Raw genomic sequence first — 55,126 nt, 5'->3', positions numbered from 1 at the left:
GAAAGCGGTGCGCAAGGCCAAGCCCGATTTCGAAGCGGGCTGGGCCGCGCTGGTGGCCAAGGTGCCGGCGCAGCACCACGCGGTGCTGCTGGACCGCATTGCCGTCTACCGCAGCAACTGCACGGTGCTGCAGCACATCCCCGGCCGCACCGCCATGAAGACCCTGTTCGCCGAGCTGGAAAACTACGCCGGTTCCGAACTCGAAGCCGATTACGGCTGATCATGACGCCGGGCCCGGGCCGCCTCCGCCGTGCGCTGAAAGTCGGCCTCCTGCTGGCCTGTGCGTGCGCATTGCCGGGCTGGGCCGCGCCGGCGGTGCACACCGTGCGCCACCAGACGCCGCAAAACAGCTTCGACGCCAGCCAGCTGCGGATGCTGGCGCTGGCGCTGGAGAAGGCGCCCGGCGCCTATGCGCTGGAGCAGTGGGGCGGCAGGATGGAGCGCGGCCGCTCGGTGCAGGAAGTCATGCTGGGCCGTAATCTCGACGTGCTGTGGGCCGTCACCACGCGCGAGCGCGAGCGGCAAATGCTGCCGGTGCGCATACCGCTGGACAAGGGCCTGTCCGGCTGGCGCCTCGCCCTCATCATGCAGCAGCACGGCGCCCGCTTCGCCGCCGTGCGCCAGCTGGGCGACCTGGCCGCTTTCACGGCCGGGCAGGGCTACGGCTGGGCCGAAGGCCCGGTGTGGCGCGCCAACGGCCTGCCCGTGGTGGTCGGCAACAACAGCGAGAGCCTGCACGCCATGCTGGCCGCCGGCCGCTTCGACTACTTTCCGCGCGCGCTGGGCGAGGCGGTGCGCGAGTCCGACCAGTTCGCCGCGCGCGGCATCGTCGCGGCGCCCGGTTTCGTGCTGCACATGCAGTCGGCGATGTATTTCTTCGTCAACAAAAACAACCACGCGCTGGCGGCCGCGATCGAGCAGGGCTTGCGCAACGCGATCCGTGACGGTTCCTTCGACAAGCTGTTCCGCGAGCTGAACGAGGGCGCCATCGAGCGCGCCAGGCTGGCGCAGCGGCGCGTGATCGAACTGGCCAATCCCGAGCTGCCGGCGGAAACGCCGCTGGCCGACAAAAGCCTGTGGTTCATGCCGGAGCACGCCCACGGCGCGGCCGTTAGCGAGGCTCGGCCTCCTCGGCAGCGGCCCGCGCCAGCGCAATGAAGCCCTGCACCAGCGCGCCGTGCGCATCCTTGCGCTGCGCCAGCGACAGCACGGTGTTGGCGTCCGGATCGGCCAGCGGGCGGTAGCACGCGCCTTCCATGTGGATGCTGTCGAACGAGCCCGGCAGCACCGTGATGCCGCAGCCGGCCGCCACCAGGCCGATCATGGTGGACGCCTCGCCCGCCTCCATCACCACCTCCGGCGCGAAACCCGCCTCCTTGCACAGCCTGAAAATCTGCGGATAGATGCCGGTGCCGGCCGTCTCCGGATACATGATGAAGGGCTGGCCCTGCAGGTCGCGGATCTCCACCTGGTCCTTGCGCGCCAGCGGCGAGCCGGCCGGCAGCACGGCGATCAGCGGATCGTGCCGCAGCACCGTCAGGCTCACCGCGTCCGGCAGCGCCGTTTCCGGCGGGCGCACGAAGCCCAGGTCCAGTTCGCGGTTCTCCAGCATGGCGATCTGCGGCAGGGTGGCCAGTTCGCGCAGGGTCAGCAGCACGTCCGGGTAGCGCGCGCGGTAACGGTTGATGACGGTGGCGAACAGCGGCGTGAACGGGGTGGAGAACGTGAAGCCGATGCGCAGCTCGCCCGCTTCGCCGCGCTGCGCGCGCCTGGCGGTGAGCTTGGCCTGCTCGGACAACGCCAGCACGCGGCGCGCGTCGTCCAGAAACAGCTTGCCGGCCTCCGTCAGCCGCACCCAGCGCTTGCTGCGTTCCAGCAGCTGCGCGCCGACCTCCGCTTCCAGCGCCTGGATCTGCTGGCTCAGCGGCGGCTGGCCGATGTGCAGCCGTTCGGCGGCGCGCGTGAAGCTTAATTCTTCCGCAACGGCGATGAAGTAACGCAGGTGGCGCAGTTCCATGTTATCTGTTTAAAGTATTACTAACGCCTTAAATATATATTGGACAGTAATACAGCGCAATCCTAAGATGAGGCCATCTTTCACCAGCCAGGCCGTCATCATGGGCATCGAAGCAGGCTCTCCCACTTTCAAACGCACCAACCGCGCGCTGTTCTTCAGCGGCTTCTCGTGCTTCGCCTTGCTGTACAGCGTGCAGCCGCTGATGCCCATGCTGGGCCGCGAATTCGCGCTGACGGCGGCGCAGAGCAGCCTGGCGCTGTCGGTGTCGACGGCGGCGCTGGCGGTGTCGCTGCTGCTGTCGAGTTTGCTGTCCGACCGCATCGGCCGCAAGCCGCTGATGGGCGCCGCGCTCACCATTGCCGCGCTGATGACGGTGCTGTGCGCGGTGGCGCAGAACTACGGCCAGTTCCTGGTCATGCGCGCGCTGCTCGGCTTTGCGCTGGGCGGCATGCCGGCCGTGGCCATGACCTATTTGAGCGAGGAAGTCGAACCCGGTTCGCTGGGTCTGTCGATGGGCTTGCTCATCGGCGGCAACGCCTTCGGCGGCATGGCCGGGCGCATCCTGGTGTCGGTGATGAGCGACTTCTTTTCCTGGCGCGTGGCCATGGCGGCCATGGGCGTGGCCGGCCTGCTGGCGGCGGCCGAGTTCTACCGCAGCCTGCCGCGTTCGCGCAATTTCCGTCCGGCAGAGGGCGGCTTGCGCGAGCTGGGCGGCGGCCTGCGCCGCCAGTTCACCGACGACGGCATGCCGTGGCTGTTCGGCATGGGTTTCCTGCTGATGGGCTGCATGGTCAGCGCCTACAACTTCATCGGCTTCCGCCTGCTGGGCGAGCCGTTCGGCCTGCGCCAGAGCGTGGTGGGCGCGATTTCCTTCCTCTACCTGCTCGGCATGTTCAGCTCGGTGTGGGCCGGCCGCCTGGCCGACAAGCTGGGCCGCCGCCGGGTGCTGTGGTGGCTGCTGCTGGCCATGCTGAGCGGCATGCTGCTCACGCTGAGCGGCAATCTGGTGCTGATCTACGGCGGGCTGGCGCTGTTCACCTTCTGCTTCTTCGCTTCGCATTCGGTCACCAGCAGCTGGGTGGGGCGGCGCGCGCAGTCGGCCTCGGCGCTGGCGTCGGCGCTGTACCTGTTCTTCTACTACCTGGGCTCGGCCGTGATCGGCTGGCTGACGGGCGTGGCCTGGGGCTTTGCGGGCTGGACCGGCGTGGTGGCTTTGCTGGGCTGCGCGCTGGCCGGCGCCTTGCTGATCGCCCTGCGCCTGCGCACCCTGGCGCCGGCTGCGCCGGCCGAACCGGCACGGCTGGCGGCGGCCTGACCGTGGCCCGGGCCGTCACGGGCAGTTGCTGTAGCGCGGTCCGCTGTTGCCGCCCACGCCGCCGCCGCTGCTGGGGTCCGCCATGCTGATGCAATAGGTGCCCAGCGCGGTGCGGATCTTGTAGACGCGGGTGCGCGAGCCGGGCGCCGAAATCTCGCTCACCTTGGCCGCCTCGTACCACTTGGGCTTGACGGCCTGGTGCGCGGCCTCGAAGGCGGCGTCGATTTTCCCTCTTATCGTGTCCTTGGCGGGAGGCAAGGGCGCCAGTTTGCCCTGGCGCAGCTCGTTGTCGACTTTGCCGGCGCTGTACAGGGTCAGCCGCAGCAGATCGGCTGCGGGCATGGGCGGCGCTGCGGGCTGGGCCGAGAGGTCGCCGATAACAGGTTCGCTGCCCGGCGCCGGGGCCGTATCGGCTGCGAGCGGCACCGGCTGGGCCTCCTTGCTTTCCGCGCGGCTGTCGGGAGCGCTGGCAGGCACTGCCCTGCGCGGCATGGTGACGGCGGCCGGCGCCGGGCTGGCTGATTGCTTGCGGTTGGCGGCTGGCGCTTGCGCCGGGACGGCGGCCGGGGCCGGGCCGGCCTTGGGCATGGCGGGCAGTATCCACGTGATGGCGTTCCGGTCTGCGCTGCGCACGGGCTTGCCGGCTTGCCGGTCCCAGAGCAGGGCGGCCAGCAGCGCCACGTGCAACAGCGTGGTCAGCAGCAGGGCGGGGCGGGAGCGCGTCATGCGGCTGGCGCCGCGCGTAGCCATCCTATGACCTGGCGGTCCTGGTCCGGCGAGCTATGGGCACGCTGGGCAAGGCGCGCGAGCACTGACCATAACAGCGCCAGGTGGAGCGTAACAGTCAGCAGCAGGCCGGACTTGTCGCGGGGTAATCTTGTCATTTTTTAAATGTAACGCGGCCAGCGCCGAACTTACCATAAATGTAACAAGTGCTTACACCTTCGCCGGGGATGGCGGCTTGAGGCGGCTCAAGCGCGCAGCGGCAACTTTAGGCTGAGATCGCTGTCCAAAGCGGACAGGCACGCCGTGCCTGCTCACCGCAAGGAGGAGACCATGCTGCAAGAGTATGAAATACGGCAACGATTCATTCGGGTGGGGCGCGCCATCGGCGAGGCGGCGCAAGCGTGTTCGGCGGAACGCAACCTGCCCGGCGAGCTGCGCGACTGCATCCACAAGCTGGACCGGCAAGCGGATTCGGCCCATCAGGTACTGGAACCGTACGACGTGACGCGGCTGCGCAAGATGGTGGATGAGCTGGAAGTGCTGGGCGACCGCGCGCAGCGCGTGTGCCGCAACATGCCCGCGCTGACGGCGCAGATGCGCAGCGCGGTCCAGCATGTGCATGACGAACTGGCGGAGTTGAAGCACGATTTGCGCTGAGGGCGGCGCGGGCGGGGTGGCGGGTGGCGCGTTACGCCGGCGCCCGGCGCGCCCCGCCAACCCGCCCTGCGGCCCTGCAGGAGGGGGCGCGGCCTGCGTTACAACACGCCCTTGCCCTTGAGCGCGCCGATTTCCTCGGCGCTGCGGCCCAGCAGCTCGCGCAGCACTTCGTCGGTGTGCTGGCCCAGCAGCGGCGGGGCGCCGCCGCCGTCGGCGGGCGTGGCGGACAGCCGCATCGGGCTGCGCACCAGCTTCACCTTGCCCGCCGTCGGATGCGGCACTTCCGTCACCAGCCCGCGCGCCTGCACCTGGGGATTCTGGTACACGTCGCCGATGTCGTTGATCGGCCCGCACGGCACGCCCACCGCCTCCAGCTGTTCTATCCACTCCTTGCGCGTCCTGGTCTTCACCATCCCGGCCAGGATGGGCACCAGCTCGTCGCGGTTCTGCACCCGCAGCGGGTTGGTGGCGTAGCGCTCGTGGAAAGCCAGCTCGGGGCGGCCGCCCGCTTCGACGAACTTCTGGTACTGCCCGTCGTTGCCGGTGGCCACGATGATGTAGCCGTCGCTGCAGGCGAAGGTCTGGTAGGGCACGATATTCGGGTGCGCATTGCCCCAGCGCTTGGGCGCCTTGCCGCTGTTCAGGTAGTTGCTGCCCATATTGGCCAGCATGGCCACCTGCACGTCCAGCAGCGCCATGTCGATGTACTGGCCTTCGCCGGTGCGGTCGCGGTGCATCAGCGCGGCCTGGATGGCGATGGTCGAGTACATGCCCGTCATCAGGTCCACCAGCGCCACGCCGGCTTTCTGCGGGCCGCCGCCGGGCAGGTCGTCGCGCTCGCCGGTCACCGACATCAGCCCGCCCATGCCCTGGATCAGGAAGTCGTAGCCGGCGCGGTGCGCGTAGGGGCCGTCCTGGCCGAAGCCGGTCACCGAGCAGTACACCAGGTCCGGCTTGACCGCCTTCAGCGACTCGTAGTCCAGGCCGTAGCGCTTCAGCTGGCCCACCTTGTAATTTTCCAGCACCACGTCGGACTGCGCGGCCAGCTCGCGGATCAGCTGCTGGCCCTCGGCGCTGGCGATGTCCACCGTCACCGAGCGCTTGCCCCGGTTGGCGGCCAGGTAGTAGGCCGCTTCGGTGGTGTCGCGGCCGTCCGCGTCGCGCGCGTAGGGCGGGCCCCAGGCGCGGGTGTCGTCGCCGCTGCCGGGGCGCTCGATCTTGATCACGTCCGCGCCCAGGTCGGCCAGGTTCTGCGAGCACCACGGGCCGGCCAGCACGCGGCTCAGGTCCAGTACGCGGATGTGGCCCAGGGCCTTGTTCACGGTCATCACTTCCACCTCGTCGCAGTTAGCAAGAGCGCCAGCTTAACGTCTTGTGGTATGTTTTGAATACAAGAGAAGCGACATGCGTTTTCAACATCAACCGAGGCAATCAGGGGGAATCCATGTGGCCCTATCCTAAAGTTCTGGCCCACCGGGGCGGCGGCACGCTGGCGCCGGAAAACACCATCGCCGCGCTGCGCTGCGGCCTGGCCTACGGCTACAAGGCGGTGGAGTTCGACGTGATGCTGTCCAAGGACGGCATCGGCGTCATCATGCACGACCCGGATTTCGGCCGCACCGTGGCCGGCGAGGGCAATGTGGCGCGCACGCCGGCGTCGGACCTGGTGCGCAAGGACGCGGGCGCCTGGTTCGGGCCGCAGTTCGCGGGCGAGACGGTGCCGCTGTTTACAGAGTACATCGACTACTGCCGCTCGCAGGGCATCTGGATGAATATCGAGATCAAGCCGGTGCCGGGCTTCGAGGCGGAGACGGGGCGCTGGGTGGCGCAAAAGACGCGCGAGCGCTTCACGCAGGAGTTGCGCGCGGGCGACGCGAAGGCGGTGCCGCTGCTGTCGTCCTTCAGCATGGCGGCGCTGGCCGCCGCGCGCGAGGCCGCGCCCGAGCTGCCGCGCGCCTGCCTGTTCGACATGCTCCCGGAGGATTGGCGCGGGCAGGCCGCCGCGCTGGAGGCGGCGGCCATCCATACCAACCAGAAGCACCTGACGCCGGAGCTGGCGCAGGCCGTGAAGGCGGCCGGCTACGGCCTGTTCTGCTACACCGTCAACACGCCGGAGCGCGCCGCCGAGATCCTGGGCTGGGGCGTGGACGGCTTCTGCACCGACCGCATCGACCTGATCGGCCCCGGCTTTTCGGCCCAGGGGGTGGCTTAGAAGCGCTCGAAGCTGCCCTGGTCCGGCTCCCAGTCCGCCGCCTGCAGCGGCGCGCCCGGCGCCGCGCGCCGGGGCTTGGCCGGGGTCTGGCGCAGGTGGCGCACCGTTGTGCGCGCCGCCGGCTTGCCGCTGCCGGTGTTGAAGAAGCCCATGGTGCTTTGCAGGTCCTCGGCCTGGGCGCTCATTTCCTCCGCGGTGGCGGCCAGCTGTTCGGACCCGGCGGCGTTCTGCTGGGTGGCCTGGCTGAGCTGGCTGATCGCCGAATTGATCTGCGCCAGCCCGGTCGACTGCTCTTCCGAGGCGGCGCTGATTTCCTGCACCAGCCCGGAAGTGCGCTGGATGTTGGGCACCATCTGGTTCAGCAGCTTGCCGGCCCGTTCGGCCAGGTCCACGCTGCTGCCGGCCACTTCGCCGATCTCCTGCGCCGCGATCTGCGAGCGCTCGGCCAGCTTGCGCACCTCGGCCGCCACCACCGCGAAGCCCTTGCCGTGCTCGCCCGCGCGCGCCGCCTCGATGGCCGCGTTCAGCGCCAGCAAATTGGTCTGGTAGGCGATGTCGTCGATGATGACAATCTTCTTGGCGATCTGGCGCATGGCGTCCACCGTGCCGCCCACCGCGTTGCCGCCTTCCACCGCCTCGGCCGCCGCCTGGCTGGCCATGCCGTCGGTGACGCGGGCGTTTTCCGTGTTCTGCGCCACCGAGGCCGTCATCTGCTCGACCGAGGCGCTGGTTTCCTCCACGCTGGCGGCCTGCTCGGTGGCGGCCTGCGACAGCGACTGCGCGGTGCCGCTGACCTGTTCCGAGGCGCTGGCCAGCGCGTCGGCGCTGCTGTTGACCCGGCCCACCACGTCGGCCAGGCGCTCGACCATGTTCTTCATGCTGTACAGCAGGCTGCCCTGGTCGCCGGCCCGGGTTTCGATCTGCACCGTCAGGTCGCCGTCGGCCACCCGGTTGACCACGCTGGCCGCGTAGCCCGGGTCGCCGCCCAGCTGCTTCAGCGTGTTGCGCAGGATCAGGATGCCCAGCGCCGTCACCACCAGCGCCGCAGCGCCGAAGATGATGGTCATATTGCGCTGCGACGCGGCGATCGCCACCCCGGTCTCGGCGTTGGCCTGCTCGGCCACCTTGACGTTGAGGTTCACCAGCTTGTCCAGCGCAAGCTGTACGGCGGCCACGTGCGGCGCCACGTCGTTGGCGGCCTGGGTGAACTCGTCGGCCGCCAGCTTGATGGCGGCCGCGTCGCCACCCCGGGCCAGCCGGTCGGCCGCCGCGATCACGCGCTCGCCGCCCTTCAGGCGCAGCTCCCAGGCCGCCAGGAACTCCTTGTACAGCACGGCTTCCTCGGCGGTCTGCGGCAGCGGATCGTAGATCTTGCGGCCGGCCGCCACTTCGGCGAAGCCGGCCCGCATGACGGCGGTCTGGGCGGCGATCTTGCCCAGGTCCCTGGTGTCCTCCATCAGCCGGAACACGGTCAGCGCGCCGATGCGCACTTCGCGGTTGCCCAGTTTCATCTGGTACAGCCCTTCGATCGAGGGCATGCGCACGTCGGCCACCTCGGCGAAACCGGCGCGGGCGCTGCGCAGGCCGGCCAATCCCGCCGCCCCCACCAGCGCCACCGCCAGGATGGCCAGCACCAGCAGCAAAATCAACTTGGTCCGAAGCAGGAGATTATTCAGCATGACAGCCTTTCGCAGAGGGGGAGGGCGTGTTTGGACGGATTTCAGTATAAGGAATATCGGGCCGCGATAGCGGGCGCTTTCTTGCCGTTGTCGCAATGCGGCAACGCCCGGCCGCATGCCCGGGGCCCGCCACATCACGTATAATCAACCCTTTGCACCAGCCAGCAACTTAACCAATACGACATGAAATCATCTGAAATCCGCGAGAAGTTCCTTAAATTCTTCGAGTCCAAGGGTCACACGATCGTCCGGTCCAGCCCGCTGGTGCCAGGCAATGACCCTACCATGCTGCTGACCAACTCCGGCATGGTCCAGTTCAAGGACGTGTTCCTGGGCCTGGATAGCCGTCCGTATTCGCGCGCCACCACCGTGCAGCGCTGCGTGCGCGCCGGCGGCAAGCACAACGACCTGGAGAACGTGGGCTACACCGCGCGCCACCACACCTTCTTCGAAATGCTGGGCAATTTCAGCTTCGGCGACTACTTCAAGCGCGACGCCATCCAGTACGCCTGGGAACTGCTGACCAAGGTCTACCTGCTGCCGGCCGACAAGCTGACCGTCACCGTCTATATCGAGGACGACGAAGCCTACGACATCTGGGCCAACGAGATCGGCGTGCCGAAAGAGCGCATCATCCGCATCGGCGACAACAAGGGCGCGCGCTACGCGTCGGACAACTTCTGGCAGATGGCCGACGTCGGTCCATGCGGCCCGTGCACCGAGATCTTCTACGACCACGGCGCCGACATCTGGGGCGGCCCGCCCGGCTCGCCCGACGAAGACGGCGACCGCTTCATCGAAATCTGGAACCTGGTGTTCATGCAGTTCAACCGCGACGAAGCGGGCGTGATGCACAAGCTGCCCAAGCCGTGCGTCGACACCGGCATGGGCATGGAGCGCCTGGCCGCCGTGCTGCAGCATGTGCACAGCAACTATGAAATCGACCTGTTCCAGGCCCTGATCAAGGCCGCCGCGCGCGAAACCGGCGCCACCGACCTGGAAAACAAATCGCTGCGCGTGATCGCCGACCACATCCGCGCCGCCTCCTTCCTGATCGTCGACGGCGTGATCCCGAGCTCGGAAGGCCACGGCTACGTGCTGCGCCGCATCATCCGCCGCGCGCTGCGCCACGGCCACAAGCTGGGCCAGACCAAGCCGTTCTTCTACAAGCTGGTGGCCGACCTGGACGCCGAGATGGGTACCGCCTATCCGGAGCTGAACGAAGCCGCCGCCCGCGTGGCGCAGGTGCTCAAGGCCGAGGAAGAGCGTTTCGGCGAAACGCTGGAACACGGCATGAAAATCCTGGAAGCGCAGCTGGCCAAGGACAGCAAGAACCTGGACGGCGCCACCGCCTTCACCCTGTACGACACCTACGGCTTCCCGCTGGACCTGACCGCCGACATCTGCCGCGAACGCGAAGTGACGCTGGACGAGGCCGGCTTCCACGCCGCCATGGAGCAGCAGAAGAAGACCGCCAAGGCCGCCGGCAAGTTCAAGATGGCCGCCAACGTGGAATACACCGGCGAGAAGAACAAATTCGTCGGCTACGACCAGCTGAGCTTCGACTCGAAAGTGGTGGCGCTGTACGCCAACGGCGCGCCGGTGCAGGAACTGAAAGCGGGCCAGCAGGGCATCGTGGTGCTGGACACCACGCCGTTCTACGCCGAATCGGGCGGCCAGGTGGGCGACCAGGGCGTGATCGCCAGCGCATCGGCCAAATTCGAAGTGGAAGACACGCTGAAGATCCAGGCCGACGTGTTCGGCCAGCACGGCGTGCTGGCCACCGGCACGCTGAAAGTGGGCGACGCCGTGTCGGCCCAGGTGGACGAAGAGAAGCGCGGCCGCACCATCCGCAACCACTCGGCCACCCACCTGATGCACAAAGCCCTGCGCGAAGTGCTGGGCTCGCACGTGGCGCAGAAGGGCTCGCTGGTCGACCCGGACAAGACCCGTTTCGACTTCAGCCACAACGCCCCGCTGACGGCCGACGAGATCGCCAGGATCGAAACCATCGTCAACAAGGAAATCCTGGCCAACCACGCCACCCAGGCGCAGCACATGTCGTTCGACGACGCCGTCAAGCATGGCGCCATGGCGCTGTTCGGCGAGAAGTACGGCGACGAAGTGCGCGTGCTGGACATCGGCTCCTCGAAAGAGCTGTGCGGCGGCGTGCACGTGCACAGCACCGGCGACATCGGCCTGTTCAAGATCATCGGCGAGGGCGGCGTGGCGGCCGGCATCCGCCGCGTGGAAGCGGTGACCGGCGAAGGCGCGCTGGCGCTGGTGCAAGGCATGGCGCGCAAGCTGAATGAAGCGGCCGCCGCGCTGAAGGCCAACCCGGAAGAGCTGACCGCCAAGATTGTTGCGGTGCAGGACCACGTCAAGGCGCTGGAGAAGGAACTGGCCGCGCTGAAGTCGAAGCTGGCGTCCGGCCAGGGCGACGAGCTGGCCACCCAGGCCGTGGAGATCAAGGGCATCAAGGTGCTGGCGGCAACGCTGGAAGGCGCCGACGTGGCCACCCTGCGCGAGACCATGGACAAGCTGAAGGACAAGCTGAAGAGCGCCGCCATCGTGCTGGCCAGCGTGGCCGACGGCAAGGTTTCCCTGATCGCCGGCGTGACGGCGGACGCCACGTCCAAGGTCAAAGCGGGCGAGCTGGTGAACTTTGTTGCACAGCAAGTGGGCGGAAAAGGCGGCGGACGCCCCGATATGGCGCAGGCCGGCGGCACCGATGCTGCGGCGTTGCCGGGCGCCCTGGCCGGCGTTGCAGCCTGGGTGGAACAGCGCGCCTGAGAGTGAAAATGCCGTAACCATGCGGCCTGCGCGAGCGTGCGGGCCGTTAACTTAATGACTTCTCTCGTTGTGAACTTGCAACGAGAGAGGAACTATTTTGGTGCACCGCGTCACAACCGTCGAATTGGAGTAGACTGTGCAGAACTGGTCAACCAATTTTGCGGGATTTTGATGAGCGATACCCTAGTTGATACCGAAATCATGGAATTTCAAAAAGAACTCGACGCGCGGGGCCTGAACTGCCCGCTGCCGATTCTGAAGGCCAAGAAGGCCCTGGCCGAACTGCAGAGCGGCGAAGTGCTGCGCATCATGGCGACCGACCCCGGTTCCGTGCGCGACTTCCAGGCTTTTGCCAAACAGACCGGCAATGCGCTGCTGTCGCACGCGCAATACGGCACGGAGTTCGTGTTTCTGATGCAACGCAAGTAAAAGTCAAGTAAGCTGTTATTCTTTGAGCGGGAAGCCGGGCTGGCTTCCCCCGTCCGCAGGCCCTCCACGATCACGGTGCAAGATGAAAATTAGACGTTTTCTACTACCAAAAAAACGCACGATCGTGCTTTAATTCAGCCTGGTGATTGAATTTCTCATATAATCTAGCCCACATATCAGTTCACACTTTATTAATTTTCCCAAAGGCAGAGCTATGAAAGTCTTGGTACCCGTCAAACGCGTGGTCGACTACAACGTCAAGGTGCGCGTCAAATCCGACGGCACTGGCGTGGATATCGCCAATGTCAAAATGTCGATGAACCCGTTCGATGAGATCGCGCTGGAAGAAGCGACCCGCCTGAAAGAAGCCGGCAAAGTCACCGAAGTGGTGGCCGTGTCCTGCGGCGTGACCCAGTGCCAGGAAACCCTGCGCACCGGCATGGCCATCGGCGCCGACCGCGGCATCCTGGTGGAAACCGCGACTGAACTGGAACCGCTGGCCGTGGCCAAGCTGCTCAAAGCGCTGGTCGACAAGGAACAGCCGCAGCTGGTGATCCTGGGCAAACAGGCCATCGACGACGACTCCAACCAGACCGGCCAGATGCTGGCAGCCCTGCTGGGCTGGCCGCAAGCGACCTTCGCCTCGAAAGTGGTGCTGGAAGACGGCAAGGCCACCGTGACCCGCGAAGTGGACGGCGGCCTGGAAACCCTGGCGCTGACGCTGCCTGCCATCATCACCACCGACCTGCGCCTGAACGAGCCGCGCTACGTGACGCTGCCGAACATCATGAAGGCCAAGAAGAAGCCGCTGGACACCGTCAAGCCGGAAGAGCTGGGCGTCGACGTGACCCCGCGCCTGAAGACCCTGAAAGTGGCCGAGCCAGCCAAGCGCTCGGCCGGCATCAAGGTTCCGGACGTCGCCACCCTGGTCGCAAAACTGCGCACCGAAGCTAAAGTAATCTAAAGGATAAATCATGGTCGCATTAGTTATCGCAGAACACGACAACGCCAGCCTGAAGGGCAGCACCCACCACACCGTTACCGCAGCCGCCCAGTGCGGCGGCGACGTGCACGTGCTGGTGGCCGGTTCCAACGCCGCCGCCGCCGCTGCGCAAGCGGCGCAGATCGCCGGCGTATCGAAAGTGCTGCTGGCCGACGCCGCCCACTTCGCCGACGGCCTGGCCGAGAACGTGGCCGAGCAGGTGCTGGCCGTTGCCGCCGCCTACTCGCACATCCTGGCGCCAGCCACCGCCTACGGCAAGAACATCCTGCCGCGCGTGGCCGCCAAGCTGGACGTGGCCCAGATCTCGGAAATCACCAAGGTCGATTCGCCCGACACCTTCGAGCGTCCGATCTACGCCGGCAACGCCATCGCCACCGTGCAGTCGTCCGATAAAGTCAAAGTCATCACCGTGCGCACCACCGGTTTCGACTCGGCCGCATCGACTGGCGGCTCGGCTGCCACCGAAACCATCGCCGCTGTCGGCGACTCGGGCAAGTCGGCCTTCGTCGGCCGCGAGCTGGCCAAGTCGGACCGTCCTGAACTGACCGCCGCCAAGATCATCGTTTCCGGCGGCCGCGGCATGGGCTCGGGCGAAGCGTTCAAGATCCTGGAACCGCTGGCCGACAAGCTGGGCGCCGCCATGGGCGCATCGCGCGCCGCCGTGGACGCGGGCTACGTGCCGAACGATTGGCAAGTGGGCCAGACCGGCAAGATCGTGGCGCCGTCGCTGTACATCGCCGTCGGCATCTCGGGCGCGATCCAGCACCTGGCCGGCATGAAGGATTCGAAGACCATCGTCGCCATCAACAAAGATCCTGAAGCGCCGATCTTCTCCGTGGCCGACTACGGCATCGTGGGCGATCTGTTCGACATCGTGCCTGAACTGGTCAAAGAACTGGGTTAATCCACACGTTTAGTACCGAGGCCACGCTGGCGAGGCATTGCGCCGCCGCGTGGCTTTTTTCTTGGAGAGTAGAAGATGAGCTATCAAGCGCCCCTGAAAGACATGCTGTTCGTGATGAACGAGCTGGCCAACCTGCAAGCCGTGAGCCAGCTGCCGGGCTGCGAAGACGCGACCCCGGAAACGGCCGAAGCCGTGCTGGAGGAAAGCGCGAAATTCGTGGCGGGCGAAATCGCGCCGCTGAACCACGCCGGCGACAAGGAGCCGAGCTACTGGAAGGACGGCGACGTCTTCACCTCCAAGGGTTTCAAGGAAGCGTTCAAGCAGTTCGCCGAAGCGGGCTGGCAAGGCCTGCAGCACCCGACCGATTTCGGCGGCCAGGGCCTGCCCAAGCTGGTCGGCACGCCGTGCGTGGAGATGCTGCACGGCGCCAACCTGGCGTTCGCGCTGGTGGCGCTGCTGTCGGACGGCGCCATCGAAGCGCTGCTGACCGCGGGCAGCGATGACATGAAGGCCACCTACCTGGAGCCGCTGGTGACCGGCAAGTGGACCGGCACCATGAACCTGACCGAACCGCAAGCCGGTTCCGACCTGGCCGCCGTGCGCACCCGCGCCGTGCCGCAGGACGACGGCACCTACAAGATTTTCGGCACCAAGATCTTCATCACCTACGGTGAGCACGACATGGCCGAGAACATCATCCACCTGGTGCTGGCGCGCACGCCGAACGCGCCGGAAGGCGTGAAGGGCATTTCGCTGTTCATCGTGCCCAAGTTCATGGTCAACGCGGACGGCTCGCTGGGCGCGCGCAACGACGCGCACTGCGTGTCGATCGAGCATAAGCTGGGCATTAAGGCCAGCCCCACCGCCGTGCTGCAGTTCGGCGACAACGGCGGCGCCATCGGCACGCTGGTGGGCGAAGAGAACCGCGGCCTGGAATACATGTTCATCATGATGAACGCGGCCCGCTTCGGCGTCGGCATGCAGGGCATCGGCCTGTCCGAGAACGCTTACCAGCAGGCCGTGGCCTTCGCCAAGGACCGCGTGCAGTCGCGCGACCTGGCCGGTTCGGCCGGCCCGGTGTCCATCATCCACCATCCGGACGTGCGCCGCCTGCTGATGAACATGCGTTCGCAGACCGAGGCGGCGCGCGCGCTGGCCTACGTCGGCGCCGCGCTGTACGACGCGGCCCACCACCACGCCGACGCGGCCACCCGCGCCGAGAACCAGGCCGTGTACGAATACCTGGTGCCGATCATCAAAGGCTGGTCGACCGAGCTGTCGCAGGACGTGGCGCGCGACGGCGTGCAGGTGCACGGCGGCATGGGCTTCATCGAAGAAACCGGCGCCGCGCAGCACTACCGCGACGCCAAGATCCTCACCATCTACGAAGGCACCACCGCGATCCAGGCCAACGACCTGGTGGGCCGCAAGACCGTGCGCGACGGCGGCAAGGTCGCCAAGGGCCTGATCGCGCAAGTGCGCGCCACCGAAGCCGAGCTGGCCAAGCTGGACGGCGCGGACTTCGCCGCCATCCGCAAGCACCTGGCGCAAGGCGCGGCCGACCTGGAAGCGGTGGTCGAGTACGTGGCCGGCAACATGAAGACCGACATCAAGGCCGTGTTCGCGGGCAGCGTGACCTACCTGAAGCTGGCCGGCATCGTGCTGGGCGGCTGGCAGATGGCGCGCGCCGCCGTGATCTCGCAGCAGAAACTGGGCGCCGGCGCCGGCGACGCCAGCTTCTACCAGGCCAAGATCGTCACCGCGCGCTTCTTCGCCGACCACTTCCTGGCGCAATCGTCCGGCATGCGCAGCTCCATCATCGACGGCAGCGCCGGCGTACTGGCGCTGAGCGAAGACCAGTTCTAAGTCTTACCCTTGGACAAAAAAAGGCAGCTTCGGCTGCCTTTTTTATTGTATTCTTGCAATCTAAATTTCTCCGGGAGTCACGATTGCAGTCCTCGATGCGTTTCTTGTTGTTACCGGCCATACTGGCCACCGGCCTGGCTCACGCTCAGCTGATGAGCCAGGATGAATTGAAGCGCCAGGCGCAGGAAGCTGCCGCGGATGCTGAAATGGCTGCGTTGCGCGCGCCGGTCGGCAAGACGTACTGGATAGTACCGAAGCTGCAAGTCGCCCTGAACGCCCGTAACCACTTCTACTCTCGCTACGAGAGGGACTCTACCTGTGCGAACCTGAAGTATGCCGACAAGGTTTACCCGACCGAACCTGTCAGTTTTACCGTCGTGGAGTTGATCAGCTTCCGGGAGTACAGCAGGTCGTGTCATCTGTACCGGGCCACGTTGAATAGCGGTCAGCAACTTTATCTGGCGAGGAATTTTACGAGCTACGTTTCGCGCAAAATCGAGCATGTGAAAAGCGACTACGTGGAGCCCGTTTTGCCGGTTCCGCTGGAGGAAATCCTGGCGGAGGACGCTGCGGAGCAGAGCAAGCTCGCAGAGGAAAAAGCGCGCAAGGATGCCATCGCGGCGCGGGAAGAGGAAATGCGGCAGAGGCAATGGGCGGCGGATCAGGCTGCGTACCGCAAGCTGCCGGATGCCAGGGTGGGGATGAAGGCGGAAGCCGTGTATAACTCCCGTTGGGGTGAGCCGGACAGCGTCAACACCTTGAAAGTGCAAGGCCGCGTGCGCGAGCAGTGGGTCTATGCGCGCGGTTACCTGTATCTTGAAAACGGCAAAGTGGTCGCCATCCAGGAATTTGGCAGGCGCTAAGCGCTGGCGGCGCGAAGTTCGCTAGAATGGTTCATCACCTACCGGAGCTGCTTACATGGAACTGTCCACGCTTGCGCTGTTTGTCCCCGCCTGCTTCGCGCTGAACATGGCGCCCGGGCCGAATAACCTTCTTTCCATCAGCAACGCCACGCGCTATGGTTTCCGCCAGGCGTGCACCGCCGGGGCGGGGCGCCTGCTGGCGTTCGGCGGCATGATCGCGCTCGCTTCGGCCGGGCTGGCGGCGGTGCTGCACACGTCCGAGCTGCTGTTCTACGGCATCAAGACGGTGGGCGCGGCGTATCTGTTCTACCTGGCGTACCAGCTGTGGCGCGCGGCGCCGGGCGGGCAGGCGGAATCGGCGGCGCCGGCTGCGGGCCTGGTGCAGCTGGCGCGGCAGGAGTTCCTGGTGGCGGCCGGCAATCCGAAAGCCATCCTGATCTTCACCGCCTTCCTGCCGCAGTTCGTCGATCCGGCGCAGCCCATGGCGGCGCAGTTCGCCGTGCTGGGCACCCTGTTCCTGGCGCTGGAGATGGCGGCCATCGCCATCTATGCCTGGATGGGCACGCGGCTGCGGCGCTGGTTCGCGCAGCCGCGCGGCAAGCGCATCTTCAACCGCAGCTGCGCCGGCCTGCTGGCCAGCGCCGGGCTGGGACTGCTGCTGTCGCGCCGGGCATAGGCACAGGCCCCGCTGCCCGGGGTGCCGGCCGGGCCCTCGGGCGGGCCGTCAATACTTCAGTTCTTCCGGCACGTTGTAGCTGAAGCTCTTGGTGTCGAACACCAGTTTCCAGTTCTTCGCTTCCACTGCGGCGCCGTTCATCATGCCGCTCATGGTGACCGTGAACGGCACCGGCACGCTGCCGCTGACGGCCGCCGTGCGGTAGCTCCAGCGCCGCTTCTCGCAGCGCAGCGGCTCGTCGTACTCCGGCTCGGCGCCGGGCGCGGCGGCGGCCTGCTCGGCCTGGTAAGTGTCGTAGCGGGCCTGGGCTGCGGCGCAGCCGTCTTCCGGGGCGTGCTCGGCGGCGGCCAGGAACTCGGCCAGCGTGGCGATCTGGTTGCCGTTCGGCGCCAGCACCACGTTGTGCGTCACCGCCCGCACGTCGCGCGGGTCTTCGCCGTCGCGGGTCTTGACCACCCAGCCCCACAGACTGTCGCTCAGCGCCTCGAAGCGCACGTCCTCCGGCTGCACGGCGCGCGTGCCGGAATGGATGGCCGGGTTGCTGATCTCGGACAGGCCGCCGTCGGACGGGTCGGGGCGGATGTAGAACACGCCGTAGATGGCGGCCTGGTCGCCCTCGGCCACCGAGGCGCCGCTGGCGATGAAGTACAGCTCGTCGCCGTCGGCCCCGTCCTGCAGGCGCGCCTGCTGCACCACCCGCATCAGGTAGGTGCGGTTGTCCTCGCCGACGTAGAGCCAGCCTTTCCTGGCGGTGGAGTATTTGCCGTAGTTGCTGCCCATTACGCTGTCGATGACGGCCGCTTCGTCGATGACGATGCGTTCTGCCGGTGCGGGCGCCTTGAACATGGCGTAGGCCACGATGCCGAGGAACAGCAGGCCGCCAGCGGCCAGCAGGTAGAGCAGCACGCTGACCCAGCGCTGGCGGCGCGGCGGCGTGGCGGCGGTGGCGTAAGAGGAGCGGGAGGAGGGGGCTGCGGACGTGTCAACCGGCGAGGCCTGGGCGGCCCCGGGTTCGTTCAGGTCTTCCATGATTACCTTGTCTTGTGGAAATTATCAAATCGTACACAAGACAAGGAATTCCCGGCGCGCAATTGGCGCCGGGGATGCTGCGGACCGCTTGGCGGACTGCTTAGCGGCGCACGATGGTGCCGTTGGCGCTCTTGACCAGGTCGCCGTTCGCGTAGCCAGGGTCCTTGTCGAAGCTGAACTCGCCCTGGGTGCCGTTGTCGTACTGGACTTTCACGTGCCACACCTTGGTGGACTTGACGTGCTCTTCCACCTTGTTGCCGGCGTAGGCGCCGCCGGCCGCGCCGGCGATGGTGGCCAGCTTGCGGCCGCCGCCGCTGCCCACCTGGTTGCCCAGCAGGGCGCCGGCCACGCCGCCGGCGATCACGCCCACCGCGCTGCCTTCGCCTTTTTTATCCTCCACGTTGACCGCGATCACGCGGCCGCAGTCGTTGCAGGCGGCCGGCTTGGCGTTGGCGTTCTTCAGGTCGGCCTTGGCGGCGGCCAGGGCCTTGTCGTATTCGGCCTTGGCGTCGCGCTGGCACTGCATGCGCGCGCTGGAGCTGCTTTCTTCGGCGCACAGTTTTTTGTCTTCCGCGTAGCGGGTGGCAGCCTGCTTGGTGTCGGCCGCGTATTGCGCCTTGGTGTAAGGCTGCGCGGACGCGGCGCTGGCCATGCCCGCCAGGATCAGGGACAGGGCGATGGTGCGTAAATTCGTGCGTACATTCATTTGGTTTCTCCGTTAACTGGGTTGTTCACGCAGTATAAACGGTAAAAGTGGCTTTACAGCAATTGTGTGATCGTATCGTGCTCAACGGCATTACGGCCATTTTGTTTGGCGCGGTACAGCGCGGCGTCCGCGCGCGCCACCAGGCCGGGCAGGGTTTCGTCCGGGCCCAGCGCGGCCACGCCGAAGGAGCAGGTCTTGCGGCCCACCTCCGGGAACTCGGCGGCGGCGATGCGCAGGCGCAGCATCTCGGCCAGCGCGCACGCGCCTGCCAGCTCGGTTTGCGGGCAGATCACCATGAACTCTTCGCCGCCCCAGCGGCCCACGCTGTCGATGCTGCGCGCGCCGCTGCGCAGGATGGACGCCACCGCCGCCAGCACGCGGTCGCCGGCCGGGTGGCCGTAGCTGTCGTTGGTCTGCTTGAAATGGTCGATGTCGAGCAGGATCACGGCCAGTCCGCCGCCGTAGCGGTGCACGCGCTCCACTTCATAGCCCAGCACCTCGTCCAGCTTGCGCCGGTTGTGCAGGCCGGTCAGCATGTCGGTGCTGGCCACGCGCTGCAGCTCGCGGGTGCGCTCGGCCACCTGCGATTCCAGCGTGCGGTTCATTTCCTTCAGCTCGGCGTACAGCCCGGCGTTCTCGGCCACCTGCTTGCGCAGGGTGGCGGCCATCTGGTTCAGCTTGTCGGTCAGCTGGTGCAGCTCGTGCTTGCCCTTGTCCTTCAGCACGAAGTGGCGGTCGCCGATGTTGTCGATATTGAGCTGGCCGACAAAGTCGCTCATCTGCCGCAGCGGCTGGCCCAGCGTGCGCTTGATCACGTACAGGAAGATGAACCACAGCGCCAGCGTCTTGATGACGGAGTTCACCAGGATCAGGAAAAAGCCGTAGGCCACCTGGCGCACCACCACCTGCTGGCTGGAGTAGACGGTCCAGCGCCCCACCGGGTGGCGCTCGCCCGCCTCGTCCACGTAGACGGCGGCAAAGCTGCGGCTGAACATGCGGTCGAACAGGATGGCCGGCGGCGCGGGGACCAGCTCGCCGCTCGGGCCCGCTTCCAGGCGCTTGCCGGCGATGTCGTTGACGGTGCCGATGGCGCGCAGCAGCTTGCCCTGTTCGTCCTCCACCTTGACGCCGATGACGATGGGCAGCGCCTTCACGCCGGTGACGATGCTGGCCAGCACTTCGCCGTTGAAGCGCCACAGCGCGCCGGTGATGCCGGGGCCGAAAGTGTGTTCCATGGCGCCGATTTCCTCGCTCAGGCGCTGCTGCGTGTGGCGGTATTCGGCCGCCAGCTGCACGCAGGTGACCACCAGCGTGACGATGAAGTAGCAGCCGAAGATAATGCGCAGCAGGCGTGCCGCCAGGTTGCTCTTCATTCGGATTTGAGGATCTGGGTGGGGTAGATGGCGCGGATGATGCGCAGCGATTCCTCGTCGGACCAGCGCTCGACGATGGCGCGGTAGCGCGCCGTGTTGCGCTGCGCGTGCAGCACCGCGTTGACCCTGGCCACCACCTGCTTGCCCCATTCGGTGCGCGGGCACATCACCCGGTTCACGGTGGGGTCGGCGTGTTCGCGGATGGTGAGCGCGGCCAGTTCGCCGTCGCGGCCCAGCTGGCGCGCCGAGTAGGTGCTGATGATGGGCAGCTCGAGCAGATAGTCGAGGCGGCGCGCCAGCAGCATCTGCAGCGCTTCGTTGAATTCCGAGTGGTACTGGCGGTTGGGATGCTGCTCCAGCAGCGCGTTGATCTGCGGCGAGAAGGAACGCCCGCGCAGATAGCTGGTGCGCACGCCGTCGCGCGCCATCAGCTCGGCCAGCGAAATGCTGCCGCCGGGGCCGGCCGCGCCGCTGAACTCGGCCAGCCGGTCGCGCCGCACCACCACTTTAAACGGCAGGAACACCGCCACCGGCGCCGAGAAATAGGCCAGCGCCTCGCGCTCCGGGTTTTTCACGCCGCCCACGAAGCACCACGGGTTGCCGTTCTTGATTTCCTGGAAAATGCGCGGGAAGGGCGCTTGCACGTCCTTGTGCTCGTAGCCCGGCATTTCGTCCTTGAGCAGGCCGCGGATCTGGTCGAAGATGCCGGCGCCCTTATCCGGCCCTTCGGCAATCATGTAGGGGGCGGCGTTGAACCAGCCCCAATTCAGGCGCTCGGTGGCGCGGGCCTGGGTGGTGACGGCGGCGGCAAGCGCGCAGCACAGCAGGGCGGAAAGGCGGAACGTCATCTGGTCGTTGCGGTGAAGGGCTGGATCAGCCGTAAGCGCCCCCAGTGTACAGCAAGTCAAACAGCCGGGATATCGTGGCGATGAGGCTGGCGCACCCGACCAGCATGGTCGCCACCAGGATCACCGCCAGCGGCCAGCGCGTTTCCGAGCCGCGGCCGGTGCCGGCATTGTAGGTGGCGTCCCACTTCTCGTCGGACATCAAGCCCAGCACCAGCGCCTGCAGGAAGCCCGCCAGCACCGACAGGAACAGCGGCAGCAGCTTGAAGAATGGGTCGGCGTCCGGGGCGGCCGCCATCACCAGGCCGATGGCCGGCACGCTGGCCGCGTGCACCCAGCCCCATGTATCGTTTACGCCACGCAAGTAGAAGCGGTGGGCGCCTATGCCGCCCAGCAGGAAGGCCAGCAGGGTCGTGAAAGTCTTGTTTTTGTGTTTAGGTGTCATGAAAACGATAACGATTGCGAAAATGAAACGGCGGAGCGGCAAGTATCGGTCATAATCCGCTTCCGGCCCAGCCTTTTTGCACGCAATGCTTGCCCTGCTTGCCGGACTGGGGGATAATCTTCGATTGCCCCAAACCCACCCCAATTGTTATTAATGCTTGCTGGCGGAAGAGAAAGCGCGCTATAATTTGCGGCTTTTTCCGTCTCAGCACACTTTTTGGAAATATTATGGTCGTTATTCGTTTAGCTCGTGGAGGCGCCAAGAAGCGCCCATTCTTCAACATCGTTGCAACCGACTCGCGCAATCGCCGCGATGGCCGTTTCATCGAGCGCGTTGGCTTCTACAACCCAATGGCTTCCGGTCAAGAAGTGCCGTTCAAGGTCACCGAAGACCGTCTGGCGCACTGGATCGGCGTTGGCGCACAGCTGTCCCCAGCCGTTGCCCGCCTGGTCGCTTCGAACAAGAAAGCAGCCTAATTCGGCGTTCAGGTTTTGGCAGATAAATTGGCATCCGGGGTGCAACTCCCCGACGATCTGGTGCAAGTGGGCTTTGTGTCCGGCGCCTATGGCGTAGCAGGTGGAATCCGGGTCCGCCCCTTTTCCGACGACGCGGATGCCTTGTTGCATGTTAAGACCTGGTGGCTGGATAAACCCAGCCTGCACGAAGTAAGTGTGCGCCGTGCGAAACTGCACGGCGGCGACGTCGTGACCCAGCTGGACGACCTGACGGACCGGGATCTCGCGGAGGCGCTGAAAGGCACCGGCGTGTACATCCCGCGCAGCCAGTTCCCCAAGCTGGACGACGGCGAGTTTTACTGGTCCGACCTGATCGGACTGGCGGTAGAGAATTTGCAGGGCGAAAGCCTGGGTGTCGTGGCCGACATGATGAGCAATGGTCCGCAGTCGATACTGCGCATCACCGCTCCGGTGGGCGCGGAATCCGGCGATGCCGAGTCCGCGGCGCAAGAGCGCCTGATTCCATTTGTGGACCAGTTCATCATCACGGTGGACAAGGAAGCGAAAAAGATCACGGTGGACTGGGGCCTGGATTACTGATCCGGGAGCCTGTATGCAATTCGACGTCGTCACGCTGTTCCCTGAAATGTTTGCCGCGCTGACGCAATCGGGCGTGACCCGCCGCGCGTTCGAGCAGCAGAAGTGGCATTTGTCGCTGTGGAATCCGCGCGACTTCACCACCGACAATCACCGCACCGTGGATGACCGCCCCTATGGCGGCGGCCCCGGCATGGTGATGCTGGCCAAGCCGCTGGAGGCGACCATCGCCGCCGCCAAGCAGCGCCAGATCGACGCCGGCTTGCCGGCGCCGCGCGTGGTGTTCATGTCGCCGCAAGGCAAGCAGCTGACGCACGAACGCGTGATGCAGCTGAAAGCCGAGCCCGGCCTGGTGATCCTGTGCGGCCGCTACGAAGCGGTGGACCAGCGCCTGATCGACCGTTGCGTCGATGAGGAAATCAGCCTGGGCGACTTCGTGCTGTCGGGCGGCGAATTGCCGGCCATGGCGCTGATGGACGCGGTGGTGCGCCTGCTGCCGGGCGTGCTGAACACCGAGGCGTCGGCGGTCGAGGACAGCTTTGTCAACGGCTTGCTCGATTCGCCGCACTACACGCGGCCGGTGACGTATGAAGGCGAGGATGTGCCCGCTGTGCTGATGGGCGGCAACCACGCCGAGATAGAAAAATGGCGCCGCCAGCGCATGCTGGAAGCGACCGCGCGCAAGCGCCCGGATTTATTGCCCAAGGCGCGCGCAGCAGGCTTGCTGACGCGCCAGGACGAGAAATTTTTGGCCGGTTTAGAAAAACCGGCACTGTAGCAGCAAAGCAGTAGAGACGAGAGGCATGTTGCCTCTTTGTTTAACCCCATCCTCTACCGGGTTTAGTACGCGCCGGCATGATGGTAATTGGAGTCATCAAATGAACCTGATTCAACAACTCGAGCAAGAAGAAATTGCTCGCCTGGGCAAAAACATCCCTGAATTTGCACCTGGCGACACCGTGATCGTCAACGTCAACGTAGTCGAAGGCACCCGCAAGCGCGCCCAGGCATACGAAGGCGTGGTCATCTCCCGTCGTAACCGCGGCCTGAACTCGAACTTCATCGTTCGCAAGATCTCGTCCGGCGAAGGCGTTGAGCGTACCTTCCAGCTGTACTCCCCGCTGATCGCTTCGATCGAAGTGAAACGCCGCGGTGACGTACGTCGCGCCAAGCTGTACTACCTGCGCGACCGTTCGGGCAAATCGGCACGTATCAAGGAAAAACTGCCAAACCGTCGCCCAGCAGCGGCAAAAGCAAGCGCTTAATCGCGTTTGGGTTTGGGGCAGGGGCGCCTGGGTGGCGTCCCTCAAAGGGCGCCGCTGGCGCCCTTTCGCTATTTGGAGGTGGCATGGCCAAGCTTTTGTTCGACCCGCAGCAACTCCCGATCGACGCCATCGCCGGCGAGCCGGCCGTGCCGGCCGAGCGCCTGGCGCCGGACTGGCTGCGCGCGCGCTTCGCGGCGCCCCCGCAGTGGGTGCCGGAAGACTCGGAAACCAGCTTCACGCCGCAGGCGGCGCCCAAGCCGGCCGCCGTGCTGGTGCCGCTGGCGCAGCGCCCCGGCGGGCTGACGCTGCTGCTCACGCAGCGCACCGCCCACCTGAGCAGCCACGCCGGCCAGATCAGCTTTCCCGGCGGCCGCGCCGAGGAGTACGACGCCAGCCCGGCCGACACCGCGCTGCGCGAGGCGGAGGAGGAGATCGGCCTGGACCGCCGCCGCGCCGAAATCATCGGCACCCTGCCGGTCTATTACACCGGCACCAACTACAGCGTGACCCCGGTGGTGGCGCTGCTGCACCCGCCGTTCGAGCTGCGCGCCGATCCCGGCGAGGTGGCCGAGATCTTCGAAGTGCCGCTGGCCTTCCTGATGGACGGCCTGAACCACCAGCGCCTGTCGGCCGAACTGGCCAGCGGGCGGCGCAGCTTCTACGCCATGCCCTACCAGCGCTACTACATCTGGGGCGCCACCGCCGGCATGCTGCGCAATCTGTTCCATTTCCTCAGGGCGTGACACTGCGGTCCCGGATCGCTAATAAGTTTGATTCCGGCGCGCCGCTGCGCTATCGTAGCGGGCATTGCGGCAATGCCAATCTTAAGGACGTTTAATGACTTTTCTTTCCATTCTTTGCGCGCTGCTGATCGAGCAGATGAAGCCGCTGCGGGCGGACAATCCCATCTACGCCGAGATCAAGAGCCTGGCGGTGCGCATGGAAGCGTGGTTCAACGCGGGCGACTCGCGCCATGGCCGCATCGGCTGGTTCCTGATGATGTTCGCGCTGGTGGCGCCCACCATGCTGATCTACTGGGTGCTGATCCGCTTCGACTGGTTCCTGGCCGCGTTCGCATGGAATGTGCTGATCGTCTACCTGACGCTGGGTTTCCGCCACTACAGCCATTATTTCACCTCCATCCAGCTGGCCCTGAACGCGGGCGACGAGGCCGCCGCGCGCGCGCTGCTGGCCGAATGGACCAAGCTCGACACCGTGGGCATGGAGGCGGGCGAGATCTCGCGCATCGCCGTGGAAAAGGCGCTGATCACCACGCACCGCAATGTGTTCGGCGTGTTCTTCTGGTTCCTGATGCCGCTCGGCCCGGCCGGCGCGGTGCTGTACCGCGTGTCCGAATACCTGGCGCGGGCCTGGAACGAGCCCGAGCACATGCGCAACGAAGCCTTCGGCGAGTTCGCCACCCGGGCCTTCTACTGGATCGACTGGGTGCCGGTGCGCCTGACCGCCGTGGCCTTCGCCGTGGTGGGCAATTTCGAGGACGCCATCTACGCCTGGCGCAACTTCGCCCACCGCTGGGCGGACGAGGCGCGCGGCATCATCCTGGCCGCCGGCGGCGGCGCCATGGGCGTGCGCCTGGGCACGCCGCATGAAAACGCGGCCCGCGTGCTGCCGGCCGACGCGGCCGTGGTCGACAGCGGCGACATGGAGGCGGATGCGCTGCCGGGCGAAGAACCGGGCGTGCGCGCGCTGCAAAGCACCGTGGGCCTGGTCTGGCGCGCGCTGCTGCTGTGGATGATGCTGCTGCTGTTGCTTTCCGGCGCAGTCTGGCTCGGCTGACGGCGCCGAAAGAAAACCGATAGCTGGAACGGGTTACAATGTCGGGATTGGCGGTCGCGAACAGACAACGCGGCCGCCAATGCGTGTTTCAAATCAAGTACTTACCTTCTTAGGTCTTCTATAAGATATAATACCTAGGATTTTTCACGCATCCAGGTCCCGCGAGTCATCTATGGCCGAGTCAGCTCAATCCCCCAAAGAACTGGCCAACGAGTTCTTTATCCTTGGCATCACTGCCGATGGCAGGCAATTCCGTCCCAGCGACTGGGCCGACCGCCTGTGCGGCGTCATGTCGTGCTTCCGTCCGGAAGGCACCAGCGGCCGAGATTCCCATCTCGGTTATTCCACCTTTGTGCGCCCGACCCATATCAATGGCGTCAAGGCGGTGGTGGTGAACGAAGCGCTGCGGGACTTCGAACCGATGGCATACCACTTCGTCCTCAATTTCGCCAAGGACAACGGCCTGCAGGTGGTGGACGCCTGCCTGGTGCCCCTGCCGGGAGAAAAATAAGCGTAGGATAGGGCTCTTTCAACCAAGCCAGCCCTGCGATCGCTTATGAATTTATCCAAGTCCGGTTTCGCCGTTACGCTGCTGCTGTGCAGCGCCTCCTTTCTGCCCGCCGCCGCCGCCCCGGCGCTGCCGCCCGGCACCGTCAAAGGCCCGTCGGTCGAAGGCATCACCGAATACCGGCTGCCGAACGGCCTGAAAGTGCTGCTGTTCCCGGACGCCTCCAAGCCCACCGTCACTGTCAACGTCACCTACCTGGTCGGCTCGCGCCACGAGAACTACGGCGAGACCGGCATGGCCCACCTGCTCGAGCACATGCTGTTCAAGGGCGCGCCGAAGAACCGCAGCATTCCCCAGCAGTTCGCCGACCGCGGCATGGAGTACAACGGCACCACCTCGTACGACCGCACCAACTACTACGAGGTATTCCAGGCCGGCGGCGACAACCTGAAATGGGCGCTCGACATGGAAGCGGACCGCATGGTCAACTCCTTCGTGGCGAAGAAGGACCTGGACTCGGAAATGACGGTGGTGCGCAACGAGTACGAGAGCGGCGAGAACAGCCCGTTCGAGGTGCTGCTCAAGCGTATGCAGAGCGTGGCCTACGACTGGCACAGCTACGGCCGCTCCACCATCGGCAACCGCAGCGACATCGAGAACGTCAAGATCGAGAACCTGCAGGCCTTCTACCGCACCTACTACCAGCCGGACAACGCGGTGCTGCTGGTGGCCGGCAAGTTCGAGCCGGCGCAGACGCTGGCGTGGATATCGAAGTCGTTCGGCGCCATCCCCAAGCCGAAGCGCAAGCTGCCGCCTTTCTGGACCGTGGAGCCGACCCAGGACGGCGAGCGTTCCTTCATCGTGCGCCGCAAGGGCGACATCCAGATCGTCGCGCTGGGCTACAAGATCCCGGCCGCGCTGCACGAGGACAGCGACGCGCTGGCCTTCATGTCCGAAATCCTGAACGACACGCCGAACGGCCGCCTGCACAAGGCGCTGGTGGAAACCGGCAAGGCCGCGCAGGTGTTCAGCTTCGGCCAGACCGGCTATGCGCCCGGCCTGCAGCTGATCGGCGCCGTGGTGAAGGCGGGCCAGCCGCTGGAGCCGGTGCGCGACGAGCTGATCGCCGCCGTCGAGGGCTTTGCCAACACGCCGCCCACCGAGGATGAAATGGAGCGCGTGCGCCGCAACATCGGCAACGGCATCGAGAAGGCGCTCAACGATCCGCAGAAGGTGGGCGTGGCGCTGTCCGAGCAGATCGCGCTGGGCGACTGGCGGCTGCTGTTCCTGGGCCGCGACAGCCTGCCCAAGGTGACGCCGCAACAGGTGGCCAAGGCCGCCGCGCATTACCTGAAGCGCGACAACCGCACCGTCGGCAGCTTTGTGCCGGAGGACAGCGTGCAGCGCGCCGAGATCACCGCCGCGCCGTCCATCGAGAAGGTGATGCGGGACTTCAAGGGCAAGGAAGACACGCTGAAGTCCGAAGTGTTCGACCCCAGCCAGGCCAACATCCTGAAACGCACCGAGCTGAAAACCATCGGCGGCCTGAAGGTGGCGCTGCTGCCGAAGCAGAACCGGGGCGAGACCGTGTCGGTGGACCTGCGCCTGCACTGGGGCGACGAGAAGAACCAGTTCGGCAAGGCCGTGATTGCCGCCGCCACCAACCACATGCTCACGCGCGGCACCAGCAAGTACAGCCGCGCGCAGCTGGCGGACGCGATGGAAAAGCTGAAGATGTCCGGCAGCGTGTACCGTTTCGACACCACGCGCAGCAACCTGGCCGCGGCGCTGCGCCTGGCCGCGCACGTGCTCAAGGAGCCGGCCTTCGACGCGGCCGAGTTCGAGCAGTTGCGCCAGCAATGGCTGGTGGGCGTGGATGCGTCGCGCAACGAGCCGCAGGTGCTGGCCACCAACGCGCTGGCCAGGCACTACAACAACTACCCGAAAGGCGACGTGCGCTATGCGATGAGCACGGACGAGCAGATCGAAGCCATCAAGGCGCTGACGCTGGACGACCTGAAGGCCTACCACCGCGAATTCTACGGCGCCTCGCACGGGGAGCTGGCCGTGGTCGGCGACTTCGATTCGCCCGCCGTGCAGGCGGTGGTGGCCGAGGAGTTCGGCAACTGGGTGAGCAAGGCGAATTACGCGCGCGTGCTGAACGTGAACGTGGAGCGCCCGCCGCTGCGCACGGTGATCAACGCGCCGGACAAGGAGAACGGTTTCTACGCGGCGCAGGTGAACATCGACATGAACACCGAAGACCCGGACTTCGTGGCGCTGGAAGTGGCCAACTACATCCTCGGCGAAGGCGGCCTGAAGTCGCGCCTGATGGACCGCATCCGGCAGAAGGACGGCCTGTCCTACGGCGGCGGTTCCAGCCTGTCGGTGAGCGACGTGGACCGCGCCAGCAACCTGTCCATCTCGGCCATCGCCGCGCCGCAGAACCTGAAGAAGCTGGAGCAGGCCATCCACGAGGAGGTGGCGCGCGCGCTGAAGGACGGCTTCACGGCGGCCGAAGTGGCTGGCGCCAAGTCCGGCATGCTGCAGCAGCGCATCCAGAACCGCTCGCAGGACAATGTGCTGGCCGGCGGCTGGGCCAACTTCCTGTACCTGAACCGCACCTACGCGTGGAGCCAGGCCTACGAGGACAAGCTGAAGGCGCTCACGCCGGCGCAGGTCAATGCCGCCTTCCGCAAGGCGGTCGATCTCAACAAGCTGAGCGTGGTGACGGCCGGCGACCAGGCCAAGGCCAAGTAAGCACGGGCGCCGGCTACGGCGTACTCAGCTCGGCGACAAAGTCGTACATGTCGCCCCTGAAGTAGGAGCGGCAGAACTCCACTGCGCGGCCGTCGCGCAGGAAGCCGAGCCGCTCCACCGCCAGGCCGGCGTCGCCTTCCCTGGCCTGCAGCAGCGCGGCCTGCTCGCCGGTGAGCAGCAGCGCGCTCAGCCGCTGCAGCGCGCGCACCGGCCGGTTGCCGGCCTGCTCCAGCGCCTCGTACATCGACACGTCCACCGCCTCCAGCGAGGGCAGGGCGCCGGCCACGATGGTGGCGTATTCCAGGCACATCGGCATGTCGTCCGCATAGCGGATGCGGTTGAAGCGGTACACCGGCGCGCCCGGGCTGAGCCGCAGCCGCAGCGCTTCCTCCGGCGTCACCGTCCCCTCCGCGCGCTTCAGCCACACGCTGCGCGGCGTGCGCCCGCGCGCCCGCATGTCCTCCGAGAAGGAGGTCAGCTTGGCGAAGTTCTTTTCTATCCGCGTGTTGATGAAATTGCCCGAGCCGGCCCGCCGCACCAGCAGGCCTTCGTCGACCAGGCCGTCGATCGCCTTGCGCACGGTGATGCGGGAAATGGCCAGGTCGTTGGCCAGCTGGCGCTCGGCCGGCAGGGCTTCGTCCGGGCCGAATATGCGCTTGTCTATCGCTTCGCGCAGCGCGCGCTGCAACTGCTGGTACAGGGGCTGGCTGCTGGTCTGCCCCAGGTGCTGCATGATCTGTTGAAGCGATGTCATGTCTCGTCCCCTGTTGTTCTTGTCTACTTTTATGCGATCCGATAATACCAAAAAAAGACCGGCATGCTAGCGGTTTGCATTGCGCTGCCGCAAACGTAGAGGGAGGTAGCGCTAACTAGGGCGGAATATTGCCAAAGTGGTCTGTGTGGTGCAAACAACATGTGAAAAAAATACGAAAATTGGTAGTGTTCTGGTATTGGATGAGAGTATATTGGCGTTGAATTGGTTTTGTTAGTGGTTGTATAGATGGATCTGCGGGGCGTTGCGGGGAGCGCAGCGGTCTGCAAGAGGATCTACTTAAAACGGACGGGCTTTCACTGAAGGCCACAATCAAGGGGGAGTACATGAAGCGCAATTTGACACCGATCGCCACTGCGGTCGCCATCCTGATCACCAGCACCGCAGCCATGGCGCAGGATGCATCCAAGTCGCCAGACGCGGTTGTGACCGTGACCGGCGTCCGTGCCGCATTGGCGCAGTCGATCAACCAGAAGCGTAACGCCGACTCGCAGGTGGAAGTGATCACCGCCGAAGACGTGGGCAAGATGCCGGACAAGAGCGTCGCCGACTCGCTGCAGCGCGTGCCTGGCGTGTCCGTCGCCACGGCCGGCGGCGCCGAAGGCGGTTTCGGTGAAAACGATCGCGTGAGCCTGAAAGGCACGCCGTCCAACCTGACCCTGACCACGCTGAACGGCCACACCGTCTCCAGCGGCGACTGGTACATCTCCAACATCACCGGCGGCGGCCGTTCGGTCAGCTACTCGATGTTCCCGTCCGAACTGATCGGCCGCGTGACCGTGCATAAGAGCTCGCAGGCCAACCTGACCGAAGGCGGCGCGGCCGGCAACGTGGACATCGAAACCCGCAAGCCGCTGAGCTTCAAGAAGCCGCTGACGCTGATGGGTTCCATCGAAGGCGCCTACGGCGACGCGGCCAAGAAGACCGACCTGCAGGTGAGCGCGCTGGCGAACTGGAAGAACCAGGAAAACAACCTGGGCGTGCTGGTGCAGGTATTCGACGAGAAGCGCACGCTGCGCCGCATGGGCCAGGAATTCCTGTGGTGGGACAAGCTGACCAAGGGCTTCGCACCGGACTGGATCGCGAAAAATCCTGAAGTGGAAAACAAATACCTGTCCATGCTGACCGGTTCCTCGCTGTTCCAGCAGAAGCGCGAACGCAAGGGCGGCATGATCGACGTGGAAGTGAAAGTCAACAATGACTTCAGCTTCGACGTGAGCGGCCTGTACACCCGTCTGGACGCGGACAACATCAACGCCAACTTCATGCTGGCGCCATACCAGCCGCTGTCGAACAACTGGTCCGGCGTGGGCGGCGTGGTGCCGTCGGCGTACACCATCACCGGCAACCAGATCACCTCGATCACCTTCCCGAAAACCTGCCCGGTCGCCAGCTGCGCCAATATGGGCCCGTCGGTACAGGACATCATCGCCCGTCCGGGCTCGTACAGCGATTCCAAGTTCGTCAACGTGGACTGGAAATACCGCGTCAGCGACGACCTGAAAATCACCGGCCAGGTCGGCACCACGCGCGGCACCGGCTATGCGCGCGACTACGGCTACGAAGCCTGGCTGGCCTATTCGGGCACCAGCCTGACCATGAACGGCATGTCGCCGGCCACCGTCACCGTGGACAACGCCGGCACCTTCAGCCCGCGCACCGGCGCCGACTTCTTCGGCGGCTGGGCATCGGACACCACCGCCAAGGACAAGGAAACCTACGGCCAGGTGGACGGCACCTACAAGACGCCATGGGACATGGTGCCGACCATCCGCATGGGCCTGCGCACCGCCAAGCATGACCGCCAGCTGACCTGGCTGCAAGGCACCGTGGCCGACGCGGGTAAAACGCTGGCCAACCGTCCGACCGGCCTGACGACCTACCCAACCAGCCCGCTGAGCAACGTGCTGCAGAATCCGTGGACCTTCACCGCCGAGTCGATGAAGGAATGGGGCGACAAGTACGTGAAGTTCGACAGCCACGCCTACCAGAACGAGTTCCAGATCGCCGAGAAAGCGCATGCCGCCTACGCGATGGCGGACCTGAACGTGGGCGCGGTCACCGGTAACTTCGGCGTGCGTTTCGTGAAGACCGAAATCGACGTGGCCAACGGTTCGCCGAACACCGTCTGGAAACCGGTTTACACTTCGAAGACCTATAACGACTTCCTGCCCAGCCTGAACCTGCGCACCGACCTGACCCCGGACGTGGTGCTGCGCGGCTCGGCCAGCCGCACCCTGGCGCGTCCGGACTTCGGCGCCCTGGGTTCGCTGAGCCTGAACGACCTGACCTTCTCTGGCACCGGCGGCAATCCGAACCTGAAGCCGATCTACTCGAACAACGTGGAAGCGGGCGTCGAGTGGTACTTCATGCCGAAGTCGCTGATCGCCATGAGCGTGTACGACATGCACCTGGGTTCCTACGTGACCTTCGGCTCCTCGGTGGCGCAGTTCTACAACCAGTCCACCAACTCGGTCACCAACTACAACATGAGCTCGGCCCTGAACACCAAGGCCCGCGTGAAGGGCGTAGAGCTGCAGTACTCGCAGGATCTGGGCAACGGCTTCGGCGCCAGCGTGAACTACACCTACGCGGACGGCAAGGAAACCGGCAAGGCGCCTAAATCGGCCTGCGCGGACCTGGGCGATTGCAGCATGATCGGCACTTCGAAGAACTCGTACAACGCCAGCGTGTTCTACGAGAACGACAAGTTCAGCGCGCGCGTGAACTACAGCTTCCGCTCGGCCTTCCTGAATGGCCTGGACCGCAACAGCGCGATCTACCAGGACGACGTGGGCACCGTGTCGCTGGCGCTGAACTACAACCTGACCGAGAACCTGACGCTGTCGTTCGAAGGCAAGGATCTGAATGATCCGCTGCTGAAGTCCTACGCCACCACCAGGGACCAGCCGCGCGCCTTCTACAAGAACGGCAAGCAGTTCTTCCTGGGCGTACGCGGCAAGATGTGATGCAGGCTGAAGTCTGATGCAATGCAGGGCAGGGCTTCCTCGGAGGTCCTGCCTTTTTTCTTATTGGAGCGGAAATGCACTATCTGATTAAAACGGCGCTGCTGGCGGGCGCCGTATTTGGTTCGGCCCACGCTGCGGACGCCGCGCCGCGCGTGGTCTACAGTCCCTACAAACACCTCGCCATCCATAACGACCCGGCCAGCAACGTCATCACCATCGCCCCGGACGGCCAGCGCGTACCCTACATCGGCCACAGCAAGCAGACCCTGACCTGGGCTTTCGCCAGCGGCGAATGCGGCGAGGAGAACTGGGGCGGCCAGCCCGCGCAAGCGGTGGCGGACGCCAACGTGGCCGCCTTCGCGGCGGCCGGCACCGGCTACATTATTTCCACCGGCGGGCAGGGCAATGTCTTCACCTGCGGCAGCGACGAGGGCATGGAGCGCTTCATCAAGCGCTACGAATCGCCGCAGCTGATCGGCATCGACTTCGACATCGAGGCCGGGCAGACCAGGGAGCAGGTGGACTCGCTGGTGCAGCGCATCGTGGCGGCGCAGGCGCGGCGCCCGCAGCTGCGCATGAGCTTTACCGTCGCCACGCACGCGGCCTCGGACGGCAGCCGCCGCAGCCTGAACGGGATGGCCGAAAGCGTGCTGGATTCCGTGCGCCGCAATGGGCTGAAGGACTACACGCTGAACATCATGGTGATGGACTACGGCCCGGCGGCGAAGAAGGTGTGCGTGGTGCGCAAGGGCCGCTGCGACATGGGCGCCTCGGCGCTGCGGGCGGCGCGCAATGTGCACGAGAAGTACAAGGTGCCGTACAGCCGGATCGAGCTGACCGCCATGATAGGCGTGAACGACGTGGTGGAAAACGTCTTCACCATGGCCGACATGGATACGATGGCGCACGGCGCGCGCAAACTGAAGCTGGCCGGCCTGCATTTCTGGTCGACCGACCGCGACACGCCGTGCCGCACCGAAGTGAAGGGGGCGGACGCAGCCTGCAGCGGCATGCCCGGCGTGCCCGCCGGCGCCTACGCGCGCGCGCTGGAAGGGCACGAAAAAGCGCACGCAAAAGCGCACGCAAAAACTGCGGAGGCGGGCAGGTGAGTGCTTTGCCTTCCGCGGCAAGCCGCTACCTGTCGCTGGACGTGCTGCGCGGCCTGACCGTCGCCCTGATGATCATCGTGAACACGCCCGGCGACTGGAACACCGTATTCGCGCCGCTGCTGCACGCGCAATGGCACGGCTTCACGCCCACCGACTGGGTCTTCCCCACCTTCCTGTTCGTGGTCGGCAACGCGCTCAGCTTCGCGCTGCCCCGGTACGCGCGGATGGGCCATGGCGCCGTGCTGGCCAAGGTCGGCAAGCGCAGCGCCATCATTTTCCTGCTCGGTTTCCTGCTGTTCTGGTTCCCCTTCGTGGCGGTGGACAGCGCCGGCAACTGGGGCATGATCCCGCTGTCCGGCACGCGCATTCCCGGCGTGCTGCAGCGCATCGCCCTGTGCTTCGGCCTGGCCTCGCTGATCCTGCACTTCTGGAAGGAGCGTGGCGCGCTGGCCTACTGCGTGCTGGCGCTGCTGGGCTACTGGCTGGTGCTGGCGCTGGGCGGCGACTACACGCTGGCCGGCAATGCGCCCGGCAAGGCCGACCTGTGGCTGCTGGGCGAACGCCACCTGTACCGCGGCGAAGGCTTGCCTTTCGACCCGGAAGGCATGCTGGGCACCATCCCCGCCACCGTCAACGTGATCGCAGGCTACTTCGCCGGCAGGCTGATACTGACGAAAGGCGCAAGCTACGAAACGCTGGCCAAACTGATGATGGCGGGTGTGGCCTGCGTGGCGGCGGCGCTGTGCTGGGACATGGTCCTCCCGATCAACAAGAAGCTGTGGACCAGCTCCTACGTGCTGTACACCATCGGCCTGGACCTGCTGGTGCTGCCGTTGCTGATTTATGTGGTCGAGATGCGCGGCCGGCGTGGCTGGACCTACTTTTTCGAAGTGTTCGGCAAGAACACGCTGTTCATCTACCTGCTGTCCGAACTGGCGGTAGTGATCCTGGTGAAAGCGCAAGTTGGCGCGGGCAATGGCTACGACTGGCTGTACGCGCACACCTTCCAGGGCCTGGCGCCGCCGAAAGCGGCGTCGCTGCTGTTCGCGGCGAGCTTCATGCTGGCCTGCTGGGCGGTGGGCTACGCGATGGACCGCCGCCGCATCTACATCAAGGTGTAATCAGAACTTGAGGCGCAGGCCGGAGCGGTTGGCCAGCGCCGTCAATCCCATCATGGCCACGGTCAGCGCGGCGGCGTTCAGCAGTCCGGCGCCGCCGCCCGATTCCAGGTAGGGCCACCACCAGCGCGGCATCCGCAGCACCGCCGCCAGCTGCTCCCACAGGTCCGGCGCGATAAAGGCGAACAGCGCGTTCGCGCCGGCCGGCATCAGCGCCACGCTCCACCAGCGGCACTGCAGCACGTCGATCAGCACATAGAACAGGATGAACAGCGCCAGCACCAGCCCCGCGCACACCAGCGTGTACGACTCGGTGGCATGGACCTTGTTGATGCCGTGCAGGGGGCGCAGCAACATGCCCGAGCCGAACAGCGCCACGGCGAAGCAGGCCATCAGCATTACGCGGCGCCGGTGCAGCACCGCATTGTTGGCCGGCGCCGGCGGAACCGGCGACACCGCCTGCAGCCCCTCGGGTTGCGCGCGGCGCAGGAACAGCGTTCCCACCAGTGTGCCCGCCAGCACATTGGCCGAAGTGGACCCCAGCACCTGCGGCACGTTGACCAGGTCGTTCAGCGCCTGCGGCAGCGGCAGCAGGCCGGCGGTGCCAACAAGGTACAGCACGATCAGCAGCACGAAGGCGGACAGCAGCAGCACCGGCTTGCCGTTCACCGCCACATAGATCACGCTGCACAGCAGGTAAGCCCAGCCTATCATGCCCAGGATGCCCCACCACGTGTGCTGCAGGTAGACGCTGCTGAACTCTTCGTTCAGCTGGCCCCGGAAGGACAGCAGCAGGAACAGCATCAGCGCCAGCCCGGCCCAGAAGGCCGCGCCGCGCTGCGCGGTTTGCCGCCACAATAAAATCATCGCCACGTAGAACAGCAGGAAGTAGACCGCGCGCGGCAGCAGCGCGGCGGCCGCGTCGTAGCGGTAAGCGTTGGCCAGCACCACGCCCGCCACCATCAGGCTGCCCGCGCGCCACAGCAAACGCCCCAGCAGCGCAGCGCTGAAACGCCCTTGCTCCTTGTGCAGCGCCAGCGGAATGGCGATCCCCACGATGAACAGGAAAGCGGGGAACACCAGGTCCGGCACGGTGATGCCGTCCGCCTTCGGCCCCGGGTGCTCCAGCCAATAGGGAATGCCCGGCATGCCGGCAATATAGTTCACCCAAATCATGGCCAGGATGACGAAGCCGCGGAAAGCGTCGAGACTGAGGAGGCGGGGCATGGATAAAAAAAAGGATCACATCGCAGTGCGGTGTGATCCCGGTCTTTCTAAGTATGGAACAATTTATTTGGCGGCGGAAGCGGCTGCTGCCGAGGTGCTTGGGCGGTTAACCCACAGGATCCAGTAGCGGGCCAGGTCGGCGCGGCCATCGGCGCCTTGCACGGTCTCCAGTACCTTGATCGCTTCTTCCTTCTTGCCGGCCAGCGCGTAGGAGTAACCCAGGCGCAGCTTGGCATCGTCGGCGTTCTTCAGGCCGCCCTTGGCGATACCTTGCTGAATCAGGTCGATGCCTTTGTCGAACTGGTCCAGCGTCACGTAGGCGTAGCCCAGGTTGACCAGGCCGGTGCCGTCTTTCGACTTCTTGGCCGACGCTTCGCCGCTGGCGATGTTCTTCACGTCGTCCGCTGCCTGCTTGTCGGCTTGCGCCTTGATCTTCTTGTGCTTGTCCGCGTTGCCGCCGGTGCCCAGCACGCCGGCTGCGTAGCCTGCGTCCATGGCTTTCTTGGCTTCGATCGGCTGGCCAGCCAGCAGCGCCAGTTCAGCCATTTCCATGTAGTCTTCCTGCGCCATCTTCGATACGGCGGCTTTCTCCAGGCGGTACACGTCCAGCGCGAAGCGGGTCGAGTAGGTGGCCTTGCCCTGGGTGCGGCTCAGCAGGTCGATCCAGTAATCGTCGGTCGGGTAGAACTGCACCAGCTTCTCGACGGCGATCAGGTAGGTGGCGGTGTCTTTCGACTTGGCGCCGGTGTTGGCCAGCAGCTGCAGCTCTTCCAGCGCAGGCGTCTTGCCGGCCTTGGTGTTCGCTTCCAGGTCCTTCAGCAGTTCGGCCTTGGCGGTGGCGAAGTCGTTGTTGAAGTAGTAGGCGCGCAGCACGTAAGGACGCAGCTTGGTGGCGTCGCCGGTCACTTCGGCATACTTGTTGAACGTGGCGATGGCCTTCGGGTAGTCCTTGGTGTTGTAGTACAGATTGCCCAGCGCCTGGATGAAGTCACCCTGGTCCGCGGCCGGCAGTTTGCCGGAGGCCAGCACGGCTTCCAGGCCCTGGATGGTCATTGGGTTGTTCTGGGTAACGGAACCCAGCGACACTTTCATGCGGTTCAGCACGAAGATTTCGTACGGGGTCAGGTTCGGCAGCGCTTCGGCCTGGGTGATGCGGTTCTGGACTTCGGCGTAGTTCTTGGCCGCCATCAGTTCCTTGATCTGGGCCGGGTCCATCAATTTGAAGAGTTCAGGACGCACGGTGTCAGGCTTCGGTGCTTCCGGTGCGGGCGCGGCCTTTTCGGCGGCGGTCGCAGTAACCAGCAGGGCTGGCGCAAAGTTCAGGCCGAGTGCGGCAACGATCAGGCTGGTACGTGCGAAACGAAACTTGGACATGGATAATCCTTCAATCTAAATAAAGACAAACGCATATTCTCCCATAAAAAGGGAAGCGCGCCGGGTTTCAAAAGTGCGTGAATTGTAACCGCTGTTACACGGCGCGTGCGTAAGCTTGTCCATCGGAATTAAATAACAGGCAGCGCGCCGCCGGCAGGTGCAGCCGGGCCGCGCTGCCGGGCGCCAGCTGCAGGCCTTCGGCGGCCTGCTTGACGGCCACCATGTCGTCCACGCCCGGCAGGTTGGCGTAGACAATGGACAGGTCGCCCAGGTTTTCCACATGGCCGACCGAGGCTTCCGGCAGGTTCGCTTCCTGCGGCTTGAGCTGGTCTTCCAGCACGGCGGCGGGCCGCAGCGCCATGTGCTCGGCGCGGATGCCGATGGTGACGCGGTCGCCGCGCTGCGCCTGGTCTCCTTGCGCGGCAACCTCGATCAGCGTCCCGCCGGCCGCCAGCACCGCCACGAAGTGCGGCCCGGCCGCCATCACTTCGCCGGGGATGAAGTTCATTTTCGGCGAGCCGAGGAAGCCGGCCACGAACAGGTTGGCCGGGTTGTTGTACAGCTCCAGCGGCGCACCCACCTGTTCGATGCGGCCGCCGTTGAACACCACGATGCGCTCGCCCAGCGTCATCGCTTCCACCTGGTCGTGCGTCACGTAGATCATGGTGGTTTTCAGCTCCTGGTGCAGGCGGCTGATTTCCACCCGCATCTGCACCCGCAGGCTGGCGTCCAGGTTGGACAGCGGCTCGTCGAACAGGAACACCTCCGGCTTGCGCACGATGGCGCGGCCGATCGCCACGCGCTGGCGCTGGCCGCCGGACAGCTCCTTCGGCTTGCGCTTGAGCAGGGGCGTGAGCTGCAGGATGGCGGCGGCGCGCTCCACCATCTGCCGCACCTCGTCCGCCTTGTGGCCGGCCAGTTTCAGGGCGAAGGCCATGTTCTCGTACACCGTCATGTGCGGGTACAGCGCGTACGACTGGAACACCATGGCGATGCGGCGCTCGGCCGGCGCCACGTGGTTGGCCAGGCGCTCGCCGATATGCAGCTCGCCGCCGGTGATGCTCTCCAGGCCGGCGATCATGCGCAGCAGCGTGGACTTGCCGCAGCCGGACGGGCCGACGAAGACCACGAACTCGCCGTCGCGGATGTCGAGGTCCACGCCGTGGATGACGGGGTGCTTGGCGTCGTAATGCTTGACGACGCCTTTCAGGCTGACACTGGACATGGGCTTAGCTCGCGGTAACCGGGTTCTGGGTCGGCTCTGCCGGCTGCTCCCTGGCGGCGCGCGAGGTCATCGGAATCAGCTGCGACAGCACCGCCACCGGGATGGCGGACAGCAGCACCCAGATGAAGAACTTCTGGTAGCCGATGGCCAGCTGGATGCTGCCGCTCACGTATTTGAACAGCACGAAGCCGAGCTGCATGATGCCGGTGGAGAAGGCGTAGTGCGCGGTCTGGTATTTGCCGGGGGCGACCACCTGCATCATGTACAGGATGATGCCGACGAAGCCGAAGCCGTAGCCGAACATCTCCGCGCCCAGCGCCAGGCCGATCACGGTGAGGTCGGTGGGCTGGTAGGCGGACAGGAAGTAGAAGGCCGCGTTGGGCAGGTTCATCGCCAGGATCAGCCACAGGATGGCGCGCCGCAGGCTGAGCCAGGAGGTGAAGTAGCCGCCGGCGATGGAACCGATGAGGAAGGCGATGGTGCCGGTGGTGCCGTAGACGGCGCCCACTTCGGAGGTGGTCAGCCCCAGGCCGCCGAGGTTGCGCGCCTCGCGCAGGAACAGCGGGCCGATGGTCTGGATCTGCGCTTCGCCGGCGCGGAACAGGATGATGAACAGGATGGAGACCCAGATGCCCGGCTTGTTGACGTAGTCGACGATGACGTCCTTCAGCGTGCGGGCGATGCCGGAGGCGGTGGCGTCGGCCGTGACGGTGTTCCAGGCCGGCGGCAGCGCCCAGCTGTGGTACAGGCCGAGCGCGATCATGGTGGCGGCCAGGATGCAGAAGATGATGGTCCAGGCGGGCACCACGCCCTGCGATTTCTCCAGGTAGCCGGCCAGGATCACCAGGCCGCCCAGCGAAATGAAACGGCCGGCGTTGAAGAAGGCGCCTTGCCAGCCGGCGTATCCGGCCTGCTGCTTCTCGGTCAGGCTGGCGATGTACAGGCCGTCGCAGCCGATGTCGTGGGTGGCCGAGCAGATCGCCACCAGCGCCAGCATGGCCACGCAGGCCGACAGCCAGAACGGCAGCTGCAGCGCCAGCCCCACCAGGCCGAGGCACACCCCGCCGGCCAGCTGGAAGCCGACCACCACGACCTTCTTGCTGGCGGCCAGTTCCAGGAAGGGGCTCCACAGCGGCTTGAGCACCCAGGCCAGGCCGATGTAGGCGGTCCAGTGCGCGATGTCGTCGTTCGGCACCCCCATGGACTTCAGCATCAGGCCGGCGATCAGCGCCACGGCGAAGAAGGGCAGGCCCTGCGCGAAGTACAGCGTAGGAACCCAGGCGAGCGGGCTGCGGGTGGCGGTCTTGTCCATTATTGCGTCATCCTGTCGTTGTTGTTGTCCGGGCCTGGCTGCGGCGTTATTCGAAACCGGGCACGGGGCAGCGGCCCTGGGCTTCCAGCTCGCCGGACAGCCAGGCGTTCACCGCCTCCAGCGCGGGCGCCGCGAAGCCGTAGGTCATCAGTGCGGCGGCATCGATATCCAGCGCCTGGTAGGGATTCCACAGCGCCAGGTGCAGGTCCGGTTTCCACGTTGCGCGCGGATGGGCGCCGTAGCGCAGGCGCGAAGTGGAAGCGAGCATGGTGTAGCGGCCGTCCTGCGGCAGCGCGGACCAGTCGAAGGCGTCGGCGTCGGAATAGGTCACCAGCTCCACGTCGTACAGCTTGCCCAGCGAGGCTGCCACCACGGCGGCCGGTACGCCCGCTTCGGACACGCCGTCGCTCACCACGTCCTGGCGCGCCACCAGGCGCACCCTGGCGCCGGCGGCGGGGCGCTGCGGATTGCCGCGCGCGGTCAGGGCGCGGCGCCAACCTTCGGCCATCACCAGCCGGTCGGCCGCGTCTTCCTTGTACGAGCGCGGCTTGCAGGGATAGGCTTGCGCCAGCGCGCTCAGGCGCGCCAGGCGCTGGTCCACGGCGGCCTGCGGCAGCGAGCCCTCGGCCAGTGCGGCGGCGATGGCGTTCAAGGTTTCATCCTGCGTTTCCGGGGTGCCCAGCGCCATCACCATGTCCGCGCCGGCGACCAGCGCGCGCACGGCGGCGTTGCCCACCCCGTAGCGGCCCGCGATGGCGTGCATGTCCATGCCGTCGGTGATGATCACGCCACGGTAGTTCCACTGCTTGCGCAGCAGGCCGTCCAGGATGGCGGGCGACATGGTGGCCGGATTGCCGGCGTCGATGGAAGGGTAGACGATGTGCGCCGTCATCATCGCCGGCGCCTGCGGCGCGGCCAGCTTGAAGGGCTTGAACTCGAAGTTCTCCAGCTCGGACAAGGGCTTGTCCACGGTGGGCAGGTCGCGGTGCGAATCGACGTGGGTGTCGCCGTGGCCGGGGAAGTGCTTCACGCAGCAGGCCACGCCCTCGGCATGGCTGCCCGCCATCCAGGCCATCGCCAGTTCGGCCGCGCGCTGCGGCTCGGCGCCGAAGGAGCGCTCGGCGATCACCGGGTTGTTGGGGTTGTTGTTCAGGTCCAGCACCGGCGCGAAGTTCCAGTTGAAGCCCAGCGACTTGACCGCGCGCGCCACGGCGGCGCCGGTGCGGTAGGCCAGGTCGGTGTCGTCGGCCGCGCCCAGGCCCATGGCGGCCGGCGGCGCCGGCACCCAGGTCGAGCGCACCACGGCGCCGCCTTCCTGGTCGATGGCGATCAGCGCGTCCGGCCCCATCACGGCGCGCAGGTCGGCGGTCAGTTTGGCCAGCTGTTCGGAGTCCGTCATGTTGCCCCGGAACAGGCACACGCCACGGATGCTGTTGGTGCGGATGAATTCAGCGGTGGCCGCGTCCAGCACGGTGCCGGGGAAGCGGATCATGATCAGTTGACCGGCGATTTTTCGAAGTTCCTGGTGGTTCATTTGACTGCTCCGTCCATGCCGCGCATGAAATAACGTTGGGTGAAAAGGAAAGCTGCCAGCGTGGGCAGGATGGTGAGCACCGTGCCGGCGGCGATCACGCGGGTGCTGCTGCCGAAGGTGCCGCGCAAATACAGCACGCCCACCGATAGCGGAAACTCGTCCGGCTTGCTCATCACGATGGACGGCCAGATGTATTCGTTCCACGCCTCCACCGCCGTCAGGATGCCGACCGTGGCCAGCCACGGCGCGATCAACGGCAGCATGATGCGGGTGAAGATGATCCATTCGGAAGCGCCGTCCACGCGGGCCGCGTCGATCAGATCCTGCGGCACTTCCTCGAAAGCCTGCTTCAGCAGCAGGATGGCGACGGCGGTCACAACGTTGGGCAGGATCACGCCGGCGTAGGTGTCCACCAGGCTCAGTTTGGTGACGGTGATGAAGTTGACCAGGAAGTTCACTTCGGAAGGCAATACCAGCGTGGCCAGGATCAGGCCGAACACCAGGCGGCGGCCCTTGAAGTGCATGCGCGCCAGCGGGTAGGCGGCCATGGAGCACAGCACCAGCTTCCAGAACACCGTGAACGCGGCGATCAGGATGGAGTTCTTGAAGAAGGCCAGGAAGGGGATGACGCGGAACGCCTCCTCAAAGTTCACCAGCGACGGCGACTTGGGCCAGAAGGTGGGCGGGAAGGCGAAGATGTTGCCCTCGGTGGAGACGGCCGTCACCACCGTCCACCAGAACGGGAACACGCACACCAGCGCGATGGCGCACAGCGCGGCATAGTGCAGGACGATGCCTGGCTTGACTGCGTTCTTCATTTGCGGCTCGGCTTCAGATAGCGCAGGCACAGCATGGCGATGCCGACGCAGAATACGGAGACCACGAAACTGGCCGCCAGCGCGCGCGGCAGCTTCAGGTGCTTCAGGCCCTGGTCATAGGAGTAGTACAGCGCGGTGAAGGTGGAGTTCATCGGGCCGCCCTGGGTGAGCACGTCCACTTCCTGGTAAGCCTTCAGCGCGGCCAGCACGGACAGGATGGTGCAGACCATGATGGTGGGGCGCAGCATGGGCACGGTGATCTTCCAGAAACGCTGCCAGCGGTTGGCGCCGTCGAGGATGGCGGCCTCCTGCATGTCGGCCGGCACGGCCTGCAGCGCGGCCAGGTACATCACCATGTACCAGCCCAGGCCGCGCCACAGCGTGACGAACATGATGCAGAACAGGGCCAGGGTATCGTTCGACAGCCAGCCGATGGGTGCATCGACGAAGCGCATTGCCATCAGCACGTAATTGAGCGCGCCCTGCTCGTGGAACATGAAGCCCCACATGATGCCGACCACGGACACGGTGGTCACGACGGGCACGTAGAAGGCCGCGCGGAACAGGCGGATGCCGGGCAGCTGGTTATTCACCAGCACCGCCAGCCCCAGTGCGCCGAGCTGCACGAAAGGCACCATCAGCAGGAACACCAGCGAGTTTTTCAGGCCGGTGACGAACATCTCGTTATCGAAGATGTAGCGGAAATTATCCAGGCCGACCCAGGACGTGGGGCGGATCAGGCTGTAGTCGGTGAAGGCCAGGTAAGAGCCGAAGCCGACCGGCCAAAACGAAAACGCCGCCAGCAAAATCAGCGCCGGCGCCAGGAACAGCCACGCCGTTAGCGTGGTGCGGCGCGCGCTCACAGCACCGCTCCCACAACCAAGCCAGTCTCAGCCGCATTCGGGGTCAGACCCCCAATGCGGCTCAGCTCGCTGTGTGGCATCAGAGCCGACGGCGGAATAGCGATCTCAGCCGCAATAGGGGTCTGACCCCGAATGCGGCTCAGCTTGCTTTGGCTGGCAAGCTTCTTGTTCCAGATGGCGGCTGCGGCGTTGAGGGCTTGTTGAATGTCCTGGCGGCCGGTGACGCCGGCTTCGACGGCTTTCACCAGCGAGCGGCGCAGTTCGTCGTAGTCGGTCACGCCGGACACGTACAAGGTATGCGAGTGCGGCATCGAGACCGCGCCGGCGCTGACGGCTTTCTCGGCGGCGCCTGCGTTGGGCGGCACGGCCAGGAAGAACGGGTCGCGCGCGGCTTCGGCGGCGGCGGGGTAGACGCTGGCCTGCTTGGCGAATGCCAGCTGGTTGGCGTCGTTGGTCAGGTAGCGCGCGAATTCGCCGATCTGCGGCAGCAGCTTCTTGTCCACTCCGGCCGGCACGGCGAAGTGCACCAGCCAGCCGCCGTCGGCGATGCCGGTCGGGCCCAGCGGCGCGGGGGCCACGTCGGTCTTGGCGTAGATGTCTTTGGCGTCGGTTTCAATGCGCTTCACGGCGGTCGGCGGCGCCAGCAGCATGCCGAGGCGGCCGCCCTTGTAGGCGTCGATGGCGGCGGGGAAGTTGTCCTCGGCGAACAGGCTGTCCTTCAGCAGGCCGCCTGCCTTGTAGGTTTCGGCCAGCTTGGCGATCAGCGCCACGTGCGCCGGCGAATTGAAGGCGGCGCGGCCGTCTTTGATGACGGGCAGGCCTTGCTGCATCATCAGGCCGTCGATCTTGGCCAGCGCCGGGCACAGGCCGGCCTTGCCGGTGCGCTGCGCGATCTGGCGCGCGAAGGCAAGCTGCTCGTCCAGGCTGCGCGGGGCGCGCGTCAGGCCGGCGGCCTTGAAGATCTCGGTGTTGTAGCTGATGACGGCGACGTTGCTGTACATCGGGAAGCCGTAGGTCTTGCCGCCGAAGGTGAGGTCTTCCAGCGTGCTGGCGAGGTAGCGCTGGCGGGCGCCCTGCAGCAGCTCGTCCACCGGCGTGAGCAGGCCGTCGCGGGCGAATTCGTCGGCCCAGGGCACGTTCAGGTTCACCAGCGCGGGCGGCGTGCCGGCCACGATGCGGGTGACCAGCTTGGTCTGGATGATGTCCCACGGGAAGTCGACCCATTCGACTTTCACGCCGGGGTGGGTGGCTTCGTAGTTGCGCGCCAGGCCCTCGAAATAGGGCGTGAATTTGGGCTTCATGCTGAAGGTCCAGAATTCGATTTTTTGAACCGGCGGCGCAGCCAGGGCGCACGTTGCCGCGCCCAGGGCCATCAATGCGGTCAGCAGGGTCTTGATCTTCATCGATGGTCCGGGGCAGGGCGCGGCTTGGCGTGCTTAATTGGTCTTGGTGACTTTGCTCAGGTGGCGCGGACGGTCCGGGTCCAGCCCGCGCGCGGCGGACAGCTTGGCCGCCATCACGTAGAACGCCTGGATCGCGACGATAGGATCGAGGTCCGGCGTGGCGGCCACCGGCAGGGTCAGGTCGCGCGAGGCCACGTCGTCCGGCGCGGCCAGCAGCACGCGCGCGCCACGGCCGCGCATTTCGTCGGCCAGCGCCAGCAGGCCGGCCTGGGTCGGGCCACGGGTGGCGAAGATCAGCAGCGGGTAGCCTTCCTCGATCAGCGCCATCGGGCCGTGCTTGATTTCGGCGCCGCTGAACGCTTCGGCTTGCAGCGCCGAGGTCTCCTTGAATTTCAGCGCCGACTCCAGCGCCACCGGGAAGCTGATGCCGCGTCCCACCACCATGATGTTCTTGGCCGGGGCCAGCACGTCCAGCGCCGGCGACCAGTCGGCCTCGGTGGCCTTGGTCAGCGACTCGGGCAGCGCCTGCAGGCCGGCCAGCAGTTCCGGGTCGTTCTGCCATTGCGCCACCAGGCGCGCACCGGCCACCAGCGAGGTGATGAAGCTCTTGGTGGCGGCCACGCTTTGCTCTTTGCCGGCGCGCAGCGGCATCGACCACTCGGCGGCTTGCGCCAGCGGCGAGTCGATGTCGTTCACCAGCGCCACGGTGGTGGCGCCGCCGTCGCGGAAGTAGCGGATAGGCTCGACCACGTCCGGGCTCTGGCCCGATTGCGATACCGCGATGGTCAGCGTGTCGCGCGTGATCAGCGGCGATTTGTGCAAGGTCACCAGCGACATCGGCAGCGAGGCCACCACGCGCCCCAGCCGCGCCATGATCAGGTAGGCGATGTAGTTGCAGGCGTGGTCCGAGCTGCCGCGCGCCACCGTCAGCGCGGTCGAGAAGGGCGTGCTCCTCAATTTGCGTCCCAGGTCCGCGTAGCGGTCCGCGTCGTTCGCCAGTTGCAGCGCGACGCATTCAGCGGCGGACAGGGCTTCTTTAAGCATCATTGAGGTCACAACGTTCTCCTTCGATATATACGGCTTTGAGTTTGAGATCGCGATCCAGTACCACCAGATCGGCATACGCGCCCGCCGCCAGGCGGCCGCGTTCCTGCAGGCCGATGTAGTCGGCCGCGTTGGTTGACACCCGGGCCGAGGCATCCGCCAGGTCCAGTCCGAGTCCGACCAGGTTGCGCAGGGCCTGGTCCAGTGTGAGGGTGCTGCCGGCCAGCGTGCCGTCGGGCAGGCGCACGCCGCCCATGCATTTGTGGACGATGTGCCGGCCCAGCATGTATTCGCCGTCCGGCATGCCGGTGGCGGCGGTGGAGTCGGTGACGCAGTACAGGCGCGGTATGGCGCGCAGCGCGGTCTTGATGGCGCCGGGGTGCACGTGCAGCAGGTCCGGTATCAGTTCGGCGTATTCGGCGTGCGCCAGCGCGGCGCCCACCATGCCGGGCTCGCGGTGGTGCAGGCCGCTCATGGCGTTGAACAGGTGCGTGAAGCCGGCCGCGCCGTGCTCCAGCGCCGCCACGCCGTCTTCGTACGATCCCAGCGTGTGGCCGATCTGCACCCGCATGCCTTCGTCGGCCAGTTCGCGCACCAGGCCGAGATGGCCGGCGATTTCAGGCGCCACGGTGATCACGCGCAGCGGCGCCATGCTTTCCAGGCGCTGCACTTCGGCCAGGGTGGCGGCGCGCGCGAAGTTGGGCTGCGCGCCGAGCTTGCCGGAGTTGATGTACGGGCCTTCAAGGTGGGCGCCCAGCACCCGCGCCTCGTTCTTGCCGCGCTGGCGCACCGCCTTGCCGATGGCCGTCAACGCGATGTCGATGTCTTCCGGCGGCGCGGTCATGGTGGTGGCCAGCATGCTGGTGGTGCCGTGCTGCGCATGGATTCTGGCGATGGTGTGGACCGCGTCGCCGCCTTCCATCACGTCCTTGCCGGCGCCGCCGTGCACGTGCAGGTCGATGAAGCCGGGCAGGATGTAATCGTCGCCGTTCTGCTTCGGGTCCACCGCCGCGCCGTTGATGCCGGCGATGCGTTCGCCGAACGAGATTGCGCCGCTCAGCCAGCCGGCCGGGGTCAGGATATTGCCTTGGATCGTTACATCGCTCATCTGCGCGACTCCGCTACAAATTCATAATAATCGCTGCGGCAGTAGGAGTGCGTAAGCTCCACCGCTGCGCCGTTTTCAAGATAACTCACGCGCGTGATATGCAGCATGGCCTCGCCGGGCTGGATGTTGGCCAGCTTGGCTTGTTCGGTGGTGGCGTTGACCGCGCGGATGTGCTGCAGCGCGCGCATCGGCACCGTGCCGTTGGCTTCCAAGAAGCCGTACAGGGAACCCGTCACGCTGTGCGGGTTGGGCATGTAGGTGGCCGGGATGGTGGTGGTTTCAATCGCCATCACCACGTCGTCGGCGGTGCGCAGGCGCTTCAGGCGCGCCACCGCCATGTTGGGCGACAGGCCCAGCGACAGCAGTTCCAGCGGCGCCGCCACGCCGATCTCGCGCTGCAGCCAGCGCGAGCCGGCCGTGAAGCCGCGCTGGCGCAGCTCTTCGGAGAAGCTGGTCAGGCGCGACAGCGGCTGTTCCAGTTTCGGGGTGATGTAGGTGCCGGAGCCGCGCTTGCGGGTCAGCATGCCGCGGTCGCACAGCATGTCGATGGCCTTGCGCGCCGTGACCCGCGAGATGTCGAGCATTTCAGAGAGCACGCGTTCGGACGGCAGCGCCTCGTTGGCGCGCCAGTCGCCGCTGGCTATGCCGTCGGACAGCTTGTTGGCCAGCTGCATGTACAGCGGCGTGTCGCTTTCATGGTCCGGCCTGAAATCGCTCAACTGGTCTAACACGGGTGGCTCCTTGCTCGGGGTTTGCTCAGGATTTGCTGCTCAGGGGTTGCCGTCAGGGTTTGCCGCTAGGGTTTGCTGAGGTGCTGCTGGATCAGCCGCAGCGCGCCGGCGGCCGAATCGCCCTGCGGCGCCACGATGCGCTGCAGCAGCCCGGACGGCAGGTAGGCGCGCAATGGCTCGCCCAGGCCGCCGCACAGCGCGATCGGCAGCTTGCCGGAAGCGTCCAGCGCCTGCGCGATCAGCGCTACCTGGCGGCCCGCTTCCAGCAGGATGGCGCGCGCCACGTCGTCCGTGTCGGCATGCTGGAGCACGATGCGCGCCAGGTGCGCATAATGGGTCTGCGTCGCGTTGGCCAGCCACACCTGGATGGCGTTGCGTTCGCCGCCGCAGGCGTTGATGACGGTGGCGGCGAAGGCGCCGCCTTCGGCGCGGCCGTCGATCACTTGCTGGATATGGTTGATGGCGCGCAGGCCGATCCAGGCGCCGCCCGCTTCGTCGCCGGCCGGGAAGCCCCAGCCGCCCACTTCCTTGCGGCTGCCGTCGGCCAGCAGGATCTCGCCCACGCTGCCGGTGCCCAGCGCGATGATGGCGCCGGGCCGGCCCTGGTGCGCGCCCAGCACGGTGGTGTAGGCGTCCGTTTCCAGGGCCACCGCCGCGTAGCCGGGATTGGCCGCCACGAAGTTGGCCGCCCACTGGCGGTTATGTACGCCCGCCAGGCCGAGGCCGACGGCGATGCGCTCGCGCGCAGGGTAGTCCAGGCCGCTGGCCTTGAAGGCCTTCGCGGCCGCATCCTCGACCGAGGACCACGCGTTCTTGATGCCGTGCAGCAGGCCGGATGGACCGCTGTCGCCTTCGCCCAGCGCTGCGCCGTTGGCGCGCATCAGGCGCACCCGGGTACCGCTGCCGCCGCCATCGACGCCGATTAAGAATTCGATCATGTTCATGTGTGTGTGAGGAGCTGTGGGGCACTATATGGTTGCCTAACCAGCTTGTCAACAGGTATTTAACTGGTATTGTATTTGGGGTAAGTGGACTTGCTTTCCAGGGCGGCAATTGTTTGCTAAGTTAATGTTTTGTAAGGATAAAATATTTTGTTGCGTTGGTATTGAATCTGGTCTGGCATAAGGCCAATTTTCCGGGCCGTAAACGCAAAAACGCCCGGCTCCGGGCCGGGCGTTCGGGAAAGTCTGGCTGGGCGGACCCTCGGGCCCGCCTCCACCGTCAATTGTCGCGGCCAGGTTTCACGCCGCTGCGATCTATCATCACCATGCGCGAGCCTTCCATGCTGGACGGCTTGCCTTCGGTGTTCAGTTTGCCCTGCACGTGGACCCAGGCGCTGCCCGGGCCGCGCACCACCACGTCGGCCTGTTTGGCCACCAGGCCGCTGGCCTGCAGGTTGCCGGAGCCGCTCAGGCGGGCGTTCAGGTTGGCGGTGTTGCCGTCCAGGTGGACCTGGCCGGGGCCGGTCATGGTCACCTTCACGTCCTTGCATTCGGCCCAGGTCTTCAGCTCGCCCGAGCCGCGCACTTCGGCGTCCAGCGTGTCGCTCACCTTTTTCAGGAAGATGTTGCCCGGGCCGCGGTTGCGGGTGACGGCGCGCGCCACCACCAGGCCTTTGGCGTCCAGGTCGCCCGAGCCGTTCACTTCGGCGCTCAGGGTATTGCTGGTGCCCGACAGTTCCACGCTGCCCGAGCTGTCCAGGATCACGCGCACATTGTTGCTGGCCAGGCCGCGTGCGCTCAGGTCGCCGGAACCGTGCACTTCGGCGTCGAATTTCTTGATGTTGCCGGCGATGCAGGCGTTGCCCGAACTGCGCAGCATGGCGCTGGCGTTTTCCACTGCCAGGCCGCACGCTTCCAGGTCGCCCGAGCCGGTGATTTCAGCGCGGATTTCCTTGCTGCTGCCGCCCAGGGTCACGCTGCCGGAGCTGTGCATCAGGGCGTTGACGGTGTTGGTGCGCAGCTCGGTCGCGTCCAGGTCGCCCGAGCCGCTCAGTTCGGCGTTCAGGTCCATGCTGATGGCGCCGGCCTGCACGTCGCCGGAACCGCTCATGTGCAAGTTCACGCTGCCGCTTTTCAGCTGCCGCATGTCCAGGTCGCCGCTGCCGCCGGCCTTCACCACCAGGTTGCCGACCGCGCCGCTGGCTTCCACGTCGCCGGAGCCGCTGGCGGTCAGCGCGAACTGCTGGCCTTTGATCATGTCGGCGCGCACGTCGCCGGAGCCGCCTGCGGTCAGGCTTTTCAGGCCGGCCGCGCTGATGCGCACGGTAGGCGGTTCGGCGCTTTTGCCGAAGTGGAAGGAGAAGCCGCTGCGCTTGACGGGGCGCACGATCAGCGTGCCGTTCTCCACCACGGTTTCCAGGTTGTCCAGCTGTTTGCGGGTGCCGCGCACTTCCACCGCGCGGCCGCCGTCGTCCTTGATGACCACGTTGAAGGGACCGGCCAGTTCGATCGCCGTGAACGCCGCCACCGGGCGCGATTCGCTGGCGACAGCGCTGGAGGGGGCGGTCTCCGCGAGGCTGGCCTGGGAGATGGCGCCGCCCGTTACCAGCAGGGAGACCATGGCCGTTTGTTTGATCAGCTTATTCATATAGTTTTCACACTGTAGTTTTCACCCAGGGGGCGGGAAGTGTGTGAACAATATGATAAAAAGCGCCAGGCGGTGGGCGGAATGGGACGAAAGCGCAAAATCGCGGGATCAACTGCAAAATAGCGGCGCTGAAATGCAAGCGCCGCGCAGGCCGGGCAGGGGGTTACTTGGCGTAGAAGCTCAAGTCCCTGGACAGCGTGCTTTCGTGGTTGCGCACGGCTTCGACGGCTTCGCGCTGGACTTCGGCGCGCGAGCGGCCGCTGTCCTTCTTGGCCAATGCGGCGGGAACGGCCGCTGCCGTGGCGACGCCGGCGGCGGCTGCCTGCGCGGCGGCGCTGGCCAGCAGCACCGGCGCCGGCTTGGCTTCGGCTTGCGCGTCGGTCTTGGCGGGCGCGTCGGAGGCGAACGCCGAGGCGGTGGTCAGCATGGTCAGGGCGGCAATCAGCTTCAGCGATTTCATGGTCTGGCTCCGGTGGGGAAAGGGTTGAGTCCAGTGTATCCAATGCGATTGGGGTGAAAAAGGCGCATAATCGCAATGCACAATTTCACGCTCAGCAATGATCGCCGTCCTACAGATTTCGCTGTTTCATACCGTTAAGTTATGTAGCGGCATCGCCACGGTAAATAGCAATGCCCGGGCGTAGAGCTGTCATAATGACTGCAGAGCGTCGCCGGCAGAGCGCATGCCAGGCCGGGAAGGAGAATCAGCATGATCAAATACATAGGGACCAGGAAAACCAGTGAAGGCGGTACCCTTTATGTTTTCCTGATAAATGGGTTGCAAAAAGAGGTGCGGGAAAGCGCGCTGAAGCAGTACCCCGGCTGCTACGACGCCTTGCCGGCCGCCGCCAAGGCCAAGATCAGCGCCAACCGCGCCTGGATGTCCAAAATCTAGCAATGCGGTTCCTTACCTCTCCCTCTTCAGCCGTCTTCGCGCTGAGCCTGCTGCTTGCCCTTTCCGCCCAAGCCGCGCCGCCCACCACCTTTGGCACCGTCATCGGCAGCGGCCTGCTGTGCCGCGACGAAACCAGCAACCGCTACTATTACGACTACATGGTCAAGTTCTTCGGGCCGCCCTACAAGCGCGAAGGCGGCGCCTGGTGGTTCCGCACCGAGGACGCGCGGCTGTGGGGCACGGAGATCGTGGAAGTGATCGTCAGCGACGACACCTGGCCCATGGTGTTCGTCGGCGCGGTGGCCGAAAGCACGCCGGAACAGCTGGAAGAAGCCATCATTGCCCAGGATGGGCTGCGGTATGCGAAAATTGACAGTTCGCGCTATCCGGTGCGGCAGGCCAAACCTGGCAGCCGCATCGTGTATGCCGACCGCAGGGCCAAGATATACTGCGCCAAGTTCAAGCCGCTGCCGCCCGCCCTGCGCTGACGGCAGGGCCGCACCGCGGGCTTGGCCGGGCGTTCATCCAGGGACACCATGTACACGCAATTTTTCAATCTGAAACAATCGCCGTTTTCCATCGCGCCCGACCCGCGCTATCTGTACATGAGCGAACGCCACCGCGAGGCGCTGGCGCACTTGCTGTACGGCGTGGGCAGCGGCGGCGGCTTCGTGCTGCTGACCGGCGAGATCGGCGCCGGCAAGACCACCGTGTGCCGCTGCTTCATGGAGCAGATTCCGGACAATTGCCAGCTGGGCTACATCTTCAATCCCAAGCTGTCGGTGGAAGAGCTGCTGCTGTCGGTTTGCGACGAGTTCCGCATCACGCTGGCGCCGCAGGGCGCGGGCGCGGTGAGCGTCAAAGGTTATGTGGACGCCATCAACAAGCACCTGCTGGAGAGCCACGCGCAGGGCCGCAACAACGTGCTGGTCATCGACGAGGCGCAAAACCTGTCGGCCGACGTGCTCGAGCAGCTGCGCCTGCTGACCAACCTGGAAACCAGCGAGCGCAAGCTGCTGCAGATTATCCTGATCGGCCAGCCCGAGCTGCGCGCCATGCTGGCCCGGCCCGAGCTGGAGCAGCTGGCCCAGCGCGTGATCGCGCGCTACCACCTGGGCTCGCTGTCGGTGGAGGAGACCGGCAGTTACATCGGGCACCGGCTGGCGGTGGCGGGCGCGGTTGGCGCGGCGCCGTTCCCGGCCGGCCTGATGCAGCAGGTGCACCAGCTCACCAAGGGCGTGCCGCGCCGCATCAACCTGCTGTGCGACCGCGCCATGCTGGGCGCCTACGTTGAAAACGCGCAGCAGGTCACGCGCACCATTTTGCGCCGCGCCGCCGCCGAGGTGTTCGCAAGCGAGGCCGGTCCGGTGCCGGCGAAGCGGCTGTGGCCGGCGGTTGCCGCCGGCGTGCTGGCCGGCGCCGCGCTGACCGCCACCGCCGCCTGGCAATTGATGCCGCATGGCGTGCCTTTCGTGGCGCCTGACAGGACAGGGCAAGCGGGCGCGCTTCCGGCCTCGGCTGCGCATGCCGCAGGAGCGCCGGCCGCCGCCACCGGTGCGCCGCTGCCGGCATCGCAGCGGATTGCGCAGCCGATGCCGGCGCCAGGCCCAGCGTCAGGCCCGGCGGCAACCTCGGATCTTGCGCTGCGGCAGATGGCGGCGCTGTGGGGCCAGACTGTGCCGGCGGGCGAGTTTTGTCCGGCGGCGGCGAAGCTGAACCTGCGCTGCCTGTTCGGCAAGGGCGGCCTGGACGATCTGCGTCTGCTGGACCGGCCTGCGGTGCTGAAGCTGATCGACGATCCGGTGGCGCCGCGCTTCGCGGTGCTGACCGCGATGGACGGGCAGGGCGCCACGCTGGAGATCGCGGGCAAGCGCGAGACGGTGCGGCTGGACGCGCTGGCCGCCAGGTTCGACGGCAGCTTCATCACGCTGTGGCGCGCGCCGCGTGCTTGGCGCGACGAGGTGTCGGCCGGCGATCATGGGCCGGATGTGGACTGGCTGGCCAAGCGCCTGGCCGCGCTGAGCGGCGCGAAAATGCCGCAGGAAAACCGCCCGATGGATGCGGAGACCCAGCGCCTGTTGCGCGAATTCCAGCTCAGCCAGAGCCTGAAGGCGGACGGCGTGGCGGGACCGAAGACTTTTATCAGGCTGAACCAGGTGGGCGGCGTGAACGAACCGCGCCTGCTGGCGGCGGCTAAGCCCGGCGTGGCCGTGGCGGGGAAATAATATGTCGTACATACTTGAAGCGCTGAAGAAGGCGCAAGCGGAACGCCAGCTGGGCGCCACGCCCACCATTCACGCGCCGACGCTGGACGCCGCCAGCGCTCGCGGCGCGGCCGGCACGCAGTGGAAACCGCTGGCGCTGGCTGCCGGAGCGCTTGTCATCGCCGGCGCCGCCGTGCTGGTGTGGCGCCAACAATCCGCCCCTGCCGCGCCCGCATCCGCCGCACCCGCCGCCGTGCCCGCCGCGCCCGGTGCCGGAACGCTGGCCGGCGCCGGATCGCCTGTCGCGGGTGCCGCCGCGGTCCCTGCGGCGCTTGCTGGACCCGCGCCCGGAACCGCCGCCCCTGCCGGCGCCCTCCCTGCGTCTCCCGCCGCCACCGTCGGCGCAGCAGCGGCCCCTGGCGCCCCCGCGTCAGCCCTCGCGCCGGTGCCGCAGCCCCAAGGCGCCGCGTTGCCGGCGAATCGCGTTGCCGCATCGCCGGCCCCATCCGCCGCGCCCTCGCCAGCCGCACCGCCTGCGCCGCCGCTGCAAGCCGCTGCCGAACCAGTCAGGCCCGCCCAGTCCGCGAAACCCGCGCCGGCCGCCGTCGCCGAGGCCGCGGAAGAACCGGTGCAGCTGCTGCGCGACTTGCCCGAACCGATACAGCGCAGCATCCCTCCCATCACCATGGGCGGCTATATGTACTCCAAGAACCCTGCCGACCGCCTGCTGCTGATCGACAAAATATTGCGCCGCGAAGGCGAGGAGGTGGCCCCCGGCCTGGTGCTGGAGAAGCTCCTGCCGAAAGCCGCCATCTTCACCTTCAAGGGCTACCGCTACCGCGTGCCGTACTGAAAGAATTTCTGATGCACCAAGACCTCCCCGCACTTCCCGGCAACGTTATCGGCATCGTCGGCACTTCCGGCAGCGGCAAGACCACGCTGCTGGAATTCCTGGTGGCGCAACTGGCGGCGCGCGGCCTGCGCGTCAACATCATCAAGCATAGCCATCACGACCTGGAGCTGGAGCCGCCGCGCAAGGATTCCGCGCGCCTGCGCATGGCCGGCGCGGCCGAAGTGATGGTGGCCTCGCCTTATCGTTTCGCCATCATCCAGGAGCTGCGCGGCGCGCCCGAACCGACGCTGTACGAGCAGCTGGCCCGCCTGGCGCCAGCCGACCTGACCCTGGTCGAAGGCTTCAAGTCCTACCCCTACAACAAGCTGGAGGTGTACCGCCCGCAGGCGGGGCGCCCGCCGCTGTACCCGTCCGATCCGCACATCGTGGCGGTGGCCTCGGACCAGCCGCCGCCGGACCAGTTGCGCGACGGCCTGGACTGGCTGGACCTGAACGATCCGCCGGCCATCCTGGCCTGGCTGCAGCGGCGCGTGAAAATAATTTCGCCGGCGCCCTAAAGCTTCCTGAAAATCGTCCGTAAATAGGGGATAGCCGATAGTGGAGGAAGCCATGGACGTTTCAGGAATTGCACGCGTAGCAACCAGCATTGCAGATACCGGCCTCAAGCAGGACGTGGCCTTGGCCGTGCAGAAGAAAGCCCAGGATGTCCAGGCATCGAGCGCCCAGGCGCTGATCGAAGCGATCCCTCCTGTGCCGAAGGCGTCCAACCTGCCGTCCAATCTCGGCAACACGATCAATACCACGGCGTAAACGCCGCCGCGCTTTCTTGCGCACCAGCAAGCCCGGATTCACCGCTCGGTGACGCCGGGCTTTTTCTTTTGTAAATTCAAGAAAATATGTAAGGATGCGAACTCGGTGGGCGACTATGCCTCAGTCGCAGACTTCTGCGCACCGAGAAAGAACCTTACTTTATAACCGTCGTTACCCTAGGAGATAGTCATGAACAAACGTCAAGCCCTGATCGCCGCCGCCCTGGCAACCGTCTGCAGCGCCGCTAC

At 65.9% G+C, this 55,126-nt stretch carries 54 protein-coding genes (2 of these 54 running past the window's edge); 30 read left to right on the top strand and 24 right to left on the bottom strand.

All coding sequences use genetic code 11. From position 1 onward, the window contains the following. A protein-coding gene (locus tag AC56DV_RS23950; protein ID WP_496316722.1) for a hypothetical protein crosses the window boundary here: on the top strand, positions 1 to 220 show its 3' portion. Its footprint begins 653 nt before the window's first position; the window shows 220 of its 873 coding nt (coding positions 654-873); the start codon falls outside the window, past its left edge; the stop codon is at positions 218 to 220. A 2-nt stretch (positions 221 to 222) separates the two neighbouring features. Beyond that, positions 223 to 1,158, top strand: a complete 936-nt coding sequence (locus tag AC56DV_RS23945) for a transporter substrate-binding domain-containing protein (protein ID WP_496316721.1) — start codon at positions 223 to 225, stop codon at positions 1,156 to 1,158. On the opposite strand, the gene AC56DV_RS23940 is transcribed toward AC56DV_RS23945, so the two are convergent. After that, complete coding sequence (locus tag AC56DV_RS23940) at positions 1,112 to 2,017, bottom strand: LysR substrate-binding domain-containing protein (RefSeq protein ID WP_496316720.1); 906 nt, start codon at positions 2,015 to 2,017, stop codon at positions 1,112 to 1,114. The two genes, AC56DV_RS23945 and AC56DV_RS23940, sit on opposite strands and share 47 nt — an antisense overlap. A gap of 67 nt (positions 2,018 to 2,084) precedes the next feature. On the opposite strand from AC56DV_RS23940, the gene AC56DV_RS23935 reads away from it, so the two are divergent. Beyond that, entirely contained in the window at positions 2,085 to 3,332 is a 1,248-nt protein-coding gene (locus AC56DV_RS23935) for an MFS transporter (protein WP_496316719.1), read from the top strand. Positions 3,333 to 3,347: 15 nt separating this feature from the next. On the opposite strand, the gene AC56DV_RS23930 is transcribed toward AC56DV_RS23935, so the two are convergent. Further along, complete coding sequence (locus AC56DV_RS23930) at positions 3,348 to 4,058, bottom strand: hypothetical protein (RefSeq protein WP_496316718.1); 711 nt, start codon at positions 4,056 to 4,058, stop codon at positions 3,348 to 3,350. A gap of 330 nt (positions 4,059 to 4,388) precedes the next feature. Between AC56DV_RS23930 and AC56DV_RS23925 the strand changes: the two genes are divergently transcribed. Beyond that, entirely contained in the window at positions 4,389 to 4,715 is a 327-nt protein-coding gene (locus tag AC56DV_RS23925; RefSeq protein WP_496316717.1) for a hypothetical protein, read from the top strand. A 98-nt stretch (positions 4,716 to 4,813) separates the two neighbouring features. Here the strand turns inward: AC56DV_RS23925 and AC56DV_RS23920 are convergent, their stop codons facing one another. Further along, positions 4,814 to 6,043, bottom strand: coding sequence for a CaiB/BaiF CoA transferase family protein (locus AC56DV_RS23920; RefSeq protein ID WP_496316716.1), 1,230 nt, complete (start codon positions 6,041 to 6,043; stop codon positions 4,814 to 4,816). 116 nt (positions 6,044 to 6,159) lie between these two features. On the opposite strand from AC56DV_RS23920, the gene ugpQ reads away from it, so the two are divergent. Next, on the top strand, positions 6,160 to 6,927 hold the full coding sequence (gene ugpQ / locus AC56DV_RS23915; RefSeq protein WP_496316715.1) for a glycerophosphodiester phosphodiesterase: 768 nt from the start codon (positions 6,160 to 6,162) through the stop codon (positions 6,925 to 6,927). Here ugpQ and AC56DV_RS23910 read toward each other — a convergent pair. Continuing rightward, complete coding sequence (locus AC56DV_RS23910) at positions 6,924 to 8,606, bottom strand: methyl-accepting chemotaxis protein (RefSeq protein WP_496316714.1); 1,683 nt, start codon at positions 8,604 to 8,606, stop codon at positions 6,924 to 6,926. The genes ugpQ and AC56DV_RS23910 overlap by 4 nt on opposite strands. Before the next feature lie 183 nt (positions 8,607 to 8,789). On the opposite strand from AC56DV_RS23910, the gene alaS reads away from it, so the two are divergent. From alaS to AC56DV_RS23875, 7 genes are all read left to right on the top strand, one after another. After that, the gene (alaS, locus tag AC56DV_RS23905) at positions 8,790 to 11,399 is read left to right on the top strand and encodes an alanine--tRNA ligase (RefSeq protein WP_496316713.1); all 2,610 of its coding nucleotides are present in this window, start codon (positions 8,790 to 8,792) and stop codon (positions 11,397 to 11,399) included. A 201-nt stretch (positions 11,400 to 11,600) separates the two neighbouring features. Further along, positions 11,601 to 11,828 carry a sulfurtransferase TusA family protein gene (locus AC56DV_RS23900; RefSeq protein WP_056403241.1) on the top strand — a complete coding sequence of 76 codons (228 nt, stop codon included), beginning with the start codon at positions 11,601 to 11,603 and terminating at the stop codon, positions 11,826 to 11,828. A 214-nt stretch (positions 11,829 to 12,042) separates the two neighbouring features. Further along, positions 12,043 to 12,792, top strand: a complete 750-nt coding sequence (locus AC56DV_RS23895; RefSeq protein WP_496316712.1) for an electron transfer flavoprotein subunit beta/FixA family protein — start codon at positions 12,043 to 12,045, stop codon at positions 12,790 to 12,792. 10 nt (positions 12,793 to 12,802) lie between these two features. After that, positions 12,803 to 13,735: an electron transfer flavoprotein subunit alpha/FixB family protein gene (locus tag AC56DV_RS23890; protein ID WP_496316711.1), complete on the top strand. Its 933-nt coding sequence runs from the start codon at positions 12,803 to 12,805 to the stop codon at positions 13,733 to 13,735. Positions 13,736 to 13,810: 75 nt separating this feature from the next. Further along, positions 13,811 to 15,601: an acyl-CoA dehydrogenase gene (locus AC56DV_RS23885; RefSeq protein WP_496316710.1), complete on the top strand. Its 1,791-nt coding sequence runs from the start codon at positions 13,811 to 13,813 to the stop codon at positions 15,599 to 15,601. A 95-nt stretch (positions 15,602 to 15,696) separates the two neighbouring features. After that, positions 15,697 to 16,464, top strand: a complete 768-nt coding sequence (locus AC56DV_RS23880; protein ID WP_496316709.1) for a hypothetical protein — start codon at positions 15,697 to 15,699, stop codon at positions 16,462 to 16,464. Positions 16,465 to 16,519: 55 nt separating this feature from the next. After that, positions 16,520 to 17,140, top strand: a complete 621-nt coding sequence (locus AC56DV_RS23875) for a LysE family translocator (protein WP_496316708.1) — start codon at positions 16,520 to 16,522, stop codon at positions 17,138 to 17,140. A 48-nt stretch (positions 17,141 to 17,188) separates the two neighbouring features. Here AC56DV_RS23875 and AC56DV_RS23870 read toward each other — a convergent pair whose 3' ends face one another. From AC56DV_RS23870 to AC56DV_RS23850, 5 genes are all read right to left on the bottom strand, one after another. Beyond that, on the bottom strand, positions 17,189 to 18,169 hold the full coding sequence (locus AC56DV_RS23870) for a hypothetical protein (protein WP_496316707.1): 981 nt from the start codon (positions 18,167 to 18,169) through the stop codon (positions 17,189 to 17,191). A gap of 100 nt (positions 18,170 to 18,269) precedes the next feature. Beyond that, a complete protein-coding gene (locus tag AC56DV_RS23865; RefSeq protein ID WP_496316706.1) occupies positions 18,270 to 18,875 on the bottom strand; it encodes a glycine zipper 2TM domain-containing protein in 606 nt (201 codons plus the stop codon). A gap of 53 nt (positions 18,876 to 18,928) precedes the next feature. Further along, on the bottom strand, positions 18,929 to 20,248 hold the full coding sequence (locus tag AC56DV_RS23860) for a GGDEF domain-containing protein (RefSeq protein ID WP_496316705.1): 1,320 nt from the start codon (positions 20,246 to 20,248) through the stop codon (positions 18,929 to 18,931). Beyond that, positions 20,245 to 21,096 (bottom strand): TIGR02285 family protein, encoded by an 852-nt coding sequence (locus tag AC56DV_RS23855; RefSeq protein WP_496316704.1) that lies wholly within the window; start codon positions 21,094 to 21,096, stop codon positions 20,245 to 20,247. The genes AC56DV_RS23860 and AC56DV_RS23855 overlap by 4 nt, the downstream gene beginning before the upstream one ends. A 25-nt stretch (positions 21,097 to 21,121) precedes the next feature. Then, positions 21,122 to 21,538 carry an NINE protein gene (locus AC56DV_RS23850; protein WP_496316703.1) on the bottom strand — a complete coding sequence of 139 codons (417 nt, stop codon included), beginning with the start codon at positions 21,536 to 21,538 and terminating at the stop codon, positions 21,122 to 21,124. A 227-nt stretch (positions 21,539 to 21,765) separates the two neighbouring features. Between AC56DV_RS23850 and rpsP the strand changes: the two genes are divergently transcribed. From rpsP to AC56DV_RS23810, 8 genes are all read left to right on the top strand, one after another. Continuing rightward, positions 21,766 to 22,014 (top strand): 30S ribosomal protein S16, encoded by a 249-nt coding sequence (rpsP, locus tag AC56DV_RS23845; RefSeq protein ID WP_107877945.1) that lies wholly within the window; start codon positions 21,766 to 21,768, stop codon positions 22,012 to 22,014. Positions 22,015 to 22,053: 39 nt separating this feature from the next. After that, positions 22,054 to 22,593: a ribosome maturation factor RimM gene (gene rimM / locus AC56DV_RS23840; RefSeq protein WP_496316702.1), complete on the top strand. Its 540-nt coding sequence runs from the start codon at positions 22,054 to 22,056 to the stop codon at positions 22,591 to 22,593. A 13-nt stretch (positions 22,594 to 22,606) separates the two neighbouring features. Beyond that, positions 22,607 to 23,368, top strand: a complete 762-nt coding sequence (trmD, locus tag AC56DV_RS23835) for a tRNA (guanosine(37)-N1)-methyltransferase TrmD (protein ID WP_496316701.1) — start codon at positions 22,607 to 22,609, stop codon at positions 23,366 to 23,368. 100 nt (positions 23,369 to 23,468) lie between these two features. Beyond that, positions 23,469 to 23,855 (top strand): 50S ribosomal protein L19, encoded by a 387-nt coding sequence (gene rplS / locus AC56DV_RS23830; RefSeq protein ID WP_056403202.1) that lies wholly within the window; start codon positions 23,469 to 23,471, stop codon positions 23,853 to 23,855. An 83-nt stretch (positions 23,856 to 23,938) separates the two neighbouring features. Then, positions 23,939 to 24,598, top strand: coding sequence for a CoA pyrophosphatase (locus AC56DV_RS23825; RefSeq protein WP_496316700.1), 660 nt, complete (start codon positions 23,939 to 23,941; stop codon positions 24,596 to 24,598). A gap of 94 nt (positions 24,599 to 24,692) precedes the next feature. Further along, positions 24,693 to 25,652: a CobD/CbiB family protein gene (locus AC56DV_RS23820; RefSeq protein WP_496316699.1), complete on the top strand. Its 960-nt coding sequence runs from the start codon at positions 24,693 to 24,695 to the stop codon at positions 25,650 to 25,652. 172 nt (positions 25,653 to 25,824) lie between these two features. Next, entirely contained in the window at positions 25,825 to 26,163 is a 339-nt protein-coding gene (locus tag AC56DV_RS23815) for a DUF3579 domain-containing protein (RefSeq protein ID WP_107877935.1), read from the top strand. Positions 26,164 to 26,208: 45 nt separating this feature from the next. After that, a complete protein-coding gene (locus AC56DV_RS23810) occupies positions 26,209 to 28,920 on the top strand; it encodes a M16 family metallopeptidase (RefSeq protein ID WP_496316698.1) in 2,712 nt (903 codons plus the stop codon). A gap of 13 nt (positions 28,921 to 28,933) precedes the next feature. On the opposite strand, the gene AC56DV_RS23805 is transcribed toward AC56DV_RS23810, so the two are convergent. After that, positions 28,934 to 29,674, bottom strand: a complete 741-nt coding sequence (locus AC56DV_RS23805; protein ID WP_496316697.1) for a GntR family transcriptional regulator — start codon at positions 29,672 to 29,674, stop codon at positions 28,934 to 28,936. A 344-nt stretch (positions 29,675 to 30,018) separates the two neighbouring features. On the opposite strand from AC56DV_RS23805, the gene AC56DV_RS23800 reads away from it, so the two are divergent. The 3 genes from AC56DV_RS23800 (at position 30,019) to AC56DV_RS23790 (ending at position 34,891) form a co-directional block, all read left to right on the top strand. Beyond that, on the top strand, positions 30,019 to 32,661 hold the full coding sequence (locus AC56DV_RS23800; RefSeq protein WP_496316696.1) for a TonB-dependent receptor: 2,643 nt from the start codon (positions 30,019 to 30,021) through the stop codon (positions 32,659 to 32,661). A gap of 74 nt (positions 32,662 to 32,735) precedes the next feature. Beyond that, positions 32,736 to 33,770, top strand: a complete 1,035-nt coding sequence (locus tag AC56DV_RS23795; RefSeq protein ID WP_496316695.1) for a glycoside hydrolase family 18 protein — start codon at positions 32,736 to 32,738, stop codon at positions 33,768 to 33,770. A gap of 5 nt (positions 33,771 to 33,775) precedes the next feature. Further along, entirely contained in the window at positions 33,776 to 34,891 is a 1,116-nt protein-coding gene (locus AC56DV_RS23790) for an acyltransferase family protein (RefSeq protein WP_496316694.1), read from the top strand. On the opposite strand, the gene AC56DV_RS23785 is transcribed toward AC56DV_RS23790, so the two are convergent. The 14 genes from AC56DV_RS23785 to AC56DV_RS23720 all read right to left on the bottom strand — a co-directional run bounded on the left by AC56DV_RS23785 (position 34,892) and on the right by AC56DV_RS23720 (position 50,576). Then, positions 34,892 to 36,115 carry a DUF5009 domain-containing protein gene (locus AC56DV_RS23785; RefSeq protein ID WP_496316693.1) on the bottom strand — a complete coding sequence of 408 codons (1,224 nt, stop codon included), beginning with the start codon at positions 36,113 to 36,115 and terminating at the stop codon, positions 34,892 to 34,894. A 63-nt stretch (positions 36,116 to 36,178) separates the two neighbouring features. Further along, complete coding sequence (locus AC56DV_RS23780) at positions 36,179 to 37,489, bottom strand: tetratricopeptide repeat protein (protein ID WP_496316692.1); 1,311 nt, start codon at positions 37,487 to 37,489, stop codon at positions 36,179 to 36,181. 94 nt (positions 37,490 to 37,583) lie between these two features. Further along, positions 37,584 to 38,714: an ABC transporter ATP-binding protein gene (locus tag AC56DV_RS23775; protein WP_496316691.1), complete on the bottom strand. Its 1,131-nt coding sequence runs from the start codon at positions 38,712 to 38,714 to the stop codon at positions 37,584 to 37,586. Between the two features lie 4 nt (positions 38,715 to 38,718). Further along, a complete protein-coding gene (locus tag AC56DV_RS23770; RefSeq protein ID WP_496316690.1) occupies positions 38,719 to 40,026 on the bottom strand; it encodes an MFS transporter in 1,308 nt (435 codons plus the stop codon). 46 nt (positions 40,027 to 40,072) lie between these two features. Next, positions 40,073 to 41,560, bottom strand: coding sequence for a beta-N-acetylhexosaminidase (nagZ, locus tag AC56DV_RS23765; RefSeq protein ID WP_496316689.1), 1,488 nt, complete (start codon positions 41,558 to 41,560; stop codon positions 40,073 to 40,075). Further along, positions 41,557 to 42,378, bottom strand: a complete 822-nt coding sequence (locus tag AC56DV_RS23760; protein ID WP_496316688.1) for a carbohydrate ABC transporter permease — start codon at positions 42,376 to 42,378, stop codon at positions 41,557 to 41,559. The genes nagZ and AC56DV_RS23760 overlap by 4 nt, the downstream gene beginning before the upstream one ends. After that, positions 42,375 to 43,241 carry a carbohydrate ABC transporter permease gene (locus AC56DV_RS23755; protein ID WP_496316687.1) on the bottom strand — a complete coding sequence of 289 codons (867 nt, stop codon included), beginning with the start codon at positions 43,239 to 43,241 and terminating at the stop codon, positions 42,375 to 42,377. The genes AC56DV_RS23760 and AC56DV_RS23755 overlap by 4 nt, the downstream gene beginning before the upstream one ends. Further along, a complete protein-coding gene (locus tag AC56DV_RS23750; protein WP_496316686.1) occupies positions 43,238 to 44,644 on the bottom strand; it encodes an ABC transporter substrate-binding protein in 1,407 nt (468 codons plus the stop codon). The genes AC56DV_RS23755 and AC56DV_RS23750 overlap by 4 nt, the downstream gene beginning before the upstream one ends. Positions 44,645 to 44,677: 33 nt before the next feature. Next, complete coding sequence (locus AC56DV_RS23745) at positions 44,678 to 45,691, bottom strand: SIS domain-containing protein (RefSeq protein WP_496316685.1); 1,014 nt, start codon at positions 45,689 to 45,691, stop codon at positions 44,678 to 44,680. After that, positions 45,681 to 46,796, bottom strand: coding sequence for an N-acetylglucosamine-6-phosphate deacetylase (gene nagA / locus AC56DV_RS23740; RefSeq protein ID WP_496316684.1), 1,116 nt, complete (start codon positions 46,794 to 46,796; stop codon positions 45,681 to 45,683). The genes AC56DV_RS23745 and nagA overlap by 11 nt, the downstream gene beginning before the upstream one ends. Continuing rightward, positions 46,793 to 47,527, bottom strand: a complete 735-nt coding sequence (locus AC56DV_RS23735) for a GntR family transcriptional regulator (protein ID WP_200954133.1) — start codon at positions 47,525 to 47,527, stop codon at positions 46,793 to 46,795. The genes nagA and AC56DV_RS23735 overlap by 4 nt, the downstream gene beginning before the upstream one ends. 65 nt (positions 47,528 to 47,592) lie before the next feature. Then, the gene (locus AC56DV_RS23730) at positions 47,593 to 48,465 is read right to left on the bottom strand and encodes a glucosamine kinase nucleotide-binding domain-containing protein (RefSeq protein ID WP_496316683.1); all 873 of its coding nucleotides are present in this window, start codon (positions 48,463 to 48,465) and stop codon (positions 47,593 to 47,595) included. Positions 48,466 to 48,748: 283 nt separating this feature from the next. Next, positions 48,749 to 50,116, bottom strand: coding sequence for a GIN domain-containing protein (locus AC56DV_RS23725; RefSeq protein WP_496316682.1), 1,368 nt, complete (start codon positions 50,114 to 50,116; stop codon positions 48,749 to 48,751). 163 nt (positions 50,117 to 50,279) lie between these two features. Beyond that, positions 50,280 to 50,576, bottom strand: coding sequence for a hypothetical protein (locus tag AC56DV_RS23720; RefSeq protein WP_496316681.1), 297 nt, complete (start codon positions 50,574 to 50,576; stop codon positions 50,280 to 50,282). 249 nt (positions 50,577 to 50,825) lie between these two features. Here AC56DV_RS23720 and AC56DV_RS23715 point away from each other — a divergent pair, with 249 nt between their 5' ends. The 7 genes from AC56DV_RS23715 to AC56DV_RS23685 all read left to right on the top strand — a co-directional run. Next, positions 50,826 to 51,011: a hypothetical protein gene (locus AC56DV_RS23715; RefSeq protein WP_057158965.1), complete on the top strand. Its 186-nt coding sequence runs from the start codon at positions 50,826 to 50,828 to the stop codon at positions 51,009 to 51,011. Between the two features lie 2 nt (positions 51,012 to 51,013). After that, a complete protein-coding gene (locus AC56DV_RS23710; protein ID WP_496316680.1) occupies positions 51,014 to 51,499 on the top strand; it encodes a hypothetical protein in 486 nt (161 codons plus the stop codon). Positions 51,500 to 51,547: 48 nt separating this feature from the next. Continuing rightward, positions 51,548 to 53,236: an ExeA family protein gene (locus AC56DV_RS23705; protein ID WP_496316679.1), complete on the top strand. Its 1,689-nt coding sequence runs from the start codon at positions 51,548 to 51,550 to the stop codon at positions 53,234 to 53,236. Position 53,237: 1 nt separating this feature from the next. Further along, positions 53,238 to 54,068, top strand: coding sequence for a general secretion pathway protein GspB (locus AC56DV_RS23700; RefSeq protein ID WP_496316678.1), 831 nt, complete (start codon positions 53,238 to 53,240; stop codon positions 54,066 to 54,068). A gap of 11 nt (positions 54,069 to 54,079) precedes the next feature. Further along, positions 54,080 to 54,625: a molybdopterin-guanine dinucleotide biosynthesis protein B gene (mobB, locus tag AC56DV_RS23695; RefSeq protein WP_496316677.1), complete on the top strand. Its 546-nt coding sequence runs from the start codon at positions 54,080 to 54,082 to the stop codon at positions 54,623 to 54,625. Positions 54,626 to 54,677: 52 nt separating this feature from the next. Then, positions 54,678 to 54,878 carry a YjfB family protein gene (locus tag AC56DV_RS23690; protein WP_057158960.1) on the top strand — a complete coding sequence of 67 codons (201 nt, stop codon included), beginning with the start codon at positions 54,678 to 54,680 and terminating at the stop codon, positions 54,876 to 54,878. 189 nt (positions 54,879 to 55,067) lie between these two features. After that, on the top strand, positions 55,068 to 55,126 hold the 5' portion of the coding sequence (locus AC56DV_RS23685; protein ID WP_496316676.1) for a BufA1 family periplasmic bufferin-type metallophore. The gene runs 208 nt beyond the window's last position; 59 of the gene's 267 nt are visible here — the first part of the coding sequence; it begins with the start codon at positions 55,068 to 55,070; its stop codon lies off the right edge, out of view.

This window comes from Massilia sp. BGA-UO-ETr-WB1 (genome assembly GCF_059567845.1).
This window is presented reverse-complemented; position numbering and strand designations above follow the sequence as displayed.

What these genes read in the sequence shown, in the direction of transcription:
- AC56DV_RS23945 (WP_496316721.1), top strand. Translation starts at nt 223, where the DNA reads ATGACGCCGGGCCCGGGCCGCCTCCGCCGTGCGCTGAAAGTCGGCCTC.
- AC56DV_RS23940 (WP_496316720.1), bottom strand. Translation starts at nt 2,017, where the DNA reads ATGGAACTGCGCCACCTGCGTTACTTCATCGCCGTTGCGGAAGAATTA.
- AC56DV_RS23935 (WP_496316719.1), top strand. Translation starts at nt 2,085, where the DNA reads ATGAGGCCATCTTTCACCAGCCAGGCCGTCATCATGGGCATCGAAGCA.
- AC56DV_RS23930 (WP_496316718.1), bottom strand. Translation starts at nt 4,058, where the DNA reads ATGACGCGCTCCCGCCCCGCCCTGCTGCTGACCACGCTGTTGCACGTG.
- AC56DV_RS23925 (WP_496316717.1), top strand. Translation starts at nt 4,389, where the DNA reads ATGCTGCAAGAGTATGAAATACGGCAACGATTCATTCGGGTGGGGCGC.
- AC56DV_RS23920 (WP_496316716.1), bottom strand. Translation starts at nt 6,043, where the DNA reads ATGACCGTGAACAAGGCCCTGGGCCACATCCGCGTACTGGACCTGAGC.
- ugpQ (WP_496316715.1), top strand. Translation starts at nt 6,160, where the DNA reads ATGTGGCCCTATCCTAAAGTTCTGGCCCACCGGGGCGGCGGCACGCTG.
- AC56DV_RS23910 (WP_496316714.1), bottom strand. Translation starts at nt 8,606, where the DNA reads ATGCTGAATAATCTCCTGCTTCGGACCAAGTTGATTTTGCTGCTGGTG.
- alaS (WP_496316713.1), top strand. Translation starts at nt 8,790, where the DNA reads ATGAAATCATCTGAAATCCGCGAGAAGTTCCTTAAATTCTTCGAGTCC.
- AC56DV_RS23900 (WP_056403241.1), top strand. Translation starts at nt 11,601, where the DNA reads ATGGAATTTCAAAAAGAACTCGACGCGCGGGGCCTGAACTGCCCGCTG.
- AC56DV_RS23895 (WP_496316712.1), top strand. Translation starts at nt 12,043, where the DNA reads ATGAAAGTCTTGGTACCCGTCAAACGCGTGGTCGACTACAACGTCAAG.
- AC56DV_RS23890 (WP_496316711.1), top strand. Translation starts at nt 12,803, where the DNA reads ATGGTCGCATTAGTTATCGCAGAACACGACAACGCCAGCCTGAAGGGC.
- AC56DV_RS23885 (WP_496316710.1), top strand. Translation starts at nt 13,811, where the DNA reads ATGAGCTATCAAGCGCCCCTGAAAGACATGCTGTTCGTGATGAACGAG.
- AC56DV_RS23880 (WP_496316709.1), top strand. Translation starts at nt 15,697, where the DNA reads ATGCGTTTCTTGTTGTTACCGGCCATACTGGCCACCGGCCTGGCTCAC.
- AC56DV_RS23875 (WP_496316708.1), top strand. Translation starts at nt 16,520, where the DNA reads ATGGAACTGTCCACGCTTGCGCTGTTTGTCCCCGCCTGCTTCGCGCTG.
- AC56DV_RS23870 (WP_496316707.1), bottom strand. Translation starts at nt 18,169, where the DNA reads ATGGAAGACCTGAACGAACCCGGGGCCGCCCAGGCCTCGCCGGTTGAC.
- AC56DV_RS23865 (WP_496316706.1), bottom strand. Translation starts at nt 18,875, where the DNA reads ATGAATGTACGCACGAATTTACGCACCATCGCCCTGTCCCTGATCCTG.
- AC56DV_RS23860 (WP_496316705.1), bottom strand. Translation starts at nt 20,248, where the DNA reads ATGAAGAGCAACCTGGCGGCACGCCTGCTGCGCATTATCTTCGGCTGC.
- AC56DV_RS23855 (WP_496316704.1), bottom strand. Translation starts at nt 21,096, where the DNA reads ATGACGTTCCGCCTTTCCGCCCTGCTGTGCTGCGCGCTTGCCGCCGCC.
- AC56DV_RS23850 (WP_496316703.1), bottom strand. Translation starts at nt 21,538, where the DNA reads ATGACACCTAAACACAAAAACAAGACTTTCACGACCCTGCTGGCCTTC.
- rpsP (WP_107877945.1), top strand. Translation starts at nt 21,766, where the DNA reads ATGGTCGTTATTCGTTTAGCTCGTGGAGGCGCCAAGAAGCGCCCATTC.
- trmD (WP_496316701.1), top strand. Translation starts at nt 22,607, where the DNA reads ATGCAATTCGACGTCGTCACGCTGTTCCCTGAAATGTTTGCCGCGCTG.
- rplS (WP_056403202.1), top strand. Translation starts at nt 23,469, where the DNA reads ATGAACCTGATTCAACAACTCGAGCAAGAAGAAATTGCTCGCCTGGGC.
- AC56DV_RS23825 (WP_496316700.1), top strand. Translation starts at nt 23,939, where the DNA reads ATGGCCAAGCTTTTGTTCGACCCGCAGCAACTCCCGATCGACGCCATC.
- AC56DV_RS23820 (WP_496316699.1), top strand. Translation starts at nt 24,693, where the DNA reads ATGACTTTTCTTTCCATTCTTTGCGCGCTGCTGATCGAGCAGATGAAG.
- AC56DV_RS23815 (WP_107877935.1), top strand. Translation starts at nt 25,825, where the DNA reads ATGGCCGAGTCAGCTCAATCCCCCAAAGAACTGGCCAACGAGTTCTTT.
- AC56DV_RS23810 (WP_496316698.1), top strand. Translation starts at nt 26,209, where the DNA reads ATGAATTTATCCAAGTCCGGTTTCGCCGTTACGCTGCTGCTGTGCAGC.
- AC56DV_RS23805 (WP_496316697.1), bottom strand. Translation starts at nt 29,674, where the DNA reads ATGACATCGCTTCAACAGATCATGCAGCACCTGGGGCAGACCAGCAGC.
- AC56DV_RS23800 (WP_496316696.1), top strand. Translation starts at nt 30,019, where the DNA reads ATGAAGCGCAATTTGACACCGATCGCCACTGCGGTCGCCATCCTGATC.
- AC56DV_RS23795 (WP_496316695.1), top strand. Translation starts at nt 32,736, where the DNA reads ATGCACTATCTGATTAAAACGGCGCTGCTGGCGGGCGCCGTATTTGGT.
- AC56DV_RS23785 (WP_496316693.1), bottom strand. Translation starts at nt 36,115, where the DNA reads ATGCCCCGCCTCCTCAGTCTCGACGCTTTCCGCGGCTTCGTCATCCTG.
- AC56DV_RS23780 (WP_496316692.1), bottom strand. Translation starts at nt 37,489, where the DNA reads ATGTCCAAGTTTCGTTTCGCACGTACCAGCCTGATCGTTGCCGCACTC.
- AC56DV_RS23775 (WP_496316691.1), bottom strand. Translation starts at nt 38,714, where the DNA reads ATGTCCAGTGTCAGCCTGAAAGGCGTCGTCAAGCATTACGACGCCAAG.
- AC56DV_RS23770 (WP_496316690.1), bottom strand. Translation starts at nt 40,026, where the DNA reads ATGGACAAGACCGCCACCCGCAGCCCGCTCGCCTGGGTTCCTACGCTG.
- nagZ (WP_496316689.1), bottom strand. Translation starts at nt 41,560, where the DNA reads ATGAACCACCAGGAACTTCGAAAAATCGCCGGTCAACTGATCATGATC.
- AC56DV_RS23760 (WP_496316688.1), bottom strand. Translation starts at nt 42,378, where the DNA reads ATGAAGAACGCAGTCAAGCCAGGCATCGTCCTGCACTATGCCGCGCTG.
- AC56DV_RS23750 (WP_496316686.1), bottom strand. Translation starts at nt 44,644, where the DNA reads ATGAAGATCAAGACCCTGCTGACCGCATTGATGGCCCTGGGCGCGGCA.
- AC56DV_RS23745 (WP_496316685.1), bottom strand. Translation starts at nt 45,691, where the DNA reads ATGATGCTTAAAGAAGCCCTGTCCGCCGCTGAATGCGTCGCGCTGCAA.
- nagA (WP_496316684.1), bottom strand. Translation starts at nt 46,796, where the DNA reads ATGAGCGATGTAACGATCCAAGGCAATATCCTGACCCCGGCCGGCTGG.
- AC56DV_RS23730 (WP_496316683.1), bottom strand. Translation starts at nt 48,465, where the DNA reads ATGATCGAATTCTTAATCGGCGTCGATGGCGGCGGCAGCGGTACCCGG.
- AC56DV_RS23725 (WP_496316682.1), bottom strand. Translation starts at nt 50,116, where the DNA reads ATGAATAAGCTGATCAAACAAACGGCCATGGTCTCCCTGCTGGTAACG.
- AC56DV_RS23720 (WP_496316681.1), bottom strand. Translation starts at nt 50,576, where the DNA reads ATGAAATCGCTGAAGCTGATTGCCGCCCTGACCATGCTGACCACCGCC.
- AC56DV_RS23715 (WP_057158965.1), top strand. Translation starts at nt 50,826, where the DNA reads ATGATCAAATACATAGGGACCAGGAAAACCAGTGAAGGCGGTACCCTT.
- AC56DV_RS23710 (WP_496316680.1), top strand. Translation starts at nt 51,014, where the DNA reads ATGCGGTTCCTTACCTCTCCCTCTTCAGCCGTCTTCGCGCTGAGCCTG.
- AC56DV_RS23705 (WP_496316679.1), top strand. Translation starts at nt 51,548, where the DNA reads ATGTACACGCAATTTTTCAATCTGAAACAATCGCCGTTTTCCATCGCG.
- AC56DV_RS23700 (WP_496316678.1), top strand. Translation starts at nt 53,238, where the DNA reads ATGTCGTACATACTTGAAGCGCTGAAGAAGGCGCAAGCGGAACGCCAG.
- mobB (WP_496316677.1), top strand. Translation starts at nt 54,080, where the DNA reads ATGCACCAAGACCTCCCCGCACTTCCCGGCAACGTTATCGGCATCGTC.
- AC56DV_RS23690 (WP_057158960.1), top strand. Translation starts at nt 54,678, where the DNA reads ATGGACGTTTCAGGAATTGCACGCGTAGCAACCAGCATTGCAGATACC.